We start from the raw sequence: 57,671 nt of genomic DNA, 5'->3' as shown, positions 1-57,671 counted from the left end.
TTGTTAAAGGTGATGAAATGCCAGAACCTGGATTACCAGAATCGTTTAACGTATTAATGCATGAACTACAAGGTTTAGGATTAGACGTTAGATTAGAAGATTAATAACAATAAGTAAGGAGGCATGTGTCTCCTTACTTTACAATATATTTTTACAATTTTAAATTCGAATCCATCATTATGGCAAGAAAAAATGATAAATACACTGTAAAAAAATTCAATAACATTTCTATTGGTTTGGCTTCACCAGAATCTATTTTAGAGAAATCTAGAGGAGAAGTTCTTAAACCAGAAACCATAAATTATAGAACTCACAAACCAGAAAGAGATGGTTTATTTTGTGAACGAATTTTTGGCCCTATAAAAGACTATGAATGTGCTTGTGGTAAATACAAAAGAATCCGTTATAAAGGAATTGTATGTGACCGTTGTGGTGTTGAAGTAACAGAAAAAAAAGTTAGAAGAGATAGAGTAGGACATATAAATTTAGTGGTTCCTGTAGCTCATATTTGGTATTTTAAATCATTACCAAATAAAATGGGTTATTTATTAGGATTACCATCTAAAAAATTAGACATGATTATTTACTACGAACGTTACGTAGTAATACAACCTGCTGGTGCAACAAATGCAGAAGGAGAGCCATTACAAAAAATGGACTTCTTAACAGAAGAAGAATATTTAGATATTTTAGAATCTTTCCCAATTGAAAATCAATATTTAGATGATTCTGATCCTGAAAAATTTATTGCAAAAATGGGAGCAGAATGTTTAATTGATTTATTCAATCGTATAGATTTGGATCAATTATCTTATGAACTTCGTCATAAAGCAAATACCGAAACTTCTAAACAACGTAAAACAGAAGCTCTTAAAAGATTAAATGTAATTGAAGCTTTTAGAGATGCAAATAAAAATAGAGAAAATCGTCCTGAATGGATGATTATGAAAGTGATTCCTGTAATTCCACCAGAATTAAGACCATTAGTGCCTTTAGATGGTGGTAGATTTGCAACTTCTGATTTAAATGACTTATACCGTAGAGTAATTATTAGAAACAATCGTTTAAAACGATTAGTAGAAATAAAAGCCCCTGAAGTAATTTTACGTAATGAAAAACGTATGTTACAAGAATCTGTAGATTCATTATTTGATAACACGCGTAAATCATCAGCAGTAAAAACAGAATCTAACCGTCCTTTAAAATCATTATCTGATTCATTAAAAGGTAAACAAGGTCGTTTCCGTCAAAACTTATTAGGTAAACGTGTAGATTATTCAGCTCGTTCAGTAATTGTTGTTGGGCCAGAGCTAAGATTATATGAGTGTGGTATTCCAAAAGATATGGCTGCCGAATTATACAAACCTTTTGTAATTAGAAAATTAATTGAAAGAGGTATTGTAAAAACGGTTAAGTCAGCTAAAAAAATTATTGATAAAAAAGAACCAGTAGTTTGGGATATTTTAGAGAATGTTTTAAAAGGACATCCTGTATTATTAAACCGTGCTCCTACGTTACACCGTTTAGGTATTCAAGCTTTCCAACCAAAATTAATTGAAGGAAAAGCGTTACAATTACATCCATTAGCGTGTACTGCATTTAATGCCGATTTTGATGGTGACCAAATGGCAGTGCATTTACCATTAGGACCAGAAGCTATTTTAGAAGCTCAGTTGTTAATGTTAGGTTCACATAATATTTTGAATCCAGCAAATGGAGCTCCTATTACTGTACCTTCTCAAGATATGGTATTAGGACTATATTATATGACTAAAGAACGTAGTTCTACTCCTGAAAATAAGATTAAAGGAGAAGGCTTAACTTTCTATTCTCCTGAAGAAGTAAATATTGCTTTTAACGAACAAGCAGTTGAATTAAATGCAAAAATAAAAGTACGAACTAAGGATATTGATGAAAATGGAGAAATAGTAACTAAAATAATAGATACTACCGTTGGTAGAGTATTATTTAATGAAGTTGTTCCTATTCAAGCTGGTTATATAAATGAAGTACTTACCAAAAAATCGTTAAGAGATATTATTGGTAAAGTATTAAAAGTAACCGATGTTCCTACAACAGGTAAGTTCTTGGATGATATGAAATCTATGGGATATAATTTTGCCTTTAGAGGTGGATTATCTTTCAGTTTAGGTGATATTATTATTCCACCAGAAAAACAACAAATGATTGCAGACGCTAATAAACAAGTAGACAATATTATAGCAAACTATAATATGGGTATGCTTACAAATAAAGAGCGTTACAATCAGGTAATTGATATTTGGGGATCTACTAATAATAGATTGACCGAACTTTCAATGAAGCGTTTACGTGAAGACAAACAAGGATTTAACTCCGTTTATATGATGTTAGATTCTGGTGCGAGGGGTTCAAAAGAACAAATTCGTCAGTTAACAGGTATGCGTGGATTAATGGCAAAACCTAAAAAATCTACATCAAGTGGTGGAGAAATTATTGAAAATCCAATTTTATCAAACTTTAAAGAGGGATTATCAATTTTAGAATATTTTATTTCTACTCACGGTGCTCGTAAAGGTTTAGCGGATACAGCTTTAAAAACTGCAGATGCTGGTTATTTAACAAGACGTTTAGTAGATGTTTCTCAAGATGTAATTATTAATGAAGATGATTGTGGAACGCTTAGAGGTTTAACTGTTAAGCCTTTAATGAAAAACGATGAAATTGTTGAGTCATTAAGTGAAAGAATTGCAGGTCGTGTTTCATTACATGATGTTACCAATATGGAAACTGGAGAAATCATTGTTGCTTCTGGTGAAGAAATTAATGATGAAACAGCTAAACAAATAGAAGAATCAGGCGTTGATCAAGTTGAAGTTAGATCAGCATTAACTTGTGAGGCTAAAAAAGGAATTTGTGCTAAATGTTATGGACATAGTTTATCTAACAGAAAAATGGTTCAAATTGGTGAAGCTGTTGGTGTTGTTGCTGCACAATCTATTGGAGAGCCTGGTACACAGTTAACTTTACGTACATTCCACGTTGGTGGGGTTGCTGGTAATATTTCAGAAGATAATAGTTTAATTTCAAAATTTGCAGGTGTTGCAGTTATTGACGATTTACGAACTGTTAAAGGTCAGGATAGTGAAGGAAATGAAATTGATATTGTAATTTCTAGAACTACAGAAATTAAAATGACTGATGAAAAAACAGGAACTGTTTTAAGTGTTCATAATATTCCTTACGGATCTACAATTTTTGTTAAAGATGGACAAAAGCTTAAAAAGAATACAACAATATGTAAATGGGATCCATTTAACGGAGTTATTGTTTCAGAATTCGCTGGTACAATTCAGTTTGAAAACATAGATAAAGGAGTAAATTATCTTGCAGAAATTGATGAACAAACAGGTTTCCAGGAAAAAGTAATTATTGAATCTAAAAACAAAAAAGTTGTACCAACTTTATTAGTTAAAGATGATAATGATAATATTATTAGATCTTATAACTTACCAGTAGGCGCTCACTTAATTGTAGAAGATGGAGAAAAAATTGTTACTGGTAAAATAATTGTTAAAATTCCTAGAAAATCTGGTAAAGCCGGTGATATTACTGGAGGTTTACCTAGAGTAACAGAATTGTTTGAAGCTCGTAATCCTTCAAATCCAGCAGTTGTTTCTGCAATTGATGGTGTTGTTTCTTTTGGAAAAATTAAACGTGGTAACCGTGAAATTTTAGTAGAATCAAAACTTGGAGAAGTTAAAAAGTACTTGGTTAAATTATCTAACCAAATCTTAGTACAAGAAAATGACTTTATAAAAGCAGGTATGCCACTTTCAGAAGGTTCAATTACGCCAGATGATATTTTAAATATTGAAGGACCAAGTGCTGTACAAGAATACATTGTAAATGAAATTCAAGAAGTATACCGCTTACAAGGGGTAAAAATTAATGATAAACATTTTGAAGTTGTTGTACGTCAAATGATGCGTAAAGTTAGAATTATTGATTCTGGAGATACTTTATTCTTAGAAAATCAATTAGTTCATAAAAATGACTTTATTGAAGAAAATGATGAAATTTACGGAATGAAAGTAGTTGAAATTGCTGGTGATTCTGAAAATTTAAAAGAAGGTCAAATAGTTACTGCTCGTCAATTAAGAGATGAGAACTCTATATTACGTAGAGAAGATAAAAACTTAGTAGTAGCACGTGATGCTAAACCTGCAACTGCTGAACAAATTTTACAAGGAATTACAAGAGCTTCATTACAAACTAAATCATTTATATCTGCAGCATCATTCCAAGAAACAACTAAAGTATTAAACGAAGCTGCTGTTAGTGGTAAAGTAGATACTTTAGAAGGTTTAAAAGAAAATGTAATTGTTGGTAAACGAATTCCAGCAGGTACAGGAATGAGAATATATGATAATATGATTGTGGGTTCTAAAGAAGAAATGGATTCAAATTTATAAATTATGAGCGATCAAAAACCTAATAAAGAAGGACAAATAAATATTGAATTGGATAAGGATATAGCTGAAGGAACTTATTCTAATTTGGCAATTATTAACCATTCAATATCGGAATTCATAGTTGATTTTATAAGTGTTATGCCTGGGCAACCAAAGGCAAAGGTAAAATCGAGAATTATTTTAACGCCTCAGCATGCAAAAAGATTAGTTAAAGCTTTAGCAGAAAATGTTAGTAGGTTTGAAGAAGCTCATGGTGAAATTAAAGATTATGAACAGCCTCCAATTCCAATGAATTTTGGGCCAACAGGCGAAGCATAAAATAAAAAAAACCGAACAAAAATTGTTCGGTTTTTTTTATTTTAGAATTACTTCATTATAAGATTTTTTTAATTTTTTAATTACAAGTTCTATTTCATTTTCATCTAAATGTCCAAAACCAAAACGGATAGCGCAAGTATTTTTATCCTGATAAAGAATGGTATTTGGTAAAAATAAATCATTTTTTTCAGCTTCTTTAGCTAGTTTTAGTAACGATATTTTTGGTCGAAACTCTAGCCAAATGGCTAACCCACCAGAAGGAATTTTCCATTTCGCTATATCTAAAAAGTATTTAGTTAAAAGATTGCATAAAACATCACGTCTTTTTTTATAGATAACAATATTTTTTTTCGTAAGCCGGTAAATTTCACCTTCATTAATTAATTCTGAAAGCATTTGTTCCTGTATTAAATCACCTTGTTTATCAAGTAATTCTAAATAATTTTTCGCTTCCGATATCAGATTTTCAGGAGCCACTACAAACCCAGTTTGAAAACTTGGAAATAAGGATTGCCCAAATTTTCCTAAATAAATAACCATTCCGTTTGCATCTGCACTAGCCATAGGTAACATTGCTGAACCTTCAAACTGAAAATCGTAATCAAAATCATCTTCAATTATAGCAAATCCATACTCTTTAGCTAGTTGTAGTAGTTTTAGGCGGCGTTCTGCACTTAATGTGACTGCTGTTGGATAATCTCTATGGGCATATATATACACACATCTAATACTTTTTTTTACAAAATGTTTTTTTATGTACTCAATATCTAAACCTTCATTATCTACAGGGATTGTTTTTATACTTGCTCCTGTTTGTTGAAAAATCATGTTAGAAGCATAATTACTTAATTCTCCTACCAGTACAACGTCTTTTGGTTTTATTAAGAGTTGAGATACTACGTATAAACTCATTTCTGTACTACGTGTATTTATTAAGTTATTTGGACTAATATGAAAGCCTCTAGTTGCATTTAAGTAATTACATAGTTGAGTTTGAAATGAAGAGTTGAAAAAATCGGTTGATTTATTCCATTTATTTATTAACGTTTTTCGTTTCATAGTAGCACTATACCACCTTGTGAATTGATGCACTGGATGTAAACGTAAGTCAGGTCTACCATCGTTAATGGTATATTTAGCTTTTGTAAACTGAACTGTTGATGCTAAATGAAATGACTGATGAAAAGGAAATCCTGTAGTTTTAGCATAGGTATATGCTTCATTTATTTTTTGAGAAGTTGCTTTTATTTTTGCTGTTTTTTGTTCTGGTTCTATAATAAACGTGCCTTTATTTGGAATAATTTCAACCCAGCCTTGAGATGCTAACTCTTCGTAGATTGCAACAGCAGTATTTCTGTGAATTTTTAATAATTGACTCAAGACACGGGTTCCTGGTAGAATAGTACCTTTGGTTAAATAGCCACGTTGAATTGCATTTACAATTTGTCCAGATACTTGAAGATATAAAGGATGGGATTTAGATTTATCTAAATTAATGAGCTGTTTAAAAAGAGTATTAACCGGACTATCTATCATTTCAAAACTGGTCTATATTAATCGTCCGGAAAGTTACTATTTTTGCTGCGTTTTTAAATAACTATTTATGAAAATTTTAATTAAATTAATATACATTTTATTATTTACTTGTGCTTCGGTGTATGCACAAAAAGATACTATCAAATTAAAAGAAGTTAAAGTATTATCTAACAGAATAAGTTTACCATTTAGTAAAACATCACAAACTATAAAATTAATTTCAAAAGAAGAAATACATAATGCAGCTGTTACTAATTTGGCAGATTTATTACAACAAGTTGCAGGAATTGATATTAGAAGAAGAGGAGTTGATGGAATGCAATCGGATTTATATATTAGAGGTGGTAATTTTGATCAAACTTTAATTTTAATTGATGGTGTAAAAATGGATGATGTTCAAACTGGGCATCATAACATGAATGCTATTTTACCTTTAGAAGATATTGAAAGCATAGAAATAATAAAAGGTTCAGCCGCTCGTGTTTATGGTCAGAATGCTTTTACAGGAGCAATAAATATTATCACTAAAAGGATTAGAAATAATTCATTAAATTTAGGGGTGAATTATGGTTCTTATCAAAATAAAAAAGGATTAGCTGCCATAAGTCAAAAATTTGAAAAAGGTGATGTTTATGCATCTATTAGTTTTCAAAAATCAGATGGATATCGTTATAATACAGATTTTCAAAATGTAAATTCATTTTTAAAAACTTCCATTAATAATTATCAGTTAATTAGCACTTTTGTACAACGTAAATTTGGAGCCAATGGATTTTACGCTAGTCCAGAATTTACAGATCAATATGAAGAAACACAAACTAATTTAGTGGCTGTTTCTTCCAATTATAAAACTTCAATAATGCAAATTAAGCCAAGAATTTATTGGAGACGTAATCAAGATATGTACTTGTTTATAAGAAATAACCCTTCTTATTATCGTAATTTGCATATTTCTAATAAGTTAGGAGCAGAAACAAATGTGGTAATTAATTCTAAGTTAGGAAAAACAGGTATTGGATTTGATTTATCAAGAACTTTTTTAATTAGCAATAATTTAGGAAATCACAATAGAACTGTGCTTACAGGATTTTTTGAACATCGTTTTGAATTTAAAGACAAATTTGATGTAACACCAGGAATTGCGGTTAGTTATTATTCCGATTTTAAAACAAATGCTTTCCCTGGTTTGGCAATAGGTTATAGAATTTCTGATAGAGTTAAAATATATGGAAATATTGGTTATACTTACCGAGTTCCAACTTTTACAGATATGTTTTATGTTGGACCAACAACTCAAGGAAACCCTAATTTAAGACCAGAATCTGCTTTATCTGAAGAAGTTGGATTTAAATTCAACTCTAATAAATTCCACTTTACTTTAGCATTGTTTAATAGGAATTCTGATAATTTAATCGATTGGACTAAAGAGAATGAAACGGATAAATGGAAAACCCAAAATTTTAGTAAAGTCGTAACTCAAGGAGTTGAAACTACAGTTAACTATCAGTTTAAAATTAATAATTATAATCAAATATTTCAGTTAGGTTATAATTATATTAATGATGATATTAAAGATGTAAATGTACAATTTACACGTTATTCATTAAATAGCATAAAGCATCAGTTTAACACTAGCATTCAAACTGAATTTTTTAAAAATATTCATCAAAACTTATCTTTTAGATATGTTGAACGAACAGATGGAACTAGTTATAATGTAGTGGATGCTAAAATTTCAGCAAAACTTAAAAAAACTGAACTATCTTTAAACGCTAATAATATTTTTAATGCGGTTTACACGGAAACAAATTTAGTACCAATGCCTAAGGGAAATTTAATGATAGGTTTAAAATATAATATTTATTAAATAGTTGTAAAATTGTATATTTAACTTTTATATAATTATGGAAACGAAAATAACATCCTTTCAAGAATTTTACCCATTTTATTTATCTCAACACAAAAATAAAATTTGTAGGCTATTGCATGTTATTGGAACTACAGTGGTTTTGGCTTTAACTTTAACAAGCATATTGTATTTGAATCCAGCTTTATTAATTTTGGTACCAATTGCAGGATATGGATTTGCTTGGGTTGGACATTTCTTTTTTGAAAAGAATAAGCCAGCGACATTTAAATATCCTTTATGGAGTTTAAAATCTGATTTTAAAATGTATTTTGATATTTTATCTAATAAGTTATCATTAGATGCTTCTAAAGATAAAACTTTGTAATTATTCACTATTATTTTCGACGAAGTTTAAAATAAACTAAGTCAATTATGATAATGAGAATAACTTTGCTAACGCTTTTTCAATTTTTATTTATTGGAAAAGTTACTTCCCAAATTAATAATGAACATTTAAAAATAGGCGAAATTGCGCCTAAAATATCTGGAATCGATCAATTTGGAAATAAAATAAATTCAGATGAAATTTTAGAAAAAAATCAGATTTTATTAATTTTTTATAGAGGAAATTGGTGTCCGTATTGCAACAAACATTTAAAAAGTTTGGAGGAAAATCTACAAAATCTACAAGCAAAAAATATTAAAGTTTTGTTAGTAAGCCCAGAAAAGCAAGCTAAAATTAACGAAACATCGGTTAAATTTCATAATAGCTTTTCAATAATTTACGATTCAGATGATATAATAATGAACAATTATAAAGTGGCTTTTAATGTCACAAAAGAAAATGTTCCTAAATATTTTGAGTTTACTCTTAAAAAAGTAATGGAGTATAATGAAAAAGAAAATTTCGTACTTCCTGTTCCTGCAACTTACTTAATTGGAAAAGATAAAAAAATTAAATACGTGCAATACGATCCTGATTATAAAAATAGATCCAATATTGAAGAAATTTTAACACATCTAAATTAGACCTAATGTTAAAATTTATTAAAAACCGACAAGTTTTTACTTGAAATTTAACATAACTTTTAAAATTTCCCGAAATCAAGTTAATATTTTACTAAAAGCATAATATACAAGTAAATTGAATACTAATGTTTAGTACTTTTGGGGTGTTAGTAAAGTTTATTTAAATATAGAAAAGTTAGATAAGTAAATATTTTAAGTAAATTTGTTTGAATTAGAAAGCGGTAATTAATTACCGCTTTTGTTTTTTAGTTTAATATTTCTTCAATATCAATTATAGTATTTTTTATAAAAGATACGGTTTTATTTATTTCAGTACTAAGTATTATGTCATCTTCAACAAACGGGACTTCACTTCTATAAGCTTGTAAAAATGACTCTAAAAATGGGGAAGTTTTTAATGGTAGTCTAAAATAAAGTCCTTGTGATGCGTTTAACAATTCAATAGCTAAAATAGTTTCTAAATTATCTACTACTTTCATAGCTTTAGTAGCGCCATTTGCACCCATACTAACGTGATCCTCTTGACCATTACTGGATACGATAGAATCAATAGATGAAGGCGTAGCGTATTGTTTATTTTGACTGACAATACTTGCTGCCGTGTATTGAGGAATCATAAAACCACTATTTAATCCAGGGTTTTTTACTAAAAATGGAGGTAAATTGCGTAATCCGGAAACTAATTGAAATATTCTTCTTTCAGAAATACTTCCTAATTCTGCCATTGCAATACTTAAAAAATCAAAGGCTAAAGCTAAAGGTTGTCCATGAAAATTTCCTCCAGATATTATTTCATCAGCATCAACAAAAATATTTGGATTATCGGTAACCGCATTTATTTCAGTTAAAAATGTTTTTTTACAATAATTTAAAGCGTCTTTACTAGCTCCGTGAACCTGAGGAATACATCTAAAAGAATAAGGATCTTGAACATGTGCTTTAGGTTGGTTAATTAATTGGCTATCGGTTAAAAAACTTTTTATTTGTTGCGCTGTTTTTATTTGTCCGTTATGAGGACGAATAAAGTGAATTAATTCATTAAAGGGCTCTATTCTTCCATCAAAAGCTTCTAAAGATAAAGTCCCAATTAAATCAGCTAAATATGATAATTTAAAGGATTTTAAAATTAAATGAGTGCCATAAGCAGTCATAAATTGTGTTCCGTTTAACAATGCTAATCCTTCCTTAGATTGTAATTCTATTTTTTGCCAATTAAACTCTTTTAGAAGAGCTTCACCAGTAATAACTTTATCATTATAATATACTTCTCCTTTACCAATTAAAGGCAAAGCTAAATGAGCTAAAGGCGCTAAATCTCCCGAAGCACCTAATGATCCTTGCGTATATACAACAGGTAAAATATTATTATTGTAAAATTCAATTAAGCGTTCAACAGTTTTAAGTTGTACACCAGAATGGCCATAACTTAACGATTGAATTTTAAGAAATAACATGAGTTTAATAATGTTTTTAGGTACTTTATCTCCTGTTCCGCAAGCATGACTCATTACCAGATTTTCTTGTAATTTGGTTAAGTTAGTAGCGCTAATTTTTACATCACATAAAGATCCAAATCCAGTATTTATTCCATAAATAGGAGCAGAATCATGTTTTATTTTTTCATCTAAATAGGATCGGCATTTATTAATTTTAGCTATGGCTTCTTCTGAAAGTTTTAGCTTTTTTTCTGTTAATATTATATCATTTAAAATTTCGAAAGTAACTAAATTCGAATCTATATAATGTACATTTTTCATTTGTAGAATTTAAGAACCCAAAATTCCATAAACATATTAGAATATGCAAATTATTTGTTAAAGTAATGTTAACTTTATTTTATTCACGAATATAGATTATCTTTGAAAAAAAATATTAAAATTTATTTTATTTATGAGAAAAATCTGGATTTTAATTGCTGTGTTATCAATAATTTCTTGTAATAAAGAGGTTAAAAAAGATTTTACAGTAATTTCGGGTAAAGTTGTTAATAAACAAAGTGATAAAATTAGTCTAATAGACGGTTTTAGAGATTATTCTAAAACAATTCAGTTAAAAGATGATGGAAGTTTTTTAGATACTTTAAAAATTGAAGAAGGTCATTATTGGTTACGTGATGGAAATAATAATATTCCTCTTTACCTTGAAAAAGGAGAGAATCTTCAAATAAATTATGATTCAAATAATTTTGATGAAACGTATAAAATTGAAGGTGAAGGCTCTAAAATTTCTGATTATTTATTCCAAAAATCTAAAATTGAGCAGAAAATAAGAGCAAAAGGAACGAAAATTTATTTATTAGATGAAAATGATTATAAAGCTCTTTTTCAAAAAGAAAAAGATGAGCTTACAGATTTAATTTATAGTTTAAAAGATATTCCAGAATCGTTTACCGATAGTGAAATTAGAAATATAGAATATAAATATTATAATGCTATTAATCGTTATGAAGTTTATCATGCGCACTATGCAAAATTGCCAGATTTTAAAGTTTCAGAACATTTTTTAGACGATTTAGAAAATGTTATTTATACGGATGAAGGAGATTTTAAGTTTTCAAGAGCATACAGAATTTTGGTTACTAACTTTTATAGAGATCAAGCTTTGGTTGAAGCTAAAAAAGATTCAATAGATGAAGATTTAGCATTTTTAAAAGTAGCAAGTGATATTCCAAGTCAAATAATAAAAAATGATTTGTTATATAATGCTGCAAAATATGGAATAACTTACACCGAGGATATAGAAGGATACTATAAAATATTTATGGAAGCTTCTACCAATAAAAAACAAAAAGAAGAAATTACTAGAAGTTATGACAAGTTAAAAACTGTAGCTAAAGGCCAACCTTCACCAAAATTTAATAATTATGAAAATTTTAAAGGAGGTACAACTTCATTAGATGATTTAAAAGGAAAATATGTTTATATAGATGTTTGGGCAACATGGTGTGGGCCTTGTAAAGCCGAAATTCCATCATTAAAAAAAATAGAGGAAGAATATAAGCACAAAAACATTAATTTTGTGAGCATTTCTGTAGACAAGAAAAAAGATCATGATAAATGGTTAAAAATGGTGAAAGAAAAAGATTTAAAAGGTTATCAATTATTTGCAGATAATGATTGGAATTCAGAGTTTGTTAAAAACTATCTAATTTTAGGAATCCCTAGATTTATTTTAATTGATCCAGAAGGAAATATTGTTAACTCAAATGCACCAAGACCTTCAGATAATACCAAATTAGAAGATTTATTTAAAAGTTTAAAAATATAATAATTATAAAATGAGAAAATTTATTTGGCTTTTAGCCATAGTAACTATAGTGTCATGTAACAACAACACTAAAAACAAAGATTATGTAACTATTAAAGGTACCTTAAAAACACCTAATGTATCTAAATTAACTATTCAAGGAAAAGGGTTATTAAAAGAAATTAATGTAAATAAAGATGGAACTTTTTCCGATACTTTAAAAGTAACAAAAGGAATACATTTATTATCTGCTAATAATGAAAAAGAAACTATCTTTTTAGATAATGGTTATAATTTAAATTTAAATTTTAGAGGAGAAAAATTTTCAGATGGAGTAGATTACACTGGTGTTGGTGCAGAAACTAATAATTATTTAACTAAAAAGAAATCTTTTTATATGAGTGATTTAGGTAATCCAAGAACCTATTTTAAACTAGATAAAAATGATTTTGATGCCAAAATTGCTGAAGCTGAAGCTAAGTTAAAATCCTATAAAGAAACTGAAAAAAATGTAGATTCATTAATTCAAAAAATGGATGCCAGAAATGACCAAATGTTTTTTAATTATATAAATACAAATTACCAAAAAATGCATGAGAGCTTGGTTAATTTAGCTGAAGGAAAAGAATCTCCAGTATTTGATAATTATGAAAATTATGATGGATCTAAAACTTCTTTAAAAGATTTAAGAGGGAAATATGTTTATATAGATGTTTGGGCAACATGGTGTGCTCCTTGTAAAGCTGAAATACCATATTTAAAAGAGTTAGAAAAAGATTATCACAATAAAAACATACAGTTTGTAAGTATATCTGTTGATAAGGAAAATGCTCATGATACTTGGTTAAAAATGGTAAAAGAAAAAGAATTAAGAGGAATTCAATTATTTGCAAAAAATAATTTTGAATCAAAATTTATTCAAGAATATGGAATAAATTCTATACCAAGATTTATCTTAATTGATCCTAAAGGAAAAATTGTAGATGCAGATGCTCCAAGACCTTCTAGTAAAACCGTAAGAGATTTGTTAAATAACTTGAAATAAGTATCTTTTAGATAATAATAAAATAAAAACTCCTAATTATTTATAATTAGGAGTTTTTTTATTTAAAAATTTATTCTTTTTAATTCCCTTGTTCAGTATCTTCTGGAGTAGATGGTTTTTCAAATAGGTTTAGTAAAGCATCTGGTAAATATTCTAAAATAGAACTAGCAGTAAAGGATTCGTATCCAATATCTAAGCTACCAATATCGGCTGTTAAACCATGTAAGTAAACACCAAAAATTGCAGCTTGTAAAGGTGTATAATTTTGAGCTATTAATCCTGTTATTAATCCCGTTAATACATCCCCACTTCCTGCAGTTGCAAGTGCAGGATTTCCTGTAGAATTAAAATATGTCTCATTTTTAGTTACCACTGCCGTAATTGCATCTTTTAAAACTAAAATACAATTGTATTTTTTTGTAAAATCTTGCGCTTTAGTTAATTTTTCATAATCATTATCCCACTTTCCAATTAGCCGTTCTAATTCTTTAGGATGGGGAGTTAATACTGTATTTTTTGGTAAAAAATCTAATAGATTATTATCTTTTGCCAATAAATTAATGGCATCGGCATCTATTACTAAGGCAATTCTATTTTCTTTAATAAAACTTTCAAATCCTTTAGCTGTTTTTTCAGCAATTCCCATACCTGGACCAATACCAATAACAGTAGCTTTCGTTTTGAAATTAAAATAGGCGAGAAGGTCATCCGTATCTACTTCCGTCATTACCTCAGGAATGGCAGTTTGTAAAATTTGATAACCACATTTAGGAACATATGCAGTAACCAATCCGCTTCCTACTTTCAAAGCAGCTTTTGAGGCTAAAGTAATTGCGCCAATTTTACCAAAACTTCCACCTATTAATAGAGAATGTCCAAAACTACTTTTATGATCCCATTTTTTTCTAAATTTATAAATAGGAAGTATATCATCTTTAGTAATATAATTATAGGTTGGATGAATATTTTCTACAAAAGCTTCATCTAGTCCAATAGGTATAATTTCCCAAGATTCAAAAAAGTCTTTGTTTTCAGATAAGAAAAAGGCTTGTTTTGGATATTGAAAAGTAAGAATATGATTTGCTTTTAATACATTTTTATCATTTTCAACACTTTTATTACTGTACAAACCAGAAGGCAAATCAATAGCTAAAGTAAACGCATGTTTTTGGTTAAGGTATTGAATTAATTTTTTTGTAAATCCTTTAGGAGGTCTAGATAATCCGTTTCCAAATATTGCATCAATAACAAGATCACTTTCATTAATATCTGGGAATTCATTTTCAGTTGAAATAACTATAGGCCAGTCTCCAATATCTTTAACACGTTCATAATTAGTGAGAAAATTTTCGCTTCTATTATGACTGAAATTGACAATATAACTAGTTACATTATAATTATTTTCTATTAAATAACGAGTAATAACTAATCCATCTCCACCGTTATTTCCAATACCACAAAATACGTGAATTTTAACATCGTTAGGTTTTAAGTGTTGCTGTAACCATTGAAAGCAAAGTTTTGCAGCATGTTCCATTAATTCTATAGAGGAAATACCTTTTTTTGACAAAGTTGCTTTGTCTGCTTGTGCCATTTGTTTTGAAGATAGTATATACATAGCACTAAAATTAATAAAAAAAGGCTCAAAATGAGCCTAATTTTTTACTATTTATAAAATAATTAATCTTTAAATACTCCCATATTAGTGTATTTCTCCATACGATTTTTTACAAGCTCTTCAGTTGATAATTTTTTTAATTCATCGTATGCATTTACAATTGTTTTTTCTACTTCTTTAAAAGCAGTTTCTCTATCGTGATGAGCTCCTCCAAGAGGTTCACTTATAATAGCATCAATTAATTTTTGTTTTTTCATATCCTCAGCAGTTAATTTTAATGCTTCGGCAGCTTGTTCTTTATATTCCCAGCTTCTCCATAAAATAGAAGAACAAGATTCTGGAGAAATAACAGAATACCATGTGTTTTCCATCATATAAACTTTATCTCCAACACCAATTCCTAATGCACCACCGGAAGCTCCTTCACCAATAACCACTGTAATAATTGGAGTTTTTAATCGAGTCATTTCTAATATGTTTCTGGCAATAGCTTCTCCTTGACCACGTTCTTCTGCTTCTAAACCAGGATAAGCGCCAGGAGTGTCTAATAAAGTAACTACTGGAATTCCAAATTTTTCAGCCATTTTCATTAATCGAAGCGCTTTTCTATATCCTTCAGGGTTTGACATCCCAAAATTTCTATATTGACGTGTTTTAGTATTAAAACCTTTTTGCTGACCAATAAACATATAAGATTGATCTCCAATTTTACCTAAACCACCAACCATTGCTTTGTCATCTTTTACGGTTCTATCTCCGTGTAATTCCATAAAAGTATCGCCAGTCATAGCACAAATATAGTCTAAAGTATATGGGCGATTTGGATGTCTGGATAGTTGAACTCGTTGCCAAGCAGTTAGGTTTTTATAAATATCTTTTTTAGTTTTAATCAGTTTTTTTTCTATGTTTTTACAACTTTCAGATACATCAACATTACTTTCTTTTCCAATAAGTTCACATTTGTCTAATTGCTCTTCAAGTTCTTTAATTGGTAATTCAAAATCTAAATATTCCATATTTTTTAGTTTAGAAATGGCTACAAATATACTAACTTATCTTAATAAGGTAGTACAGGTTTTTTATTTTTTATTAAACCGTTAATTAGAACTGTTATCAAAATAATACCTGCGCCAATATAAAATTGAGGGCTCATTTTTTCTTCGTTTCCAAAAATTATTACGGCTAAAATTATTCCATAAACAGGCTCTAAATTTATAGTTAGCATAACGGTAAACGGTGTTAAATGTTCCATTATCTTAACTGAAACTATAAATGCGTATGCTGTACAAATACTGCTTAAAATTAATAAATAAATTAAATCTGAAGTTGTTAAAGAAAATTCTTCAAAAGTGAATCCAGATGTTGTTAAAACGTAAACAGTAATAAATAAAACGCCAAAAAACAATTGGTAAACCGACAATACTTCAGCTTTATGTTGTTTAATATATAATCCATTTAAAACGGTAAATAATGCGGATAAAAAGGAAGCAATTAATCCGTAAATAATACCTAATGTATATTGACTTTCTACATTAAATATAATGTACAATCCAAAAACCACCATTAAACCAAAAAATAACTCAATAGGATTAAGTCTTCTTCTAAAAAATAAGGGTTCAATTAAAGATGTAAAAAAAGCTCCGGTACTAAGAGAAACAAGTGCAACAGATACATTAGAAACTTTTATAGCAGAAAAGAAAAATATCCAGTGTAGCGCTATTATAATTCCGCTTATTAAAAATTTAAAAAGCGCTCTTTTTGAAACTAATAATGACTTTTTCTTAATTAAAAAATAAAGTAGCACAAACAGTACAGCAAACAGCATACGATACCAAACTAACGGAATTGCATTAAGATGGATAAGTGCTCCTAAAATGGCTGTAAATCCCCAAATAAAAACTAATAAATGAAGATGTAGATAATTTTTTAATTTAGTTTTTGGCATTTTTTAAGTATAAATAAAGAGCAATAGCTCCAAAAATTAAGTTTGGTAACCAAACCATAAATAACGGATTGGCATCTGCTCCAGCTCCAAGTACTTCTCCAATCTTTAAGAAAAAAACATACAAAAACATTAGAGAAATTCCTATAGCTAAGTTTACACCCATTCCTCCTCTTTTTTTTCTAGAAGATAGTGCTACTGCAATAAAAGTTAAAATATAGGATGCAATAGGTAAACTAGTTCGTTTATGTAATTCAACTTTATAAGTATTCAAATTACTTACTCCACGTTGTTTAGATTGTTTGATATATTCATTTAATTTAATTGAATTCATGTCTTTTGCCATATAGGCAACATTAATTAAATCTTTTGGAGTAAAACTAAAAACAGTATCTAATCTAGATCCAGAAACAATACTGTCTCTTTTTTTATAAATAAATCTTTTTTTGAAGTTGATTAATTTAAAAGTACTATCCTTTTTATTATAATGAATGTTATCAGAAGATAGTTTGTACTTTAAATTTATGCCATCGTATTTTTCATAAGAAAAGTTATAACCAATATTTCTATCTACTGTATAACTTTTAAAGAAAATATAATCATTAGGACCTAATTGTAAATTTATATTTGTTAAATAGTTGGCGTCTATTTTTTTTGTAGTTAAATAATCTTTGTTGAATTTATCAAAAATTTTATTGCTTTTTGGAACTACAAAGTGATTCATAACTAAAGCGAAAATAGTTATAATAGTTGCTCCAACAAAGTAAGGTTTTAAAAATCGGGTAAACGATATTTTAGCAGAATGTATTGCTATAATTTCAGTATTGCCAGCTAATTTTGATGTAAAGAAAATTACGGCAATAAATAGGGCCAAAGGCATAAAGGTATTTCCGTAGATTATGATAAAGCTTACGTAATAATCTTTTATAATTTCAGTAACTGTTAAATCGGCATTACGTAAAAATCTATCTATTTTTTCAGAAACGTCAATAGCAATAGCAATAGGTAATAGTAAAGCCATTACTAGTAAAAATGAACTTAAAAATTTCTTTAATATGTATTTATCGATTATTTTCAAAAGTTACACTTTTTACAATTGTTAAAATATTATAATCTTTTATTCATTTGCGTAACCATTTTATTTTTCCATTCCATAAAATCTCCGGCTAAGATATGTTTTCTTGCATTGCGAACCAACCATAAATAAAATCCTAAATTATGAATAGAGGCAATTTGTTTTCCTAACAATTCACGCGAAGCAAATAAATGCCTTAAATATGCTTTTGAATAAGTGGTATCTACATAAGTAATACCCATTTCATCAATAGGTGAAAAATCATCTTCCCATTTTTTATTTTTGATATTAATTGTTCCGTGAGTGGTAAATAACATACCATTTCTAGCATTTCGTGTTGGCATTACACAATCAAACATATCAACTCCTAAAGCAATATTTTCTAAAATATTTATTGGTGTTCCAACACCCATTAAATATCGCGGTTTATCTTTTGGTAAAATATCGGTAACTACATCGGTAATTTCGTACATTTTTTCTGCTGGTTCTCCTACAGATAATCCTCCAATTGCATTTCCTTCTGCACCAACGGAAGCAATAAATTCAGCAGATTGTTTTCTTAAATCTTTATAAGTACTTCCTTGAACTATAGGGAATAAAGCTTGAGAATAACCATACTTTTCTGGAATTTTTTCTAAATGAGAAACACATCTTCCTAACCATCTATGTGTTAAATGCATAGAACGTTTTGCATAATTATAATCGCAAGGATAAGGAGTGCATTCGTCAAAAGCCATAATAATGTCAGCTCCAATAGTTCGCTGAATTTCCATTACTTTTTCTGGGCTAAAAACGTGATACGAACCATCAATATGACTTTTAAACTTAACGCCTTCTTCGTTTATTTTTCTTCTTTCAGATAATGAATAAACTTGATAACCACCACTATCGGTTAAAATATTTCTATCCCAATTCATAAACTTATGTAATCCACCAGCTTTTTCTAAGATATTTGTGGTTGGACGTAAATATAAATGGTAAGTGTTTCCTAAAATTATATCAGGATTTATTTCGTTTTTTAATTCCGTTTGATGAACTCCTTTTACGGTTCCAACAGTTCCAACGGGCATAAATATTGGCGTTTCAATTTTTCCGTGATCTGTTGTTATAATTCCTGCTCTAGCTTTGCTTTGAGCATCTGTTTTTTTTAATTCAAAATGCATAGTCGGCAAAGATAATGAATAGGTTTTGTTTGAAACAAATAATTAAATGCTTATGTTCTTTTTTTTCGTTTAGAATTAAATTTTGAATTTCTTTTAAAACTAGATTTCTTTTTTCTAATATCTTTAGAAGCCTCTTCTGTTTTAGAAGAAGTAGCAATCATAGTATTTATTTGGTTTAGTTCTTCAGAAGATAATTCGCGCCATTGACCAACTTTTAACTTTCCTAAATTCACATTCATAATGCGTGTGCGTTTTAGCTTGGTAACATTGTAATTTAGATATTCGCACATTCTTCTAATTTGCCTGTTTAAACCTTGGGTTAATACAATTTTAAATGTGTTATTATTTATTTTTTCAACAGAACATTTTTTTGTAACCGTTCCTAAAATAGGAATTCCATTACTCATTTTATTGATAAAACTATCTGTAATTTGTTTGTCTACGGTTACAATATATTCTTTTTGATGATTATTACCAGCTCTTAAAATTTTATTTACAATATCACCATCATTTGTCAAAAAAATTAATCCTTCAGAAGGTTTATCTAATCTGCCAATGGGAAAAAGACGTTGTGGGTGATTTATGAAATCTATAATATTGTTTTTTTCTTTTGAATCGGTAGTGCAAACAATACCTATTGGTTTATTAAAAGCAATGTATAAAGTTTTGGGTTTGGTTTTTAAAAGTTCTCCATTAATTTTTACTTCATCTCCCTCAAATACACGATTACCTAATTGAGTTGGTTTTCCATTAATAGTTACCTGACCACTAATTATTAGTTTTTCTGCTTCTCTACGAGAGCAAATTCCAGTACTACTGATGTATTTATTTAAGTTTATAGAATTTTCGTTTGCGCTTTTCACCAATGTATTTTTGTTATTGCGAATTTACTAATTAATATTAATTAATTATTTAGTGGAAGCTAATTGCAATATTTCCTTTTTTATGACCACTATCTACATGATAATTAGCTTGAATAATTTGGTCTAAAGGATATGTCTTGTCAATTGGTACTGTAATTTTTTTAGTTTCTAGTAGTTTTTTTATTTGCGTGAGTTTTTCTAAATTATCTGAAGAAACACCTGTTACAATTTTACGCTTACCTAAGAACGATGTCCAAATGAGATTTAGATAATCCCCTAAACCAGCATTGTTTGAAACAAAGAGACCAGAATGGGTTAAAGAATTTTTACACTTTTTATATGAAATTTTACCAATAGAATCGTAAATGATTTCATACTTAACATCATTTTTAGTAAAATCTTCCGTTGTATAATCAATTACTTTATCTGCACCTAAAGACTTCACAAATTTAAAATTTTTACTACTGCAAACACCTGTTACATTTGCTCCATAATATTTGGCAATTTGTACCACAGCTGATCCCACTGCGCCAGATGCAGCATAAACCAGTATATTATCACCTTTTTTTAGGTTTGCTTTTTTTAAAAAGTGTAATGCTGTGCTAGCACCAAAAATTACTGAAGCCACCTCTTCGTATGTTATCTTTACTGGCATTGAAGTAATAGTGGCATCTTCTTTAATACAAATAAATTCTGCCCAAGCATTAAAAATGCTCATACCAGTACTTCCAAATATTTTATCCCCAATTTTAAATTTTGTGACCTTTGTACCTATGGCAACAATATCGCCTGAAAAAAACATCCCTAGTATTTGTTTCTTCGGTTTTATAATTCCATTAAAGAAACGAATTGCAAATGGATCAGCTTTTCTAAATCTTGTATCGCCAGTAGTTACTGTTGAAGCCTTTACTTTTATTAATACTTCATTTTCTTTGGGTGTTGGTTTTACAACCTCTTGAATTTTAAGTACTTCAGGTGCTCCATATTCTTTATAAACAACAGCTTTCATAATCTATATTTTTGAAAAGGTAAAACTATGATTAATGATTATAAGAGTCGTTCGCGTTTAAAAAACAGAACAAATTAGAAGAAGTATTACAAGATATTAATTTTTATCTACTGTTTTTTTATTTTATAAATTACCCCTTCAGATCCTTCAAAATCAAAATCTTTGTCATAAACAAGTCCAATTTTTTCAAGTACCCTAATGGAAGCTTTATTATCTTTCATTGCTCTACCAATAATTTCAGTCATTTTAAATTCATTTAGTCCAAAATCAAGACAGGCTTTTGCTGATTCCGTTGCATATCCTTTATTCCAATGTTTTTTGAAAAATCTATACCCAATATCATATTCATTTAGTTTTTCTGTGAATTTAAGTCCGCACCAACCTAAAAATTTTTCATTTTCTTTGTTGATTACCGCCCATCTTCCAATTCCATATTTTTTATACTGGTCATACTTTTCTAAGAATTTTTTAGATTCTTCAATACTTTTAAAAGCTTCTTCTCCAGTATATTTCATAACTTCTTCATCTAGGTTCAGTTGGTAAAATGATTTTGCATCATTTACATTCAATTCCCTCAAATAAAGTCTTTCTGTTTCAATTATTTTTTTCATTTTTATTAGTTAGTTTTTTTCTACCTTTTTTGCTAATGTTTAGAGGTGTAATTTTTTTAATATATTATTACTTATTAATTAGTTACTTTTTAATCTATCAATTTCCTTTTGGAATTTTTTTTCACTTCCAAAATTATATTTTTTGGAAATTTTGATAGCATAATTGTAAGTATCTATAGCGTTAGCTATATCTTTATTTTTCTCGTACAACTCAGCTAATGTAGTAATAAGGTTAATATCATAAGGATATACTTCTACACTTCTTTTAAAAACAGTTATTGCTCCAGATAAATTTTTCTTATAAATAGCAGCACCTAATTGATAGTAAGATTCTCCAGTTCTTTTTGCACTTTCTCCATATTTATTTATGATTTCTTTTTCTTTTTTTAAAAATTCAGCATCGCTGTAATTTGCTTTAAATTCATCGGTATATTTTAAATCTGCAAAAATAGTTTTTAAACCATAATAATTAGATAGTAATGGTGATGACATATGGCCTTCACCATCAAACTCTTTATGAGCAAAGCTGAGCTTTTGTGGTTTGTTTGCTTTAATAGCATCTATAAAGTTTGTTAGCTCTTTTCGCATACCAAATTCTTTTGATGATTCCTCTTTGCCAATTCCAAAAAACAATGTTTTTTCCAAATTAGGATTAGATTTAAAGAATGTTTTTGCCTTTTTAGTTAGCTCTTCATCATTCCACCATAAAGCAGGGCTCATAATAATAAAACCTTGAAATAGTTCAGGTTTTTCTATTAAGGTTGAAGCTGCAAATAAACCACCCAAAGAATGTCCTTCTAAAACTCTAAATGAGTTTGTTCTGTAATTTGATTCTACATAAGGAATTAATTCCTTCTCAATAAATGCTAAGAATTTTTTTCCACCTCCACTTCCAGGATGCTTTTTACTAGTAGTTAATGTAAAATCCCTCAATCTATTTGTGCTTTCAATACCAACAACAATCATTGGAGGTACATTACCTGTTCTTGTTAGCACTTCTAATGTTCCTATTACATGCCAGATATTTTGTAATCCATCCGTTAAGTATAATACAGGATAGCTAGATTTGGAAACGTCGTAACCTTTTGGTAAAGAAATTATTAAAGGACGTTCTTCATTTAAAATGGTAGATTTTATGTTCTTTTTAATTCCAAGGGTTAATTCACTAGTTGTTTTAAGTTTCTTTTTTGTTTTAGTATCTTTTTTGGATGAATCCGTTTGACATCCAAAAAATAAGGTGGAAATTAAGATTATAGTTAAAATTTTTTTATCCATATCTAATTGTTTTTGAATTTATATTTGATTAGTTATTTATTTTTCTGTGACCGCTCTTTTTCAAATTCTTCTGATCTTTTTATTTGTTCCTCAAGATTCCACTCAAAATTAAATCTTCTTTTTAAGAATGTTGCAATTGGCTCAAGTCCAATTTCAGCTCTTCTTTTATCAATATTAACAGGGTCGTAAACCGGCCAAACATTGAAAGTTTTGGTTTCTGGATAGTATTTCATTTGTCCTCCATAAATTTGTAAATCACCTCTTGATGTTGCAATTCTATCCTCTGCTCTAACCAAAAATCGAGCTTCTAATTTTTTATCTTTAACAGCTTGTTTCATCATTGGAAGATATTTTAACCGTATTTTATTGTCTGAATGTTGAATTACATTACATATCGTCCAATTACCATGTTCTCCTGCCATTTCTTTTGTTGGCCATCCAAAAGTGTCAAGAAGATTTCTTATCTTTTTTTCATTAATAATGTGGTTTTGTATGTAAATTTTCTGATATTTTTTGGTTTGCTCAGATTCTACTCCATATTTTTTAATTATAGTATCTCGCATTCGTACTGGATCTTGTTCTTTGTGCCAAATAGTATCCAGAAAAGCTATAAGATATTCTCTATCTTGTAACATCTTAAATTCTGATTGTTGTTTAGAACTTTTCTTTTTTTCTTGAGCACAAGCTGTTATTGTCAATCCAATTAATACTAAAAATAGATATAAATTTTTCATAAGTTTCATTTAGTCATTATTTAGGGATTTCATAAATTCATAACTTAAATCATTAATTAATGGACTTTTGTCGCTGTTAGTAGGAATACTATAGAGGGCTTTTTGACTGTGGTCAAAAGCACACAATAAACAGAAAATAAGAATGTATTGATATTTACGCATAGTTAATGATGAATGCCAATAGTATTTATACCGTGTTTTTTGTTGAATTTTTGAGTTCAAATATAATATTGTCGGAATTGTACTCATCTTTTTTATCCTTAATAAATTCAAACTTATTTTTTTCGAGCAATCTAATTGAGCTTATATTGTTTTTATGCGTAAAAGCTTCAATTTTATCTAATTTTAAGAGGTTAAATCCAAAATTTATAACATTTTTTAAAGCTTCATTCATTATCCCTTTTTGTTGAAATTTAGGATTCAAATCATAACCAACTTCAGCGGTTTTTTTATCTTTGGAAAAGTTCCACAAACAAATTGTTCCTATAATTTGAGGATTATCTTTTAAGGTTATGCCCCAAGAAATAGATTTATTTTTTTCGATTGCTGCAGTTATTTCTTTAATAAATTTAAGTGCATCATTTTTATTTTTAGTTCTTTTATTTTCAGGTCTTTCAATAAATTTATTAACCGTTTTGTTAGAACGTAAGAATAAAATAACGTCACTATCTGACTCCTTAATTTTCCTCAAATAAAGTCTTTCTGTTTTTAATATTGGAAAAGGTTCAAATTTCATTTTCTTTTTTCTTTTTTCCATTAATTTTTTGACCCCCTAAATTTAAAATAAAGGATTTAATTTTGCCATTATTATTTGCTATAAACTCAATTTGAGCATCAACATCTTTAAGAAAAAATTTAGTTTGTGATTCAGGGAAAATCTGAACCTTAGGATAGTTTGTGGCGTCAGCCATTAGCTTTCCATTTTCTAAAGTAACTTTGATTCTAAATTCCGGATTAGCCTCGTAAATTCCAATAAATTTTTTCAATATTTCTGAACTTAGTTGTATTTCGTTGTGCAACGGAATAGGTTTATCCGTTTTTATTCCCGTAGTTTTATTAATCCGATTAGAGAAGCTAGCCTCAATTTTATTTCCTTTTTCTTGAAATTGAATTTTAGATAAACTATTTTCAAAGAAAAAAGTATTTCCCTTTAAAGGATATAACCTTTTTTTACTACTTCCTGTCCTTTGACTGTACAAATTATTATTATGTAAAGTAATAATTCTAGTTGAGTTATCTTCAAAATCATATACACCAACTAAATTTTTAAGATACTCATTGTCAACTGATATTACATCTTGCTCACTTGGATATGGTTTTTTTATGGCAAGTGCAGCCATTTTAGTTGAAACCAGTCCTGGATCATTACAATCGCAATTCGAAAAAACTGCAACAAAAACATCTTCATTTGGAAGATAGATAGAGTTTGTAACATAACCAAAGATACCGCCACTATGTTCAATAGTAGGGCTTCCATTAATATCATTTAAAGCCCACCCATAACCATAATTTATTTTTTTACCGTTGTTTAATTTATAATTTGTAAAAGCTAATTCTATTGATTTCTTTTTTACTAATTTATTAGAACGAATTGCCCTGTTCCAAATAAAAAGATCTTCAACCGTTGACATTAAAGAACCGGCAGAGTAAGGTTGTGTTAAGCTTAGGTATTCGGTATTGACATATTCTCCTCGTTTTTGGTATCCATAAGCTCTATTTTTTATTATTTTTGAATGACTTCCATAGATAGAGTGGTGCATTCCAAGTGGCTCAAAAATATTAGATTTGATAAATTGTTCATAGGTTTGCCCTGATACCTTTTCAATTATGTAGCCAAGAATAAAATAAGCTGAGTTATTATATTTCCATTTTTCACCTGGATCAAAATCCATGGGCTCATTTTTGAAAAAATCAATAAGTTCTTTTGGTTTAAAGTCTTTTCTCCAAACAGAAAACCAGCTCTTCATTGATGTATAACTTTTTATTCCAGAGGTGTGAGTTAACAAATGATGGATACTAATATGATATCCGTGAGTAGGGTAATTGGGAAGGAATTTTGTTATATCATCGTCTAAATTCAGTTTTCCTTGCTCCATTAACATTAAAATAGAAACTGCGGTAAACTGTTTAGTTATTGAACCTATTTCATACACCATATCGGGCTCTGTTTTAGTATCTAACTCCAAATTTGCCTTACCAAAGGCTTTTTGATAGATGATTTTACCTTTTATCGCTACTAATGCCGTTGCACCAGGTCCGTTTGATGGGTATTGCTCATTGAGCATTTCATCAAATCGTTTTTCAAGTTTTTGAGCATGAATTATAGTTGAACATCCAAAAAGAAGAATAAATAAGTATACTATTTTTTTTATGTAATTCATTATATTGTTTTTATGATAAATGGCTAAACTATAAAGTTTAAATTGCCAAAAGGGATAAAATAGACAAACAACCAATTTTTATTTGGATTCTACAATTTCAAATGGATATACTATTTTTTAGAATTAATTTTTTTCAAATAAAGCCTTTCTGTTTTTAATATTGGAAAAGGTTTAAATTCCATTTTTTAATGTTTTTATTCTCTTCGCAAAGTAGTCACTACCACTTATTTCATATGCTTTTGTAACATATTTTAGAGCATTTTTAGTATCTTTTTGAGAAATATAATAATCTGCCATTGAATCATATACATTAGGACTTTTAGGATAATATTTAATTCCAAATTCAAAAAACATCTTTGCTTTTTCTAATTGTCCCATATCCATACTCATATATCCAGACATATTTATAAGTTCTTCTGGATATGGTGGGACATCATATCTAAAATGATTTTTAAGCTTATTTGCTCTGTATTTAACGATACTGTACAACTCTTCTTTTGGAGTATCTGGCGAGTTGAATTTATCTGTTTTTTCCATCTGAAACCATTTAAAGGTTGCGATTAAACCACTTCTTATGGAAGGCAAGGCAATAGTGCCATGAATATCTTTAGGATAAAATTCCCAATTAAAATACAAACCATTTTCTTTGTTGTGTTTTACAATATTTGAGAAAGAAATATTTGAACGTGCAAACAAGGTATAGTCGGTTGTGTCTTTCATTACATTGTTAATAGTTATGTCAGGATTTTGCATATGTAATTGTCCACTTAAAGACATATATAATGATTTTCCTTTGAAACTATTTTCAGCTAAAATTTCTTTAGCTTGTTTTAATAATTTTTGATTGTCCCAATCTAAACTTGGATCAATAGCCAAATAATTTGCAAATAATTGCGGATGATTAATAAGCGTATAAATTGTAAACAAACCACCGAATGAATGTCCTATTAATGTTCTGTAATTAGTTACAGGATATTTTTTTTCAACGTAAGGAATCAGTTCGTCTTCAATAAATTTGTAGAAATTAGCAGCCTGTCCGTTTTCTTCAGTAAAAGGCATTCCATATTTGGTTTTTATTTTAGTAGGTGTTAAATCTCTAGTTCTATTTTTACTGTTGGAAATTCCAATAAGAATCATTTCAGGTGTATAGCCACCGCTGTAAAAACTTTGCACATTACTAACTGTAGGAAGCAGTATCTCTCCATCTAAAATATATGCAACAGGATACTTTTTATCACTGTTTGGTTTATAACTGTCAGGAAATTGAACAAATATTTTTCTGTTTTCATTAAGATTTTTAGAATAAAGGCTGTCTATAGCCCCTAATTTATACAAATATTTCGGTTTAGTTTGTGAGTAAGTAAATTTAACTGTTACAAGTAAAATAATCACTAGAATAATTTTTTTCATATAATAGGTAAGATTAGTTATTAATTAGTTTTAGTAGTTCAGATGTTCTTATTTGTGTTTAGTTTTTGTCACTAATCTATTAATAAAAAAACAAAGGAAATTATATAGAAGTAGAAAATTGTTCTAGTTTCTAAATTGGAACTTAATAATTTTTTATTAAGATACTTTAAACCTTCATAAATTGTAATTAATGGAAAGGATCTATGATTTTCCTTGGTTTGTATTAACTATATAAATTCTTTGCTTGTTTTAGTATGTATTTTCAATATTAAGTTCCTCAATTACAAATTCCTGAAGAATTTTTAGTTCTTTTTGATAATTAATATTTTCTTCATCTTTTTTCTTTAATTCAGACAAAACTTCAAAAACAAAATTATCTGCCCCATATTCATTCCAGTCTTTTTGTAAATTATTGTTTCTATGGTTTCCAAATTTGAGTTCCATTTTGTGTCTATTCCATTTAGAAACCATATCAATACTATTATCAATGAGCACTTTATTATTACTTATGTTTTTTATTTGGAATACGCCCATCGGAGTCTTCATTTGTTTGTATGCTTGTTTAAGCTCTTTTTTTGTTTTCATACTAGATAAATCCTAATTGTTTCATTACTGTTACCCCATCAAAAACTTGCGTATGCCCATTAATCAAATTGTCTTTGAAATGATATATGGTAAATCCATTTGTTTTAATAGCTTTTTTAGTAGGCGGATATTCTCCAATCATACCAAGGTTTGTTTCAGATAAAATCCAAGTTATTGCCACATGGTTTTCATCCGCAATGGCAGAAGTAATTTCAAAATTCATGTCTGGAAATGAGTTAAATGAGAATTTTAAACGCTTTTTAAATTCCGAATTTGATAATGTTTTTCCTTCCCAAGGGGCAGCAGTGTCAAGATGAATAGTATATTCTTGATGAATATATTTTTCAATTTTGTCAATTTTTTTTTGTTCCAAATTTTTTCCATAAATTCCCTAAGGAAAGCTTCTTTATTCATTGATATTCTTTTTAAGGAGTTATTTTAACTTAAAGCGAATAAAAATAGGTTTAAATTAAAAATTAAAAGTTCTGATTTTTTTATCCGAACTAAATTTATAACATAGATTTTAAATAGGTATTTGGGCTAACTCCTTGAATTTTTTTAAAAAATGTATTAAAAGAAGTTTTAGAATTAAAACCACTATCATATGCTACTGCAAGAATTGTTAGATTTTTAGATTCAGGAAGTGTTATACGTTTTTTGAATTCATTAATTCTGTAAGTATTTATATATTCCGAAAAATTTTTATTAAATCCTTCATTAAGTAATTGAGATGTGTAATTAGAAGGAAGTTCTAAGTAAGAAGCTATATCGTTTAGGGTTATATCTGGATTTAAATAAGGTTTGTAATCCTGCATAATTTTTTCTAATTGACTTGTATATTTTTCAACCTCATTTTTTGTTAATAATGATTTTTTATATTTTCTTTTAATATTATAAGTACTATTGTCTTTTATAGCTTTAAGCATAATCTCTTTAAAAGGCTTCTCATTTCTAATTAATTTTACTATTGGTTCGGTATTTAATAACAAAATTAATGGTAAATGATTATTAAAAGCTTCTTCAATAAGATTTATAGCCTTATCAGAATTTTTTAATAATACGTTAATTAGAATTAAAAAATTAAAAGCCTTATCCTTAGCTTCTGATTCTAGAAAATTTTCTAATTCTTGAATTCCTTTTTTTACTTCTTTTTGATTTCCTAAAACAGCATGAGCCATTGTTATACCACCTAATTTTGTAAGGTCGTATTGAGAAGATTCACTTAGGTTTTGAAAGTATTCTAAAGCTTCGGCAGCTCTATTAGATAATAGTAAACATTCTCCTATATATAAAGGAGAAAATGGTAAATCAGGACTAAGTTTTAATGATTTGTATAAATATTTTAGTGCATTATTAAAGTCTTCTTGTAGGTAATATAAAAAACCTTTATAATGATGGTTCATACCAGAAAATGGATCAAGCTCAAGAGCTTTGTCAATATAATTTTGGGCAGCATCTAATTTGCCTTGTACGGTTAATAAATTTGAAATAGTCAAATAAATTTCATCTGAAGGTTGTATTTCTAAAGCGTTGCTTGCATGTTTAAAAGCTTTTTCTAAATTCCAATTTTGCCAACATTCTATCCAGCTTAAGTTTAATTGTGATTTTGCTGAATTTGGATTTAGTTTTAATGCTTTTTGCAAATAAGGTTGAGCTTTCATAAAACCTTCTATAGCAGGAATTAACCCCATTGTCCCTAAATACGTATACCCTTGATTTATATCAAGATAGGGATTTATAAAATTAGGCTGTTCATTTATTACTTCTTGGAATGTTTCTATTGCAATTGTAGTGTTTTTTAAGCCTAACTTCATTAAGTAAAACCTACCTTTTAAATATTTTTTGTAGGTAGAAACTTTAATATTAGGGGTAAATACCAAATGTTTATCAATATTTAGGTGTCCTATATGTTCACGCAATTTTTCTGCAATAAACAAGCTTATTTCATCTTGAACTTCAAATATATCTTCAAGGTCCCTGTCAAAAGTTTTTGACCAGAAATGATAATCATTTTGAGTATCGATCAACTGTGTTGTAACACGCATTTTGCTTTTAGAAAATCTAACGCTCCCCTCTAAAATAATACCTACACCTAAAGATTTTCCAATCTCTTTTGATGTTACCTTTTTGTCTTTAAAATAGAATGATGATGTTCTCGAAGTAACAGATAACTCCTTAATTTTAGCTAAGGCATTTATAATTTCTTCAGTAAGTCCATCGCTAAAGTATTCATTGTCAGTGCTGTTGCTCATGTTTACAAAAGGTAATACAGCTATGGATTTTAAGTTTGTTTGCACTTATATTTATATTTGCTTGAGCTTAAAAATATAAAATATATTTTAATTTACATGTTTTACTTTTTTTGAATAAATTAAAAAACCCACAAACTTAGTGTTTATGGGTTTTTAGTGAGATTTGATGTTTTCTCAGCGGAGAAAGAGGGATTCGAACCCCCGGAGGTGTGACCCTCAACGGTTTTCAAGACCGCCGCATTCGACCACTCTGCCATTTCTCCCTTAGCGAGGGCAAATATAAAACCCTTTTTTGTTTTGCTCAAATTTTTGAAGTGTTTTTTTGAAAAAAATAATAAGTAATTTTAATTTACATTTGTTATTTAATTTTTTACAATGAATTTAGTGTTTGAAATAATTTTGCTAGTAGGCGTTGGTTTTTTTGCAGGTATTATAAATACTATGGCAGGAGGAGGATCTCTTTTAACGTTACCAATTCTTATTTTTCTAGGATTGCCTCCAAATATTGCTAATGGAACTAATAGAGTAGCTATTGTTGTGCAAAATATATTTACAACAGCAGGGTTTAAAAGTAAAGGAGTAAAAACCTTTCCTTTTAGTATTTATGTTGGGTTGTCAGCTTTAGCAGGCTCTATAATTGGAGCACAAATAGCGGTAAATATAAAAGGAGAAGTATTTAATAAAATATTATCTGTGGTAATGCTATTAGTTGTTGCGTATATGGTTTTTAGTTCAACTAAAAATAATGAAAGTATAATAGAAAGAATATCAGGTAAGCACCTTTGGTTAAGTGTCTTTTTATTTTTCTTTGTAGGTATTTATGGAGGGTTTATTCAGGCTGGTGTTGGATTTATAATGTTGTTTATTTTATCTTCAGTTAATAATATTTCATTAGTAAAAAGCAATGCTATTAAAGTTTTTGTAGTATTAATTTACACTATTTCTGCAGTTTATGTGTTTGCAATAAATGATAAAATAAATTGGCAAATAGGTCTGGAATTAGCGATAGGAAATGCTATTGGAGGTTGGTTTGCAAGTAGATTATCTGTTAAAAAAGGTGACGGCTTTGTAAAAAAGTTCTTAATTGTAGCAGTGGTTGTTTTGGCAATTAAACTTTGGTTTTACTAACCAAATTCTTTTACATTTGTGAAATAAATTATAATTATGGCTAATACCTTTGGGAAAATATTTACGTTAACAACTTTTGGAGAATCTCATGGAGAAGCTATTGGAGGTATTATTGATGGTTGTCCTTCGGGGGTAGAATTAAATTTAGAAGCCATTCAGAATGAATTGAATAGACGAAAACCAGGACAATCTAAAATTGTAACTCAGCGTAAAGAACCTGATGAAGTGCAATTTTTATCTGGTATTTTTGAAGGGAAAACAACTGGAGCTTCTATAGGATTTATCATTGAAAATGTGCACCAACGTTCAAATGATTATTCTCATATAAAAGATACTTATCGACCTTCACATGCGGATTATACTTACGACAAAAAGTATGGAAATAGAGATTATCGAGGAGGAGGAAGAACTTCTGCTCGTGAAACTGCAAATTGGGTAGTTGGTGGAGCTGTAGCTAAACAAGTTATTTCATCTATAAAAATAAATGCATTTACCTCTTCTGTTGGTGATATTTTTATGGAAAAAGCTTATCAAGATGTTGATTTTAGTAAAATTGAAAGTAATATAGTTCGTTGTCCAGACAATGCTTCTGCAGAAAAAATGATAGCGCGAATTAATGAAATAAAAAAGCAAGGAGATACCATTGGAGGAACTATAACTTGTGTTATTCAAAATGTGCCGGTTGGATTAGGAGAACCTATTTTTGATAAATTACATGCGCAATTAGGGAAGGCAATGCTTTCTATAAACGCTGTAAAAGGGTTCGAATACGGAAGTGGTTTTTGTGGAGCAAAAATGAAAGGTAGTGAGCATAACGATATATTTAATGAAGATGGAACTACTAAAACAAATTTATCTGGAGGTATTCAAGGAGGAATAAGTAACGGAATGGATATTTATTTTAGAGTTGCTTTTAAACCTGTAGCAACTATAATGCAAAAACAACAAACCATTGATAATAAAGGAAATATTGTTGAAATGCAAGGGAAAGGACGTCATGATCCTTGCGTAGTGCCTAGGGCAGTACCTATTGTTGAAGCATTAACAGCAATGGTTTTAGCAGATTTTATGTTGTTAAATAACTAAAAATAAATTTTTTAAACAGTTTTTACATATAAAATAAAAGGAAAAGTATTGGAATAATAATACCTAGCAACATATATATTCCACCTCTTCCTATAATACCTTTTTTGCCTTTTGTAATAAAAAAAGAAGTTATTACAAATAGTATTAATGCTCCTGCAAAAATATCTGAAAACCAAGTCCAAATTCTATTTGGATTGTAATGTAAATAGTTGGTTTCAAATATTAATGGGCGTTTTTTTAAATACTCAGCAGTTCCTTTTCCATTTAAAATATTTACGGCTATTGATGAGCCACCTTTTAAAAATATTTTCAACGTACTATTATTTGGATAATAATGACTTTTATAGTTTTTTCTGGAATCAATTTTATCTAGTAAAAGTAAAATATTATCTTTTGTATAGTTACCTTTTTCTAAGTTTAAGGTTGTTGTAAAATTCCTTAATTCTACTGAATAATTAGGATTCCAATCACTCATATGATTTAGTGCAATTCCTGAAATCGCATAAATTAAGGTAGTACCAATAAAAAAGAAACCAACATCTCTATGGAGTATTCTACTCCATTTTCTTAATGTTTTTAAAGAAAAACTCAATTATTCTACTTTTGAATATGAAACATATTTAAGCGAATAGTTTGAAATATAATCAACATTATTTGCTTTCATTTGATCTCTATATTGTTGTATATGCTCTTTTTTTGCTTCAAATTGTTCTTTATTTGTCATTCCTTCAGAATGACTTTTAATGTTATCTTCTTCCATTTTTAAACAATAAGCTTCATCAATACGTTCTTCTAAAACAACACCAGTTAACATAATTTCACTCCCTTTTAAAGTTTCATCAAACCGTTCTTCAGAAGTTACATGAACATCACCTTCATCTGTTACTAAAAGTATTTTTTTACCTCCATGTTTACAAACATGATCAACAATACCTTTAACTTGAATTTCTTTATTTACAAAATCACCAGCTTTAGCATTAAATTCACCAATAACTATTTGAGGTGTTTCTTGAGTAGCAGTTGCTTTTATTTCAGTAGTTTTTTTAGTTTCTGTTTTACAAGAAATTACTATTATGAAAACTGTAAGTAGAAATAGGATTCTTTTCATCACTTTTTAGATTAATTATTAATATAATTTACTAAAATAAAAGTGATTTTTAATAAAAGTGATGATTTATATCAGTAATGGATTTTTTATTTTGAACTTAGAAAATTAAATATTAGGTAAATCGCCATTCCCTTTAGTTGGGAGATAACTATAACCCATTAAATATTCATCTACTTTACGTGCAGCTTCTCTTCCTTCTGAAATAGCCCAAACTATTAAAGATTGTCCTCTGCGCATGTCTCCAGCAGTAAAAATATGAGGTATGTTAGTTTGATATTCTGTAGCCTTATAGTTGCTTTTATTGTCTAACTCTATACCTAGTTGTTTACTTAAGGTTACTTCTGGTCCAGAAAATCCTAAAGCTAGTAGCACTAATTCGCAAGGCCAAATTTTCTCAGTTCCTTTAATCTCTTTTAATTTTGGGGCTTTACCTTTATTTAATTCCCATGCGACATTTACAGTTTTTAAAGCTTTTAAAATTCCATTTTCATCAGCAATGAACTCTTTAGTGGATATTAACCAATTTCTGTCGCAACCTTCTTGATGAGAAGTAGTAGTTTTTAATTTTAAAGGCCAAAATGGCCAAGGAGTTTTTTCGCTTCTTTCAATAGGAGGTTTAGGCATTATTTCAAAATTTGTAACGGTTTTGGCTCCTTGTCGATTAGCCGTACCAATACAGTCAGAACCAGTATCTCCACCACCAATAACGATAACATTTTTGTTAGTAGCTAAAATATCTTCTTCATTGAATTTTATTTCAGAATCTCTTCTGTTTTGCTGTTTTAAAAAGGTCATAGCTTGTACAACACCTTTGCTGTTCAGTCCTTCAATAGGTAAACTTCTACGTTGTGTTGCACCGCCACAAAGTACAATTGCATCAAATTTATTTAGCTTTTCTGTAGGGTAGTTTACACCTATATTTGTGTTAGTGTAAAACTTAATTCCTTCTTCTTTTAAAAGGGAAATTCTTCTATCAATAATTTTTTTCTCTAATTTGAAGTTTGGAATACCATAACGTAATAATCCTCCAATAGCATCGTCACGTTCAAAAACCGAAACTAAATGTCCAGCTCTATTTAATTGTTGTGCAGCAGCTAATCCTGCAGGCCCTGAGCCAATAATTGCTGTTTTTTTATTGGTTCTAATTTTGGGTGGTTGAGGTGTAATCCATCCTTTTTCAAATCCTTTTTCAACAATATATTTTTCTAATTGTTCAATGGTAATAGGCGGTTTTATAATTCCTAATACGCAAGCTTGTTCACAAGGAGCGGGGCATAATCTTCCTGTAAATTCTGGAAAATTATTAGTAGAATGTAAAATTTCTAAAGCCTTTTTCCATTTTCCCTTATGAACCATATCATTAAAATCAGGAATTAAATTTCCTAGCGGACATCCACTATGGCAAAAAGGGATTCCACAATCCATACATCGAGAACCTTGTTGCTCAATTTCAGAAGTTTTTAATGGTAAATTAAACTCATTATAATTTTTTACTCTTTCTTCTACAGAAATAGACGCTTCATTTTTTCTTTCAAATTCTTTAAATCCTGTAATTTTTCCCATAATTAAGCAGTTGTTTTTTTAGTTATTAACTCAGGATTATTTTTTCTTTGTAATGCTTTTTTATAATCTGTTGGCATCACTTTTATAAAATGGGTTAGTTTAGATTCCCAGTGATCTAAAATGCTGTACGCTAACTCACTATTTGTATATTTAAAATGATTTTTAATTAGTTGTTTCAAGTTTTCTTCATCATTAGTAGAAATAGTATCAAATTCTACCATTTCCATATTGCATAAACCATTTCTAAATTTATTTTTATCATCAAAAACATAAGCAATTCCACCACTCATACCAGCAGCAAAATTTCTACCAGTTTTTCCCAGAATGACAGCAATACCTCCAGTCATGTATTCGCAGGCATGATCTCCAACGCCTTCAACCACTGCTTTTGCTCCAGAATTACGAACACAAAAACGTTCTCCAGCAATACCGTTGATATAAGCTTCGCCATTTGTAGCTCCATAAAGCGTAACATTACCAACAATAATGTTTTCTTCAGGAGTAAATGTAGCTTCGTCAGGGGTTTTAATAATTAATTTTGCACCAGATAACCCTTTACCTAAATAGTCATTTGTATTTCCGTCAACTTGTAAGGTTAAGCCTTTAGTGGCAAAAGCGCCAAAACTTTGTCCGGCAGAACCTTTAAATTTTATTTTAAGAGTATCTTCAGGTAAGCCATTTTCTCCGTAAATTTTAGATAATTCATTACTTAATATCGCTCCAACACTTCTATCGGTATTTTTTATAGGAAAATGATACTCCATTTTTTCTTTTCGATAAATAGCTGGATGAGCCATTCTGATTATTTCAAAATCCAAAGCGTTTTCTAATCCGTGATCTTGTGTTTCTGTATTATATAAAGGTTTGGTGGTTTTAGGTTGATGTAAAATGGAATCAAGATTAAGCCCTTGAGCTTTGTAATGTTCAATTGCTTTATTAGTATTTAATTTTTGAACCTGACCAATCATTTCATTAATAGTTCTAAATCCTAGCTTAGCCATTATTTCTCTTAACTCTTTAGCTATGAAATACATAAAATTAATTACATGTTCAGGCGTTCCTTTGAAGTTTTTTCGCAATTCAGGATCTTGTGTTGCAATACCAACTGGGCAAGTATTTAGATGACATTTACGCATCATAATACAACCTGAAGCAACTAATGGTGCAGTAGCAAAACCAAATTCTTCGGCGCCTAATAAACAAGCAATAGCAACATCTCGTCCAGTTTTTAACTGTCCGTCACATTCTAAAACTATTCTATTTCTTAAATTATTTAAAACTAAGGTTTGTTGTGCTTCAGCAATACCTAATTCCCATGGTAAACCGGTATGTTTTAATGAAGTTAATGGTGCTGCACCTGTTCCTCCATCATAACCAGAAATTAAAATTACATCTGCTTTAGCTTTTGCAACTCCGGCAGCAATAGTTCCAACACCAACTTTTGAAACTAATTTTACATTAATTTTTGCTTCTCTATTTGCATTTTTTAAATCGAATATTAGTTGAGCTAAATCTTCAATTGAATAAATATCGTGATGTGGAGGAGGAGAAATCAACCCGACATAAGGTGTAGAATTTCTGCATTCAGCAATCCAAGGAAATACTTTTTCTCCTGGAAGATGCCCACCTTCACCAGGTTTAGCACCTTGCGCCATTTTAATTTGAATTTCTTTAGCGTTAGTTAAATAATTAGTTGAAACACCAAATCTACCAGAAGCAACTTGTTTAATAGCGCTGTTTCTGCTATCTCCATTTGTGTCTTTTCTGAAACGATCTTTATTTTCACCGCCTTCACCTGAATTACTTTTACCTCCAATTCGGTTCATGGCAATGGCTAAGTTTTCATGAGCTTCCTGACTTATAGAGCCGTATGACATTGCTCCAGTTTTAAATCGTTTTACAATTTCAGTCCAAGGTTCAACTTCTTCAATTGGAATAGGATCTAAATTGTTAAATTCAAATAAACCACGAAGTGTCATTAAATTTTTACTTTGCTCGTTAATTGCTTTTGCATAAACTTCATAGCTTTCGTAACTATTTGTTCTAACGGCTTGTTGTAATTTGGCTACAGTTGTTGGGTTGAACATGTGTTGTTCACCATTTCTTCTCCACCTATAATCGCCTCCTATTTTTAAACTTTGGTTACCTGCAATTTCTTTAGAAGGAAAAGCATTTCTGTGACGTAAAAAAACTTCTTTTTCAATTTCGTATAATCCAATTCCTTCAATTCTTGATGGCGTATTTGGAAAATATTCTTCGGTGAATTTGCTACTTAAACCTAAAATTTCAAAAATTTGTGATGCTCTATAAGAATGCAAAGTTGAAATTCCAATTTTATTCATAATTTTTAAAACTCCTTTAGCAATCGCTTTATTGAAATTTTCAATAGCATCTGTTTCAGAAATTCCTGTAATTACTTTTTCTTTTATTTTTTCATGAATTATCTCATTAATCATATATGGATTTATGGCGCTTGCTCCATAACCAAAAAGTGTTGCAAAATGATGAGGTTCACGTGGTTCGGCAGATTCAATTATAATACCAAAACTAGAACGTTTACCTAGTTTACCTAATTGATTTCCTATATAAGAACAAGCTAAAAGCATTGGTATTGGACCTTTACTTTTATCTACATTTCTGTCGGATAAAATAATAATATTACAACCTTCAGAAACCGCTTTATAAGTCTGTTTTACTAAATTTTTTAGGGCAGATTCAATACCGTTTAAACCTTTTTCAATATTGTATAATGTTGAAATTGAAATAGATTTAAAGTTAGGATGGTTAATGTTTTTTAATTTATCAATATCTGCATTTGAAATAACAGGATTTTGAATTTTTAGTTTTTTGCATTGTTCTTCTGATACATCGAAAATGTTTTTATCTCCACCAATAGCTAAACTAAAATCAGTTATAATTTCTTCGCGAATTCCATCTAATGGAGGATTTGTAACTTGTGCAAATAATTGTTTGAAATAATTATATAACAATTGTGGTTGATTAGATAATACAGCCAATGGTGTGTCATTTCCCATAGAACCAATTACTTCTTTACCTTTAATTGCCATAGGTAAAATTATATTATTTATCTCTTCAGAAGTATACCCAAATATTTTTTGTCGTAATAATAAATCTATTTCTTCCTGAGGTATTTTATTTCCAGTATAAGGAATATCACTTAATGGTAATAAATTTTTATTTAACCATTTTCTATAAGGTTTTTGGTTAACTATTTTTTGTTTTATTTCTTCGTCATTCACAATTCTGCCTTCATTCATATCTACCAAAAACATTTTGCCAGGTTCTAAACGACCGTGATTTAAAACATTTTCAGGTTTAATATCTAAAACACCAGTTTCAGAAGACATAATTAGATTTCCATTTTTAGTTACGGTATATCTTGATGGACGTAAACCATTACGATCTAATAAAGCGCCAATATAATTACCGTCTGTAAATGGAATAGAGGCAGGCCCATCCCAAGGTTCCATTATGCAGGAGTTAAATTCGTAAAAAGCTTTCTTAGAATCGTTCATCGAAGTATCTTTTTCCCATGCTTCGGGTACCATCATCATCATCACTTCAGGCAAAGAGCGTCCTGTCATTAATAATAATTCTACTACCATATCCATAATTGCAGAATCGGATTTTCCTTCTATAATAATTGGAAATAATTTTTTAATATCTTCTCCAAAAATGGAGCTATTCATAAGCTCTTCACGTGCTTTCATTCGATTAACATTGCCGCGAAGTGTATTTATTTCTCCGTTATGACACATAAATCGAAACGGCTGAGCTAAATCCCACGAAGGAAATGTGTTGGTTGAAAACCGCTGATGTACTAAGGCTAACCTAGTAACAACATCTGGATTTAATAAATCGGTATAATAATTTCGGATGTCTTCAGGAATTAATAATCCTTTGTAAATAATTGTAGTAGTAGATAAACTAGCAATGTAAAATTTTTTTCTATCGGATAATTTTGATTTTTCAATTTGGTGTTCTGCTATTTTTCTAGCTGCAAAAAGTTTTGCGTTAAACAAGTTAACTTCTAAATTTTGTTTGTTTTTACTAACAAAAACTTGTTCAATTATTGGTTCATTTTTAGAAGCTATATATCCAAGATGTGCTTTATTAACAGGAACTTTTCGCCAACCTAAAATAGCTAAACCTTGATTTTTAATTTCTGTTTCTAATATGTTTTTACAAAAATTAAGTTGGTTTTTAACTTGAGGTAAAAACACCATTCCAACAGCATATTCTCTAGGGTTCGGTAGCTCAAAAGAAGTGTTTTTAACAAAAAAATCATGTGGAATATCTATTAAAATTCCTGCACCATCGCCTGTTTTACCATCTGAACTTACGGCACCTCTATGTTCAAGTTTTATAAGAATTTCTAAGGCATCGTGAATAATTTTATTAGATTTTTCCCCTTTTAGATTGCAAATAAACCCTGCTCCGCAATTATCTCGTTCAAATTCTGGTAAATATAATCCTTGTGCAATCATATGATTTATTAGTTGTAGTATATTTACAAAAATACTTAAATATTAATAAAAAAATTAAAGAAATTACGAAAACGTTGTAATTATGGTAATAAAAATGATTAATAAGTAATAATAATTAAATCTATTAATTTTAGCGTTTTTTTTATGAAATACATAATAAATATCCTTTAAAAATTATTTTGTTTTATTGATAAAAGTTCAGAAAGATCAATTAAATTCTAATTATTCCCTGAAATTTTAATATAAACTGCTAAATTAGTATATTTATGCAAAATTAATATATATGAAAATTGAATCCTGTCCTAATTGCGCTTCTAATCAGTATGTTAAGAGTGGAATTGTTAAAGAAAGACAACGTTATAAGTGCAAGAAATGTGGGTATTATTTTACGGTAAATAAAGTAGGAAAACATATAGATTCCTATTATGTTAATAAATCTTTACAGTTGTATTTAGAGGGTTTGAGTTATCGAGAAATTGAAAGAATTTTAGGAATATCGCATGTAAGTATTATTAATTGGGTAAAAAAGTATAATATAAAAAGACCCTATAGTTTTGAGTATCATTCTACATATAAAATATTAAATAGTCAGGAATTAGCTAAGTATTTTTCAGATAACAATAATTTAATTGGAGCTGGTGTTATTGTTACGGAACTAGGCGACAAATTTATGTTAATTAGATGGGAGAGATTTAAAGAATAGCTATACTAATTACCAATTATATATATAGAATTTCTTATTAAACACATTTATTTTCATCTTGTTAAGGTTAAACGTTTTTAACACAAAGTATTAACTAACTTAACTTTAACTATTTATGAAAAAAAGATTTCTAATGCTGTCTTGTATACTTTTTTTAGTATCATTTCAGTTAGCAATTGCTCAAGGTTCTCCAGATTACAGCGGCGGATTAAAAGTCAAATTCAACGATGACGGCTCTAAATATTTAAGGCTCATTTCTTGGGCTCAAGTGCAAGGTACATATAATGATAATGTATCGGATAATACTAGCAGACTCAATTTTAATTTGAGAAGAGCTCGTATTTTAATGTTTGCTCAAATCAATGAAAAGTTTATGATTTTAACTCATTTTGGGTTAAACAGTTTAAATAGCTCAACATTAAGTCCTGTTGGAAAAGGGGATGGTGCTCAATTATTTTTTCATGATGTTTGGGTACAGTATAACCTTAGTAAAAACTTATCTGTAGGAGGTGGGTTACATTATTTTAATGGTATTTCAAGGTTAAACAACCAGAGTACTTTAAACATGCTGACTTTAGATAATAACAGACAATCTTGGGCAACAATTGGGTTGTCAGACCAATTTGCTCGACATATAGGTGTGTTTGCAAAAGGTAAATTTGGTAAATTACAGTATAGAGTAGCAATTAACGATGCAATAACAAATGGTTTGGATACAAGAAGTCCAGAAGCGGGAGGTCCTGCAGTTTATGGAGGCAAGCGTATTTTGGGATCTAGAGATGCAGGTAAAGCTTATGCTGGTTATTTTGATTTTCAATTTTTAGATCAAGAATCTAATTTTTTGCCGTTTAAAGTTGGTTCTTATTTAGGAGGGAAAAAAGTATTTAATGTAGGCGCAGGATTTTTTCTACATCCTAGCGGTTCCGTTTTAATGGATTTACAAGGTAATTTACAAGCTCAAGATGTAAGTATTTTTGCTATTGACGCTTTTTATGATACTCCTCTTGGAGATGATGGTAGCGCTTTAACTGCTTATGTTACTTACCAATCTAATGATTATGGAAAAAACTATTTATACAGTGCTTATGGTACGGGAAGCATGGTTTATGGACATGCTGGTTATGTAATTGCAGGAGATAAAACGAAAACAAGATATCAACCATATATTTCTTATGCAACTAATTCATACGATGCTACTAATGATAATAGAAATGTTTTCGGAATTGGTACAAATATTTATATGAGTGGCCATAATTCTAAAATAACGGTAGAATATAAAAAAGAAAAATTTGGTAGTACTGATAACGGAACTTTTACCGTACAAGCTATGATTTATCTATAATTTAAATTAAAAATATACATTATGTCAAACAAAAACATGAAAGCATATTGGAAAGAAAATCTTGGTTATTTAGCAATATTGTTAAGTATATGGTTTTTAGTTTCTTATGTGTTCGGAATTTTACTAGTAAACCAATTGAATACCATAAAAATAGGTGGATTTAAACTTGGTTTTTGGTTTGCACAACAAGGGTCAATGTATGTGTTTGTTATTTTAATATTCGTCTATGTTAAATTGATGAATAGGTTAGATAAAAAATATGGAGTTGACGAATAATTAACTAATTAAAAAAATTATATCATGGGAATATTAACATGGACATGGATACTTGTTGGAATATCATTTGCAATATATATAGGAATTGCAATTTGGGCTAGAGCAGGATCTTCTAAAGAATTTTATGTAGCAGGAGGTGGAGTTCCTCCAATTATGAATGGTATGGCTACAGCAGCAGACTGGATGTCGGCAGCATCATTTATTTCACTTGCAGGAATTGTATCCTTTACTGGATATGATGGATCAGTTTACCTTATGGGTTGGACCGGAGGTTATGTTTTATTAGCATTACTTTTAGCACCATATTTAAGAAAGTTTGGAAAATTTACAGTGCCAGATTTTATTGGGGATAGATATTATTCCAATACAGCAAGAGTTGTTGCGGTAATAGCAGCATTAATTGTGTCATTTACTTACGTTGCAGGTCAAATGCGTGGTGTGGGAATTGTGTTTTCACGTTATTTAGAAGTTGATATAAATACTGGAGTATACATTGGTATGGCAATTGTTTTGTTTTATGCAGTTCTTGGAGGAATGAAAGGAATTACCTATACACAAGTTGCTCAATACTGTGTATTAATATTTGCTTTTATGGTACCAGCAATATTTATATCTATTCAAATGACAGGTAATCCAATACCGCAATTAGGCTTTGGAAGTGCTGGACATGATGGTGTATATTTATTAGATAAATTAGATGGATTGCAAAGAGAACTTGGTTTTTCTGAATACACATCAGGTACTAAATCGATGATTGATGTATTTGCTATTACAACAGCTTTAATGGTAGGTACCGCTGGGTTACCACATGTAATTGTTAGATTTTTTACAGTTCCAAAAGTTAAAGATGCACGTGTTTCTGCAGGTTGGGCATTGTTATTTATCGCAATACTTTATACAACAGTTCCAGCAGTAGCTGTTTTTGCGAGAACTAATTTAATTGAAACAGTTAGTAATACAAAATATAGTGAATTACCTCAATGGTTTAATAACTGGGAGAAAACAGGATTATTAAAATTTGATGATAAAAATGGCGATGGTGTAGTGCAATATGTTGCAAATAAAAAGAAAAACGAATTAAAAATAGATAGAGATATTATGGTATTAGCTAATCCAGAGATAGCTAAATTACCTAATTGGGTAGTAGCATTAGTTGGAGCTGGAGGTTTAGCCGCAGCATTATCAACAGCTGCAGGACTATTATTAGTTATTGCTTCGTCTATCTCTCATGATTTATTTAAGAAAATAATAAAACCAGACATTTCTGAAAAAGGTGAATTAGTTGCAGCTCGTTTAAGTGCGTTTGTAGCAGTTTGTGTTGCTGGGTATTTTGGAATTAATCCACCCGGGTTTGTCGCCGCAGTAGTTGCTCTTGCTTTTGGATTAGCTGCTGCATCATTTTTCCCTGCAATTTTATTAGGAATTTTTGATAAAAGGATGAATAAAGAAGGAGCAGTTTCCGGTATGATAGTAGGTTTAACCTTAATGTTTTATTATATGGCAAAATACAAACTTGGTTGGATTGGAGAATTACCTCCTTCTAGCGAGTGGTGGTTTGGAATATCGCCTGAAGGTTTTGGAACTGTTGCAATGATAGTCAACTTTGTAGTTTCAATAGTAGTTTCAAGGTTAACTACGGCACCTCCACAAAAAGTTCAGGAAATAGTAGAACACATCAGAATTCCATCTGGAGCTGGTGAAGCAAATGGACATTAGTAAATAGCTTGCAAATAAAAGCAGCACTAGACTTAAACTATTAGTGCTGTTTTTATTATATTTAAAATTCAAATTTTAAATTGTGAAAAAACGACACCAACAAAAATTAATTGTATTATCAATATTATTATTGTGTTTATTTAATATACCTATTATTCTTATTTTTAATAATACTTTAGAAATTTTAGGTTTCCCATTAATTTATTTTTACATTTTTTTTATTTGGATGTTAACTATAGTAATCTCATATATTATTTTAAAGAAGTATTATGAGTAGCTTTTTAGTAATATTTATTATTATAGTTTATTTGTCCGCTATTTTTTATGTAGCATATTGGGCAGAAAAAAACTCAAAAAGTAAATGGGTTAACAATCCCTACGTTTATGCATTATCATTAGCTGTATATTGTACAGCTTGGACTTATTATGGAAGTGTTGGGTTAGCAGCGACTTCAGGTTTAAAGTTTTTAACTATTTATTTAGGTCCAGTTATTATTATTCCTAGCTGGATAATTTTAATGAGAAAAATTATTAAAATTTCAAAAGGAAATAAAATTTCTTCATTAGCCGATTTTATTTCGCTTCGATATGGCAATGATCGTTTTTTAGGAGCCTTAGTAACTTTGGTATGTGTTTTAGCAATTGTTCCTTACATTTCGTTACAATTAAAAGCAATTTCAGAAACTTTTAATGTAATAACAAATCATAAAATTACATCTAATTATATAATTTTTGATACTACTTTTTATATAGCAATTTTATTAGCAATTTTTGCTGCATTTTTTGGAACACAACATACAGATGCAACTGAACGTCATAAAGGTATAATAACGGCAGTTGCATTAGAATCAATTATTAAATTGGTTTTCTTTTTAGTAATAGGGGTTTATGTTACATTTTATTTGTTTAATGGGCCTACAGATATTTACAATCAAGCTTCAATATTGCCGAATTTTAAAGTTCAACATACAATTGGAGGTTTAGAAGGAGGGTTTAACTGGTTCTTTTTAAGTTTATTGTCTATGATAGCAATAATGTTATTACCTAGACAATTTCAGGTAACTGTTGTTGAAAATGAAAGAGAAAAATATTTAAGTAAAGTAACCTGGCTATTTCCTTTATATCTTCTATTATTTAACATTTTTGTAATTTTTATAGCTTGGGGAGGAAATGTATTTTTTAAAGGTCAACAAGTTGATGCAGATTTATTTACATTAATGTTACCACTAATTAATGGCCATGAAATTTTAGCTCTATTAGTTTTTTTAGGAGGATTTTCTGCAGCTATATCAATGGTGGTTATTTCTACGCTTTCTTTATCAACAATGTTAAGTAATAATTTAATTATTCCATATGGATTTTTAAATAAGTTTAGTAGAGGAGAGTCCAAAAAAAATACAGTATCTATTAAAATAATTAGAAGAATATCTATATTTTCATTAATAATATTGGCATATTTTTTCTATAAAAGTTTTACTTTAGATAGAACATTAGTTTCTATCGGATTAATTTCCTTTGTTTTAATTGCTCAATTAGCACCATCATTTTTTGGAGGTTTATTTTGGAGAAGAGGATCAGCTAGAGGTGCTAAATATGGTTTAATTGTAGGTGTTATTATTACTGTTTATACTTTAGTAATTCCTTTTACTATTGATTCACAACTTATTTCGTCATCATTTATAAATGAGGGATTATTTGGAATTGGTATATTAAAACCAGATCAGCTTTTTGGAATTCAATTTTTAGAACCAGTTCCACATGCGTTTTTTTGGAGTTTATTTTTTAACATTTTTACCTATACTATTTATTCAGTTTCTATTGTTGGAAATTATAGAGAACGAAATTTTGCAGAAATGTTTGTAGATAGTAGTAAATATGCGTTGTTACATGAAGATGCTTACATATGGAAAGGAAAAGCATACGTAAAAGATATAAGAAAAGTACTAACTCGATTTTTAGGTGAACGTAGAACTGAAAGGGCTTTGAACTTGTTTTATATGAAGTATAACATCAATAAAAATACCCAGCTTGCAGATGCTAGATTGGTGAACTTTTCTGAAAAATTATTAACAGGAAGTATTGGTAGTGCTTCTTCTAGAATATTAATTTCTTCTGTAGTAAAAGAAGAAGAAATTAGTTTACCTGAAGTATTAAAAATTTTAGATGAAACTCAAAAAGCAAAAGAATCTAATAAGGAACTAAAAGAAAAAGATAAACAAAAAGATGAATTTTTAGATGCTGTAGCACACGAATTAAAAACTCCAATAACCTCAATAAGAGCACTTTCTGAAATTTTATTAGACAATAAAGATATAGAGTTTGAAACAAAAACAAAGTTTTTAAATAGTATTGTTGGAGAAAGTGATAGAGTTAGTAGACTTATAAACAATATTTTAGATTTAGAAAAATTAGCTACTGGAAAAGAAAAATTAGAGCTGAATAATAACTTTATTAAAAACACAATTTTTAAATCTATTGATTCTGTTGCACAGTTGGCAGTAAAAAAAGATATAAAAATAAATTATGAAGGTTTAAATGATGCAGAACTATTTTATGATGAAGATAGAATACAGCAAGTATTAATTAATATGTTATCAAATGCCATTAAATTTTCTCAGGAGAAAAATGGAGTAGTTTCAGTATTTACTTATGTAAATAAAAAAACTGTTGAAGTATCTGTAGAAGATAATGGAAAAGGTATTGGAGAAGATGAATTAGCATTAATTTTTGATAAATTTTATCAATCCAAAAACCAAAACATTTTAAAACCAAAGGGAAGCGGTTTAGGGCTAGCAATTAGTAAACAAATAATAGAAAGCCATAATGGTAAAATTTGGGCACAAAATATAAAACCTCATGGCGCAAGAATTACATTTACACTACCTATAAATTTAAATTAATATGCAAAAAATATTAATAGTTGATGATGAACCTAACATTGTAATGTCGTTAGAATATGTATTTTCAAAAGAAAATTTTGAAGTATATATAGCTCGTGATGGATCAGAAGCTATAGAAATAGCAAAACTTAAAATACCAGATATCATTTTATTAGATATAATGATGCCTAATGTTGATGGATATCAAGTATTAAAGTTTTTAAAAGAAAATGATAATTTAAAAAATATTAAAGTCATTTTTCTTTCGGCAAAAAATAAACTTTCAGATATAGAACTTGGATTGAAATTAGGAGCTGATAAATATATATCAAAACCATTTTCAACAAAAAAATTAGTAAAAGAAGTTAAATCATTATTAAAATAAAATAATTATGAGTTACCAAAAACATTATAATCAGAGTATTAATAATCCAGAAGAATTTTGGAGAAATCAGGCTAACGAATTAAAATGGTATAAAAAACCAACCACTATTTTATCTAAAGATGAAAATGGTTTTGATCAATGGTTTGCAGATGGAAAATTAAATATCTGTTATTTAGCCGTAGATAAACATGTGGAAGATGGTTATGGCGAAAAAACAGCTATTATTTATGATTCTCCTGTAACACAACAAAGAGTTGAATATACATACAATGATGTTAAGCGTCAAGTTGAAAGACTTGCAGGTGGACTTAGAAATTTAGGCGTTAAAAAAGGAGATACTGTAATTATTTATATGCCAATGATTCCACATGCAGCATTTAGTATGCTGGCTTGTGCCCGTATTGGAGCAATTCATTCGGTTGTTTTTGGTGGTTTTGCACCACATGAATTAGCTATTAGGATAGATGATTGTAAGCCAAAAGCTATTATTACAGCAACTTCAGGAATGGAAGTAGATAGATTAATAGCCTATAAACCTCTTGTAGATGAAGCTATTTCAAAGGCAACTCATAAACCAGATAAAGTAATTGTATATAAGCGTAATTTAGGAGCTGTTAATCCTAAAACAGACAGATATATTAGCTATAAAAAATTGGTTAAAAATTCTGAACCAGTGGATTGTGTTGAAATGAATTCTACCGATCCTTTGTATATTTTATACACCTCAGGAACTACAGGAAAACCTAAAGGTATTTTACGAGATACAGGTGGTTATGCTACTGCTTTAAAATATTCAATGAAATATATTTATGGAGTTGAAGAAGGAGATACTTACTGGGCGGCATCAGATGTTGGTTGGGTAGTTGGGCATAGTTATATTGTTTATGGACCATTATTAAATAGAAATACTACTATTGTTTTTGAAGGAAAACCAATAAAAACTCCTGATGCTAGTACTTTTTGGAGAATTATTAGTGAAAATAATGTAAAAGTTATGTTTACTGCTCCAACAGCTATTAGAGCAATTAAGAAGGAAGATCCTGATGGAGAATTAATGGCAATGTACGATTTAAGTTGTCTAAAATATCAATTTTTAGCAGGTGAACGTTGCGATGCAGCTACTTTGCAGTGGTTACAAGAAAAATTAAATATTCCTATAATTGATCATTGGTGGCAAACAGAATCAGGTTGGCCAATGTTGTCAAATATGATGGGAGTTGAAGAATTAGAAGTTAAACCAGGTTCAGCAGCAAAGCCTGTTGGAGGTTATGATATTCAAATATTAAATACTGAAGGAAAACAATTAGGTCCAAATGAAGAAGGTTTAGTTGCAGTTAAATTACCTATGCCACCAGGAACTTTAGTAAACATTTGGGGAAATACAGAACGATTTATTGAAGGTTACTTAAAGAAATTCCCAGGATATTATTTTTCTGGAGATGGAGGTTATATTGATGATGATGGTTATGTATTTATTACAGGTCGTGTGGATGATGTAATTAATGTAGCCGGTCATAGATTGTCAACTTCAGAAATGGAAGAAGTTGTTTCTTCAAATCCTTCTGTAGCAGAATGTGCGGTTTTTGGAATTGAAAACCAGTTAAAAGGACAAGTCCCATTGGCTTTAGTTGTTTTAAAATCAGGAGATTATGTATCTAGTTTTGAGTTAGAATATAATATTGTACAAGAAGTTAGAAAACAAATTGGTCCGGTAGCTTCATTAAAAAAAGTACTAATTGTTAATAGGTTACCTAAAACTCGTTCTGGAAAAATTTTACGAAAATTATTAAGAAATATTGCAGATGGAGTAGAATATACAATTCCATCAACAATAGACGATCCAGAAATTATTAATGAAATTACACATGAGTTTAAACTTCATAAAATAGGAATATTTGAACATGCTACTGAAGAAGAAAAAGAAACTTTAGAAGACCTAAAAATAGATTCATTTATAAAATACTATAAATCGTATCAATATAGCGTTAATGATCCTGAAGGTTTTTGGAGCCAAATTGCAGATACATTTACTTGGCGTAAAAAATGGGATAAAGTGGTTGAATATGATTGGGAAACTCCAAAATTTGAATGGTTTAAAGGTGCAAAATTAAATATAACTGAAAACTGTTTAGATCGTCATTTAGATAAAAGAGGAGATGATTTAGCTATTATTTGGGAACCAAATAATCCTACAGAAAAAAATAGAACGTTAACCTATAAAGAGTTGCATGCTGAGGTTTGTAGGTTTGCTAATGTTTTAAAAAACAATGGAGTAGAAAAAGGAGATAGAGTTTGTGTGTATATGCCAATGGTGCCTGAATTAGCAATTGCTCTTTTAGCTTGTGCTCGTATTGGTGCTGTCCATTCTGTTGTCTTTGCAGGATTTTCTTCAGTTGCTTTATCCACAAGAATTAATGATGCAAAATGTAATGTTTTATTAACTTCAGATGGTGTTTTTAGAGGAAGTAAAGCAGTAGATTTAAAAAAGATTGCAGACGAAGCTCTAGAAACTTGTCCAACCATAAAAACTTCCATAGTGCTAAACAGAATTAATTCTGATGTAACTATGAAAGCAGGTCGTGATGTTTGGTGGCATGAAGAATTAGCAAAAGTGGATGCCATGTGTCCTGCCGAAGAAATGGATGCAGAAGATATGTTGTTTATATTATATACTTCCGGTTCAACAGGTAAACCTAAAGGTATGGTTCATACTTGTGCAGGTTATATGGTACACACCGCATATAGTTTTAAAAATGTTTTTCAATACACTCATGGAGATGTTTATTTTTGTACTGCAGATATTGGTTGGATTACAGGTCACTCTTATATTGTTTATGGACCTTTAGCTGCAGGAGCAACTACATTAATGTTTGAAGGTGTTCCTTCTTATCCAGATTATGGTCGTTTTTGGCAAATTGTTGAAAAATATAAAGTTAATCAATTCTATACTGCACCAACAGCAATTAGAGCTTTAGCAGCACAACCAAATGAGCTGATTGAAAAACATGATTTAAGTTCTATTAAAGTTTTAGGAACTGTAGGAGAACCAATTAATGAAGAGGCCTGGCACTGGTATGATGAGAAAATTGGAAAACAAAAATCTCCAATTGTAGATACTTGGTGGCAAACAGAAACAGGAGGAATAATGATTTCTCCATTAGGAGGAGTTACACCAACAAAACCAACTTTTGCTACTCGTCCTTTGCCTGGTATTCAACCATGTTTAATTAAAGATGATGGCGAGGAAGCAAATACTAACCCTGCCGAAGGTAAATTATGTATAAAATATCCTTGGCCTTCCATAGCTAGAACTATTTATGGAGATCATAAAAGGTACAAAGAAACTTATTTTACAGCTTTCCCTGGCAAATATTTTACAGGAGATGGTTCATTTAGAGATTTAGAAGGAAACTACAGAATAACAGGTAGAGTAGATGATGTTGTTATAGTTTCTGGTCATAATTTAGGAACTGCTCCAATTGAAAATGTTATTAATGAACATAGTAACGTTGTTGAATCTGCGATAGTTGGTTTTCCTCATGATATAAAAGGAAATGCTTTATATGCTTATGTTATTGTTTACGAAAAACCAGAAAATGATGACTTTTTACGTCATGAAATAAATGAATTAATTGCACGTACCATTGGTCCAATAGCTAAATTAGATAAAATTCAATTCGTTCCTGGATTACCAAAAACACGTTCAGGTAAAATAATGCGTAGAATTTTAAGAAAAATAGCTGAAAATGAAACTTCTAACTTAGGTGATATTTCAACATTATTAAATCCTGATGTGGTTGAAGCAATTATGAAGGGATCACTGGTTAAATAATTTTATTTCTAATTAAAATATAAAATGTTCTCTAAGTTTAGGGAGCATTTTTTATAAAAAACTATTTTTATAGTTGTACAACTATAAAAATAGTTAGTATATTTGCACATTATTAAATATAAAATATGAAAAATATATTTTTACTTGTTGTTGTGTTACTAATTCATACAGTTTATTCCCAAAATAAGGTACAAACAGATCCAATTTTTATTGTAAATGGAGAGATTGTTACTAAAGAGAAAGTAGAAGAATATGCTCAAAAAGGGTATATAAAGAAAATGCTAAATGGTGTAAATGAAGAAAAATATTTAGAATTAAAGAAAAAATTTAACGATAAAATTACGGCAAAGGAATTTATAATTCTAATTGAACTTTATTCTAAACTTGAAATGAGTAATAAAAAAGCTCAGAATTTACCTGTTGTGCATGGCAAAAGTGAAAAAATTAAGAATGAGTATTTTGTAAAAATAGGAAGTAAATCTATTGATTTTAATGTAAAAATGATTGATGGTACTTTGGTTAATCTATATGAATTAAGAGGGAAAGTTGTTTTATTAAATTTTTGGGCTACTTGGTGTGCTCCCTGCATTAGAGAGTTTTACGAAATTCCTTCAAAAATTTTAGTGCCTTTTAAAAATCAAAATTTTGTTTTTCTTCCAATTGCAATAGGTCAAGATCAACAAATTGTAAAAAATAAAATGGTTTATTTAAAAAAACGTGGAATTGAGTTTAATGTAGGTTTTGATCATTCAAAAATAATATGGAATAAATACGCTAATGGATCTATACCTAAGAATATAATTGTAGATAAAAATGGTGTAATAAGATATTTATCTACAGGAAATGATGGTAAAAGTGTAGATAAATTAGTAGAAGAAATCGAAAAATTAGTTACTGAATGAATTATTAATTAATAAAAATATGAAAATTTGAAGTGGTAAACATTTTAGATTAAAAAACAGAACTAATATTGTTTGTAAAATTCATTATTTTATAAAAGTCCATTTTTTTCATTAGCCCTAAACAAATCAGAATAATGAATCGTTCGTTCTGTTTTAAGTTTTGCAATAATTTTTAAGAATAAAAGTGCGGTTATAAAAGCATCTCCTGAAGAAGTATGCCTGTCATGTTTAGGAATATTAAATTCATCACATAAAATATCTAAGTTAAAATGATTGTCTTTTTTACCTTTTATTTTTTTGTATAGAATCCCTGTATCTATAGTTTTATTTTTAAGTTTTGGCAGCTTCATCCTTTTTAATGCAGCGTTAATCATTTCAATGTCAAAAGCTGTATGATGAGCTATTAATACTGAATTTTCTATATAGTTTACAAAATTTTTAATAGCTTCTTTTTCAGTTTGTTTAATCAGGTTTCCTTCTTTTAATATGCCATGAATTTCTACAGATTCAATTTTAAATTCTTCTTGTTTTAAGTATATTTCAAAACTTTCAGAAACATTAATGCTATTGTTAAAAATGCGAATAGCTCCAATAGACAAAATTCTATCTGAAGAAATATTTAAACCTGTAGTTTCGGTATCAAAAACCACAAAACGAGTTGATTCTATTGTATTTGGTTGTTTTTGTTTAAACTTTTTTACGTAAGCTTTCCAAAAATCTGGATAATGTTTGTATGTAAACCATGAAAAAATCACATCATTTGAGCTAAGTTATATCGAATATTTAAAAGTTCTTGTATGTCTTTTATAGGTTTAAAGCATCCTTTTAATTTTAATTTTTCAGATTTGGTTAAAGTATTTAATTCAATATACCTTCCAGAGTTGTTGTTTTTTAAACCTTGTTCCGTTCTATAATGCAGCAAAATTTTGAAAGCATCAGCACATGAAAGATATAAATTTTTGTTTTGTGGCTCAACCTTTGCTAATTTTTTAAACCGAGAAATTGTATTGTTTTTATCTTTTATATTATGTGATAGAATGATTAAACGAGCAGCATCAATTAGAGGCATTAATGCTCTACTTTTTAAATCGAATTGATCTTTATGTTTTCCATCGTGTTCTACTAAAAATTGTCTAAAAAAACCAAGTGGAGTAGGATTCCTTAACGCATTTCTTCCTAAAAAATTTAAGAATATTTCATAAGAATTAATAGAGTTAAAGATACTTTTGGACATTTTGGTGACTAATTCTTTATCGCCATAGACTAAATTATAATCAAAAAATATGGTACACATCATTACGGCATCATCGGTAGGTTTGGTAATCCAAGTGTTAAATTGTTTTTTCCATTCGGTAAGTGATAAACACCATTTAGGATTACTTGCCATCATTTCTGCCGGACAAAACTCAAAACCAACCATATTTAATTTTTCAGTAACTTTTTTAGATAATTTTAAAAAATAATTTTTTGTTTTTAAGTAATCGGCTTTTGAAACATCTTCAAAAACTAAAGCATTATCTTGATCGGTAATTAAAAGTTGTTCTTTTCTACCTTGACTTCCGAGTGCTAACCAACTATATTTTACCGGAGGTTTATTATCCATTTCATCTAAAGATAATTCAATAGCTTTTATGGTTATAGCATCTGTAATTTCTGAAATAATTTTTGAAATAAATGTGATTGGTATGTTTTGTTCAATGTATCCTTTAAGTAAATCAGAAGTTTTTTCTCTAATATATTTTAAAGTTTGTACATTTTTAGCGCGTTTTAACTCTTTAATTAAAACCGAAGGATTATTTCCATGTAGTACAACAATATCGTGTTCTGATAAAATTCCAACAAGTTCAGAATTAGTTTTACCATTTTTGGTAATACATAAATGGGTGATTTTGTGTTTTATCATTGCAATTTGTGCTTCTGCAATGGTGATTTTTTGAGGAAAAGTAATTACAGGTGAGGTCATAATTTCTGTAACTTTTTGTTCAATAGATACTAATCCTGTAGCTATTTTTAAGCGTAAATCTTTATCGGTAATTATACCAATTGGATTTTTATCTTCAACAATTAATATAGAACCAACTCTTTTTGAACTCATTATTTGAGCGGCTTCTTTAATAGTAGCATCTTTTAAGCAGGTAACAGGGTTTTTACTAAACTGAGCAGTTTGAACTTCAGTGAAAGTACTATTTTTATTTATGGCGTCTATATTTGCAAATAATTGTCCGTTGTTTGTTTTTGCGTAAGGAGTTTTAATATTGGTTGAAAAACTTGCAATAATATATTTATTTGCTTTTTCGTTGGTTTTTATTATTTCTTTTAAAAGTTCTACAGATATAGCGTATAAAATAGATTCTTCATTTGCTTTAGCACTCATTAAATAATGGTCGTTTTGTATTAACGGGCGCAAACCAAAAATATCTCCTTCGTCACAAATATCTACTAAAATTTGATCAGTATCCATAGTTCTGTACAAACCAATTGCTCCATCTTTAACAATGTAAAAATTTTTGTGAGGAAGTTCATCTTGTTTAAAAACAAAGGAATTATTTTCTATATAAGTTACTTTTACATTGGAAGAAATTTTGAATAATTGTTCCTTTTCTAAAATATCAAAAGGAGGGAAGTTTTTTAAAAAATCAAAAATTCGTTCAGCAATAGTGTTTTTCATAACTATAAATACAATGATTGGCTTTAAAGTTACTAATTTATAGCAACATTTAAGTGCTTATAAAAATTGTATAATTTGTTATGTTTAATTTATGAGAAGATAGATTAGATATTAGTATAAAAATAAAGCCACTAAAATTAATTTTTAGTGGCTTTATCCTTTAAATCCCAATCTTTTCGGAATCTAATTAATTCATTATCAATAGATTCTTTTGATTTTTTTATTAATTCTTCAGGATCATCTCCATAAATAGGAGGTAAATAACTTATTTTAATTTCCGTTCTCCATTTACCAAAGCAACGAATAAAATGAGGTAAAAAAGTATCGTCACCAATCCAAGCATCACTTAAAAGTTTATAATCAATAGCAATTGGTATTACAGGAACATTAAGTTGAGCAGCTAATTTAAAAGCTCCAGGTTTAAATGCTATGGTTGTTGGCTCTATGTGAGTTGTACCTTCAGGAGTGTTTAAAATAGAAAAACCATTTTTAAGAATAGATTGAGCTTTTTGTAAAGTGTCTTTTCTACTTGATTTATCTTCTCTTTTAACAAAAATAACTCCGGTAGTTTTACAAACATCTCCAACTAAAGGCCATGATGCAAGTTCTATTTTTGCAATTGGGTACGCTAAAATATGTTGCAAAATAACTATAGAATCAAAATATGTTCTATGATTAGAGATTATTAAACCTGATTGTGTTGGTACTTTACCGTATGTTATTATTTTACTTCCTAATAAAACTATTAAATTTCTAATGATAAATCTTCTATAAAGGATCCCTCGTTTTAATTTCTTTACCTCCGATGAAATAAATAAATTGGTAAATAATAACCATCCAAAAATGGTGGAAGTCATTATAGCAAATAATAAAAGTCTAGTTATACCTAATAGATATTTTACTATTTTCATTAATCAAAATAACTAAAAGATTCGTTTCCTTTAATTTGTATTAACGTTTCGTAAATTAGTTTAATAACATTTTCAACGTCATTTTTATCAACCATTTCAACTGTGGTATGCATATAGCGTAGTGCTAATGAAATTAATGCAGAAGGAACTCCTCCATTACTATAAGCAAAAGCATCAGTATCTGTACCTGTTGAACGAGATGATGCCATACGTTGAAAAGGTATTTTTTTAGTTACCGCAGTTTCTACAATTAATTCTCTTAATTTATTTTGTACTGCTGGAGCATAGCTTATAACTGGCCCGTCACCCGATTTAGTCTCACCTTCTTTCTTTTTATCAATCATAGGTGTTGTAGTATCATGGCAAACGTCTGTTACAATTGCTAAATTTGGTTTAATAGTTTGAGTAATCATTTCTGCACCACGCAAACCAATTTCTTCTTGAACAGAATTAGTAATGTACAATCCAAAAGGTAGTTTAACTTTGTTTTCTTTTAATAAACGAGCAACTTCAGCAATCATAAATCCACCCATTCTATTATCTAAAGCTCTGCAAACAAAATTACTTTTGTTTAGGATAAAGAATTCATCAGGATATGTAATAACACAACCTACATGTATACCTAATTTTTCAACTTCTTCTTTAGATTTACATCCTGCATCAATAAAAATATTTTCTAATTTAGGAGTTTCTTCTTTTCCTTTTAAACGTGTATGAATAGCTGGCCAGCCAAAAACACCTTTTACAATTCCTTTTTTTGTATGAATATTTACCACTTTTGATGGTGCAATTTGATGGTCACTTCCGCCATTTCTAATTACATAAATAATACCTTCAGGAGTAATGTAATTTACATACCATGAAATTTCATCCGCATGACCTTCAATTACCACTTTAAATTTAGCATCAGGATTAATAACTCCAACAGCTGTTCCGTAGCTATCTGTAATAAAAGTATCTACATAAGGTTTTAAATAATTCATCCAAATTTTTTGACCTTCTTTTTCGTGTCCAGTTGGGGCAGCGTTATTTAAGTATTTCTCTAAAAAATCTATTGACTTTTTATTAAGTATGGTTTTAGTTTTGCTCATGTCATTTTAAATTTGTGTCAAAAATACGGATGTTTTATTCATTACAAAAATATTTATTTGGGTGTTTCCTTTTAGGTTATGCTATTTGTTTTGTGTTTTTTTTTAGAAAACAAAAAAAGAATATTGTTACAAGTTATACATCTTTATTATATAGTATAATTTATGTTACTAAAAATTAAAATATGTGTAACTTTGTTACCTTATATATAAGTATAAAAATTGATATTAAAGTATAAATATATTTTAACCTTTTTGGTGATTTTAACAAGTAGTTTTGGTTTTTCGCAAGAAGAAACTAAAACAGACTCTATACCATTAAGTGAAAAATACATTGTATTTAAAGGTGATACTTTATTAATAAAATTAAACGAAGTACAATTACTTAAAAAACTAAAATTTAAAACAGATTACGAAAGACGCTATTATTTTTGGTTTAGAAAAAAAGTAATAAAAGCATATCCTTATGCTAAATTGGGCGCAGAACGTCTTGCCGTTTTAAATGAAAGATTATCAAAAATAAAATCTAAAAGACAAAAAAAGAAATATACAAAACTCATCCAAAAATATATGGAAGGGGAGTTTACCAACCAATTAAAAAAATTAACAAGAACAGAAGGACGTATACTTATTAAATTAATATATAGACAAACAGGGGAAACTGCATTCCAATTAGTGAAAAATTTACGAAGTGGTTGGAAAGCTTTTTGGTATAATACCACAGCAAAACTTTTTAAACTATCTTTAAAATCTATTTACGATCCTGCAAATAATAAAGAAGATTATTTAATTGAAGACATTTTACAAAGAGCTTTTATTGATGGAGTATTAGAAGAACAACCATCAAAATTAAATTTCAATTATCTTGACTTAAGTGAAAAAAAGATTATTTCACCAAAATCAGCTGTAAAAAAGAACTAATTTTATTAATTACCATATTGTGTAATTCAAATAAATAGACTAAATTAGTCTCCCCAAATTTCGGGAATTTACCCTAGATGATTTTTTTATGTAAACTAACTGTTTAAAAAACAGAAGATTATTCCTTTTTTCAAAAAAGTAATAAAAAAAAGGTTTAAAAAAGTTGTAGGGAATAGAAAAAGAGTATTACATTTGCCACCGCTAATAAGGAGACGGTTTAGCGATACGATCAGGAACATAGATAGGGTAAAAAAACTTCA

The 57,671-nt window shown here is 29.0% G+C and carries 45 protein-coding genes and 1 tRNA gene (1 of these 46 running past the window's edge); 19 read left to right on the top strand and 27 right to left on the bottom strand.

Annotation, left to right across the window (positions count from 1 at the left end; genetic code table 11):
* The 3 genes from rpoB to R3342_RS09840 form a co-directional block, all read left to right on the top strand.
* A protein-coding gene (gene rpoB / locus R3342_RS09850) for a DNA-directed RNA polymerase subunit beta (protein WP_318939867.1) crosses the window boundary here: on the top strand, positions 1-104 show its 3' portion. Its footprint begins 3,712 nt before the window's first position; the window shows 104 of its 3,816 coding nt (coding positions 3,713-3,816); its start codon lies beyond the left edge, outside the window; it ends in the stop codon at positions 102-104.
* Between the two features lie 75 nt (positions 105-179).
* Positions 180-4,454 (top strand): DNA-directed RNA polymerase subunit beta', encoded by a 4,275-nt coding sequence (rpoC, locus tag R3342_RS09845; protein ID WP_318939866.1) that lies wholly within the window; start codon positions 180-182, stop codon positions 4,452-4,454.
* Between the two features lie 3 nt (positions 4,455-4,457).
* Entirely contained in the window at positions 4,458-4,772 is a 315-nt protein-coding gene (locus R3342_RS09840; protein WP_318939865.1) for a DUF3467 domain-containing protein, read from the top strand.
* 36 nt (positions 4,773-4,808) lie between these two features.
* Here R3342_RS09840 and R3342_RS09835 read toward each other — a convergent pair whose 3' ends face one another.
* Positions 4,809-6,308 carry a PLP-dependent aminotransferase family protein gene (locus R3342_RS09835; protein ID WP_318939864.1) on the bottom strand — a complete coding sequence of 500 codons (1,500 nt, stop codon included), beginning with the start codon at positions 6,306-6,308 and terminating at the stop codon, positions 4,809-4,811.
* Between the two features lie 67 nt (positions 6,309-6,375).
* Between R3342_RS09835 and R3342_RS09830 the strand changes: the two genes are divergently transcribed.
* From R3342_RS09830 to R3342_RS09820, 3 genes are read left to right on the top strand one after another with little or no spacing between them, the layout of a single operon-like run.
* Complete coding sequence (locus tag R3342_RS09830; protein ID WP_318939863.1) at positions 6,376-8,175, top strand: TonB-dependent receptor; 1,800 nt, start codon at positions 6,376-6,378, stop codon at positions 8,173-8,175.
* Between the two features lie 37 nt (positions 8,176-8,212).
* On the top strand, positions 8,213-8,542 hold the full coding sequence (locus tag R3342_RS09825) for a DUF962 domain-containing protein (protein ID WP_318939862.1): 330 nt from the start codon (positions 8,213-8,215) through the stop codon (positions 8,540-8,542).
* Positions 8,543-8,589: 47 nt separating this feature from the next.
* A complete protein-coding gene (locus tag R3342_RS09820) occupies positions 8,590-9,186 on the top strand; it encodes a peroxiredoxin-like family protein (RefSeq protein WP_318939861.1) in 597 nt (198 codons plus the stop codon).
* 245 nt (positions 9,187-9,431) lie between these two features.
* On the opposite strand, the gene hutH is transcribed toward R3342_RS09820, so the two are convergent.
* Entirely contained in the window at positions 9,432-10,943 is a 1,512-nt protein-coding gene (gene hutH / locus R3342_RS09815) for a histidine ammonia-lyase (protein WP_318939860.1), read from the bottom strand.
* Between the two features lie 133 nt (positions 10,944-11,076).
* Between hutH and R3342_RS09810 the strand changes: the two genes are divergently transcribed.
* Positions 11,077-12,453 (top strand): redoxin domain-containing protein, encoded by a 1,377-nt coding sequence (locus R3342_RS09810; protein WP_318939859.1) that lies wholly within the window; start codon positions 11,077-11,079, stop codon positions 12,451-12,453.
* Positions 12,454-12,463: 10 nt separating this feature from the next.
* On the top strand, positions 12,464-13,477 hold the full coding sequence (locus R3342_RS09805) for a redoxin family protein (protein WP_318939858.1): 1,014 nt from the start codon (positions 12,464-12,466) through the stop codon (positions 13,475-13,477).
* A gap of 79 nt (positions 13,478-13,556) precedes the next feature.
* Here R3342_RS09805 and R3342_RS09800 read toward each other — a convergent pair whose 3' ends face one another.
* The 17 genes from R3342_RS09800 to R3342_RS09720 form a co-directional block, all read right to left on the bottom strand.
* Positions 13,557-15,095, bottom strand: a complete 1,539-nt coding sequence (locus R3342_RS09800; RefSeq protein WP_318939857.1) for an NAD(P)H-hydrate dehydratase — start codon at positions 15,093-15,095, stop codon at positions 13,557-13,559.
* Between the two features lie 62 nt (positions 15,096-15,157).
* Positions 15,158-16,111, bottom strand: coding sequence for an acetyl-CoA carboxylase carboxyltransferase subunit alpha (locus R3342_RS09795; protein ID WP_318939856.1), 954 nt, complete (start codon positions 16,109-16,111; stop codon positions 15,158-15,160).
* Positions 16,112-16,152: 41 nt separating this feature from the next.
* Positions 16,153-17,040 carry a DMT family transporter gene (locus tag R3342_RS09790; protein WP_318939855.1) on the bottom strand — a complete coding sequence of 296 codons (888 nt, stop codon included), beginning with the start codon at positions 17,038-17,040 and terminating at the stop codon, positions 16,153-16,155.
* A complete protein-coding gene (locus R3342_RS09785; RefSeq protein ID WP_318939854.1) occupies positions 17,027-18,115 on the bottom strand; it encodes an LptF/LptG family permease in 1,089 nt (362 codons plus the stop codon). Before R3342_RS09785 ends, R3342_RS09790 begins: the two co-directional genes overlap by 14 nt.
* A gap of 29 nt (positions 18,116-18,144) precedes the next feature.
* Positions 18,145-19,275: a tRNA guanosine(34) transglycosylase Tgt gene (gene tgt / locus R3342_RS09780; RefSeq protein WP_318939853.1), complete on the bottom strand. Its 1,131-nt coding sequence runs from the start codon at positions 19,273-19,275 to the stop codon at positions 18,145-18,147.
* A gap of 50 nt (positions 19,276-19,325) precedes the next feature.
* Positions 19,326-20,138 (bottom strand): 23S rRNA pseudouridine(2604) synthase RluF, encoded by an 813-nt coding sequence (rluF, locus tag R3342_RS09775; protein ID WP_318939852.1) that lies wholly within the window; start codon positions 20,136-20,138, stop codon positions 19,326-19,328.
* Positions 20,139-20,187: 49 nt separating this feature from the next.
* Positions 20,188-21,147: an NAD(P)-dependent alcohol dehydrogenase gene (locus tag R3342_RS09770; protein ID WP_318939851.1), complete on the bottom strand. Its 960-nt coding sequence runs from the start codon at positions 21,145-21,147 to the stop codon at positions 20,188-20,190.
* 107 nt (positions 21,148-21,254) lie between these two features.
* Complete coding sequence (locus R3342_RS09765; protein ID WP_318939850.1) at positions 21,255-21,758, bottom strand: GNAT family N-acetyltransferase; 504 nt, start codon at positions 21,756-21,758, stop codon at positions 21,255-21,257.
* 78 nt (positions 21,759-21,836) lie between these two features.
* Positions 21,837-23,033, bottom strand: coding sequence for an alpha/beta hydrolase-fold protein (locus R3342_RS09760; protein WP_318939849.1), 1,197 nt, complete (start codon positions 23,031-23,033; stop codon positions 21,837-21,839).
* 32 nt (positions 23,034-23,065) lie between these two features.
* Positions 23,066-23,767, bottom strand: a complete 702-nt coding sequence (locus tag R3342_RS09755; RefSeq protein WP_318939848.1) for a DUF6624 domain-containing protein — start codon at positions 23,765-23,767, stop codon at positions 23,066-23,068.
* 187 nt (positions 23,768-23,954) lie between these two features.
* On the bottom strand, positions 23,955-24,524 hold the full coding sequence (locus tag R3342_RS09750; RefSeq protein ID WP_318939847.1) for a GNAT family N-acetyltransferase: 570 nt from the start codon (positions 24,522-24,524) through the stop codon (positions 23,955-23,957).
* Positions 24,493-26,148, bottom strand: coding sequence for a serine hydrolase (locus R3342_RS09745; RefSeq protein ID WP_318939846.1), 1,656 nt, complete (start codon positions 26,146-26,148; stop codon positions 24,493-24,495). Before R3342_RS09745 ends, R3342_RS09750 begins: the two co-directional genes overlap by 32 nt.
* A 171-nt stretch (positions 26,149-26,319) precedes the next feature.
* Positions 26,320-27,558: an alpha/beta hydrolase-fold protein gene (locus R3342_RS09740; RefSeq protein ID WP_318939845.1), complete on the bottom strand. Its 1,239-nt coding sequence runs from the start codon at positions 27,556-27,558 to the stop codon at positions 26,320-26,322.
* A gap of 249 nt (positions 27,559-27,807) precedes the next feature.
* A complete protein-coding gene (locus R3342_RS09735) occupies positions 27,808-28,104 on the bottom strand; it encodes a GIY-YIG nuclease family protein (RefSeq protein WP_318939844.1) in 297 nt (98 codons plus the stop codon).
* A 40-nt stretch (positions 28,105-28,144) separates the two neighbouring features.
* Positions 28,145-28,516, bottom strand: coding sequence for an ester cyclase (locus R3342_RS09730; RefSeq protein ID WP_318939843.1), 372 nt, complete (start codon positions 28,514-28,516; stop codon positions 28,145-28,147).
* A gap of 136 nt (positions 28,517-28,652) precedes the next feature.
* Positions 28,653-30,440 (bottom strand): helix-turn-helix domain-containing protein, encoded by a 1,788-nt coding sequence (locus R3342_RS09725; RefSeq protein ID WP_318939842.1) that lies wholly within the window; start codon positions 30,438-30,440, stop codon positions 28,653-28,655.
* Between the two features lie 133 nt (positions 30,441-30,573).
* Positions 30,574-30,658: transfer RNA gene (locus tag R3342_RS09720), tRNA-Ser, on the bottom strand.
* Between the two features lie 112 nt (positions 30,659-30,770).
* Between R3342_RS09720 and R3342_RS09715 the strand changes: the two genes are divergently transcribed.
* Positions 30,771-31,523 (top strand): sulfite exporter TauE/SafE family protein, encoded by a 753-nt coding sequence (locus R3342_RS09715; protein ID WP_318939841.1) that lies wholly within the window; start codon positions 30,771-30,773, stop codon positions 31,521-31,523.
* Positions 31,524-31,556: 33 nt separating this feature from the next.
* Entirely contained in the window at positions 31,557-32,609 is a 1,053-nt protein-coding gene (gene aroC, locus R3342_RS09710; protein ID WP_318940091.1) for a chorismate synthase, read from the top strand.
* Positions 32,610-32,631: 22 nt separating this feature from the next.
* Here aroC and R3342_RS09705 read toward each other — a convergent pair whose 3' ends face one another.
* From R3342_RS09705 to gltB, 4 genes are all read right to left on the bottom strand, one after another.
* Entirely contained in the window at positions 32,632-33,201 is a 570-nt protein-coding gene (locus tag R3342_RS09705; RefSeq protein WP_318939840.1) for a PepSY-associated TM helix domain-containing protein, read from the bottom strand.
* Positions 33,202-33,717 carry a hypothetical protein gene (locus R3342_RS09700; protein ID WP_318939839.1) on the bottom strand — a complete coding sequence of 172 codons (516 nt, stop codon included), beginning with the start codon at positions 33,715-33,717 and terminating at the stop codon, positions 33,202-33,204.
* 105 nt (positions 33,718-33,822) lie between these two features.
* Positions 33,823-35,280, bottom strand: coding sequence for a glutamate synthase subunit beta (locus R3342_RS09695; RefSeq protein ID WP_318939838.1), 1,458 nt, complete (start codon positions 35,278-35,280; stop codon positions 33,823-33,825).
* Positions 35,281-35,282: 2 nt separating this feature from the next.
* Entirely contained in the window at positions 35,283-39,788 is a 4,506-nt protein-coding gene (gene gltB / locus R3342_RS09690; protein ID WP_318939837.1) for a glutamate synthase large subunit, read from the bottom strand.
* A gap of 283 nt (positions 39,789-40,071) precedes the next feature.
* On the opposite strand from gltB, the gene R3342_RS09685 reads away from it, so the two are divergent.
* The 8 genes from R3342_RS09685 (at position 40,072) to R3342_RS09650 (ending at position 51,823) form a co-directional block, all read left to right on the top strand.
* The gene (locus tag R3342_RS09685) at positions 40,072-40,491 is read left to right on the top strand and encodes a terminase gpP N-terminus-related DNA-binding protein (RefSeq protein ID WP_318939836.1); all 420 of its coding nucleotides are present in this window, start codon (positions 40,072-40,074) and stop codon (positions 40,489-40,491) included.
* A gap of 115 nt (positions 40,492-40,606) precedes the next feature.
* A complete protein-coding gene (locus R3342_RS09680) occupies positions 40,607-41,833 on the top strand; it encodes a hypothetical protein (protein WP_318939835.1) in 1,227 nt (408 codons plus the stop codon).
* A gap of 21 nt (positions 41,834-41,854) precedes the next feature.
* Positions 41,855-42,109 (top strand): DUF4212 domain-containing protein, encoded by a 255-nt coding sequence (locus R3342_RS09675; RefSeq protein WP_318939834.1) that lies wholly within the window; start codon positions 41,855-41,857, stop codon positions 42,107-42,109.
* Between the two features lie 24 nt (positions 42,110-42,133).
* Positions 42,134-43,825, top strand: a complete 1,692-nt coding sequence (locus R3342_RS09670) for a sodium:solute symporter family protein (RefSeq protein WP_318939833.1) — start codon at positions 42,134-42,136, stop codon at positions 43,823-43,825.
* 269 nt (positions 43,826-44,094) lie between these two features.
* Positions 44,095-46,725, top strand: a complete 2,631-nt coding sequence (locus tag R3342_RS09665; protein ID WP_318939832.1) for a sensor histidine kinase — start codon at positions 44,095-44,097, stop codon at positions 46,723-46,725.
* Between the two features lies 1 nt (position 46,726).
* Positions 46,727-47,089 carry a response regulator gene (locus tag R3342_RS09660; protein ID WP_318939831.1) on the top strand — a complete coding sequence of 121 codons (363 nt, stop codon included), beginning with the start codon at positions 46,727-46,729 and terminating at the stop codon, positions 47,087-47,089.
* A 7-nt stretch (positions 47,090-47,096) separates the two neighbouring features.
* Entirely contained in the window at positions 47,097-50,921 is a 3,825-nt protein-coding gene (gene acs, locus R3342_RS09655; RefSeq protein WP_318939830.1) for an acetate--CoA ligase, read from the top strand.
* 125 nt (positions 50,922-51,046) lie between these two features.
* Positions 51,047-51,823 (top strand): TlpA disulfide reductase family protein, encoded by a 777-nt coding sequence (locus tag R3342_RS09650; RefSeq protein ID WP_318939829.1) that lies wholly within the window; start codon positions 51,047-51,049, stop codon positions 51,821-51,823.
* 89 nt (positions 51,824-51,912) lie between these two features.
* On the opposite strand, the gene R3342_RS09645 is transcribed toward R3342_RS09650, so the two are convergent.
* The 4 genes from R3342_RS09645 to R3342_RS09630 form a co-directional block, all read right to left on the bottom strand.
* Positions 51,913-52,578 carry a 3'-5' exonuclease gene (locus R3342_RS09645; RefSeq protein ID WP_318939828.1) on the bottom strand — a complete coding sequence of 222 codons (666 nt, stop codon included), beginning with the start codon at positions 52,576-52,578 and terminating at the stop codon, positions 51,913-51,915.
* Entirely contained in the window at positions 52,575-54,491 is a 1,917-nt protein-coding gene (locus tag R3342_RS09640) for a DUF294 nucleotidyltransferase-like domain-containing protein (RefSeq protein WP_318939827.1), read from the bottom strand. Before R3342_RS09640 ends, R3342_RS09645 begins: the two co-directional genes overlap by 4 nt.
* A gap of 137 nt (positions 54,492-54,628) precedes the next feature.
* Positions 54,629-55,402 carry a lysophospholipid acyltransferase family protein gene (locus R3342_RS09635; protein WP_318939826.1) on the bottom strand — a complete coding sequence of 258 codons (774 nt, stop codon included), beginning with the start codon at positions 55,400-55,402 and terminating at the stop codon, positions 54,629-54,631.
* Positions 55,402-56,493 carry a M42 family metallopeptidase gene (locus tag R3342_RS09630; RefSeq protein ID WP_318939825.1) on the bottom strand — a complete coding sequence of 364 codons (1,092 nt, stop codon included), beginning with the start codon at positions 56,491-56,493 and terminating at the stop codon, positions 55,402-55,404. The genes R3342_RS09635 and R3342_RS09630 overlap by 1 nt, the downstream gene beginning before the upstream one ends.
* A gap of 219 nt (positions 56,494-56,712) precedes the next feature.
* Between R3342_RS09630 and R3342_RS09625 the strand changes: the two genes are divergently transcribed.
* Positions 56,713-57,411: a DUF4294 domain-containing protein gene (locus R3342_RS09625; RefSeq protein ID WP_318939824.1), complete on the top strand. Its 699-nt coding sequence runs from the start codon at positions 56,713-56,715 to the stop codon at positions 57,409-57,411.
* Positions 57,412-57,671 lie beyond the last annotated feature (260 nt).

It is taken from the genome of Lutibacter sp., assembly GCF_033723435.1.
Classification (GTDB): Bacteria; Bacteroidota; Bacteroidia; order Flavobacteriales; family Flavobacteriaceae; genus Lutibacter.
This window is presented reverse-complemented; position numbering and strand designations above follow the sequence as displayed.

Bases quoted from the DNA above. Each gene is read 5' to 3' on its own strand.
- rpoC (WP_318939866.1), top strand. From the start codon at position 180: ATGGCAAGAAAAAATGATAAATACACTGTAAAAAAATTCAATAACATT.
- R3342_RS09840 (WP_318939865.1), top strand. From the start codon at position 4,458: ATGAGCGATCAAAAACCTAATAAAGAAGGACAAATAAATATTGAATTG.
- R3342_RS09835 (WP_318939864.1), bottom strand. From the start codon at position 6,308: ATGATAGATAGTCCGGTTAATACTCTTTTTAAACAGCTCATTAATTTA.
- R3342_RS09830 (WP_318939863.1), top strand. From the start codon at position 6,376: ATGAAAATTTTAATTAAATTAATATACATTTTATTATTTACTTGTGCT.
- R3342_RS09825 (WP_318939862.1), top strand. From the start codon at position 8,213: ATGGAAACGAAAATAACATCCTTTCAAGAATTTTACCCATTTTATTTA.
- R3342_RS09820 (WP_318939861.1), top strand. From the start codon at position 8,590: ATGATAATGAGAATAACTTTGCTAACGCTTTTTCAATTTTTATTTATT.
- hutH (WP_318939860.1), bottom strand. From the start codon at position 10,943: ATGAAAAATGTACATTATATAGATTCGAATTTAGTTACTTTCGAAATT.
- R3342_RS09810 (WP_318939859.1), top strand. From the start codon at position 11,077: ATGAGAAAAATCTGGATTTTAATTGCTGTGTTATCAATAATTTCTTGT.
- R3342_RS09805 (WP_318939858.1), top strand. From the start codon at position 12,464: ATGAGAAAATTTATTTGGCTTTTAGCCATAGTAACTATAGTGTCATGT.
- R3342_RS09800 (WP_318939857.1), bottom strand. From the start codon at position 15,095: ATGTATATACTATCTTCAAAACAAATGGCACAAGCAGACAAAGCAACT.
- R3342_RS09795 (WP_318939856.1), bottom strand. From the start codon at position 16,111: ATGGAATATTTAGATTTTGAATTACCAATTAAAGAACTTGAAGAGCAA.
- R3342_RS09790 (WP_318939855.1), bottom strand. From the start codon at position 17,040: ATGCCAAAAACTAAATTAAAAAATTATCTACATCTTCATTTATTAGTT.
- tgt (WP_318939853.1), bottom strand. From the start codon at position 19,275: ATGCATTTTGAATTAAAAAAAACAGATGCTCAAAGCAAAGCTAGAGCA.
- R3342_RS09770 (WP_318939851.1), bottom strand. From the start codon at position 21,147: ATGAAAGCTGTTGTTTATAAAGAATATGGAGCACCTGAAGTACTTAAA.
- R3342_RS09765 (WP_318939850.1), bottom strand. From the start codon at position 21,758: ATGAAAAAAATAATTGAAACAGAAAGACTTTATTTGAGGGAATTGAAT.
- R3342_RS09760 (WP_318939849.1), bottom strand. From the start codon at position 23,033: ATGGATAAAAAAATTTTAACTATAATCTTAATTTCCACCTTATTTTTT.
- R3342_RS09755 (WP_318939848.1), bottom strand. From the start codon at position 23,767: ATGAAAAATTTATATCTATTTTTAGTATTAATTGGATTGACAATAACA.
- R3342_RS09750 (WP_318939847.1), bottom strand. From the start codon at position 24,524: ATGGAAAAAAGAAAAAAGAAAATGAAATTTGAACCTTTTCCAATATTA.
- R3342_RS09745 (WP_318939846.1), bottom strand. From the start codon at position 26,148: ATGAATTACATAAAAAAAATAGTATACTTATTTATTCTTCTTTTTGGA.
- R3342_RS09740 (WP_318939845.1), bottom strand. From the start codon at position 27,558: ATGAAAAAAATTATTCTAGTGATTATTTTACTTGTAACAGTTAAATTT.
- R3342_RS09735 (WP_318939844.1), bottom strand. From the start codon at position 28,104: ATGAAGACTCCGATGGGCGTATTCCAAATAAAAAACATAAGTAATAAT.
- R3342_RS09715 (WP_318939841.1), top strand. From the start codon at position 30,771: ATGAATTTAGTGTTTGAAATAATTTTGCTAGTAGGCGTTGGTTTTTTT.
- R3342_RS09700 (WP_318939839.1), bottom strand. From the start codon at position 33,717: ATGAAAAGAATCCTATTTCTACTTACAGTTTTCATAATAGTAATTTCT.
- R3342_RS09695 (WP_318939838.1), bottom strand. From the start codon at position 35,280: ATGGGAAAAATTACAGGATTTAAAGAATTTGAAAGAAAAAATGAAGCG.
- gltB (WP_318939837.1), bottom strand. From the start codon at position 39,788: ATGATTGCACAAGGATTATATTTACCAGAATTTGAACGAGATAATTGC.
- R3342_RS09685 (WP_318939836.1), top strand. From the start codon at position 40,072: ATGAAAATTGAATCCTGTCCTAATTGCGCTTCTAATCAGTATGTTAAG.
- R3342_RS09680 (WP_318939835.1), top strand. From the start codon at position 40,607: ATGAAAAAAAGATTTCTAATGCTGTCTTGTATACTTTTTTTAGTATCA.
- R3342_RS09675 (WP_318939834.1), top strand. From the start codon at position 41,855: ATGTCAAACAAAAACATGAAAGCATATTGGAAAGAAAATCTTGGTTAT.
- R3342_RS09670 (WP_318939833.1), top strand. From the start codon at position 42,134: ATGGGAATATTAACATGGACATGGATACTTGTTGGAATATCATTTGCA.
- R3342_RS09665 (WP_318939832.1), top strand. From the start codon at position 44,095: ATGAGTAGCTTTTTAGTAATATTTATTATTATAGTTTATTTGTCCGCT.
- R3342_RS09660 (WP_318939831.1), top strand. From the start codon at position 46,727: ATGCAAAAAATATTAATAGTTGATGATGAACCTAACATTGTAATGTCG.
- acs (WP_318939830.1), top strand. From the start codon at position 47,097: ATGAGTTACCAAAAACATTATAATCAGAGTATTAATAATCCAGAAGAA.
- R3342_RS09650 (WP_318939829.1), top strand. From the start codon at position 51,047: ATGAAAAATATATTTTTACTTGTTGTTGTGTTACTAATTCATACAGTT.
- R3342_RS09640 (WP_318939827.1), bottom strand. From the start codon at position 54,491: ATGAAAAACACTATTGCTGAACGAATTTTTGATTTTTTAAAAAACTTC.
- R3342_RS09635 (WP_318939826.1), bottom strand. From the start codon at position 55,402: ATGAAAATAGTAAAATATCTATTAGGTATAACTAGACTTTTATTATTT.
- R3342_RS09630 (WP_318939825.1), bottom strand. From the start codon at position 56,493: ATGAGCAAAACTAAAACCATACTTAATAAAAAGTCAATAGATTTTTTA.